This is a genomic window from Bifidobacterium polysaccharolyticum (assembly GCF_016101585.1).
In the GTDB taxonomy this organism is placed as follows: Bacteria; Actinomycetota; Actinomycetes; order Actinomycetales; family Bifidobacteriaceae; genus Bombiscardovia; species Bombiscardovia polysaccharolytica.
In genome coordinates, this window is sequence record NZ_JACFQG010000002.1 from 286,418 (window position 1) to 344,088 (window position 57,671).

At 59.2% G+C, this 57,671-nt stretch carries 45 protein-coding genes and 1 tRNA gene (2 of these 46 running past the window's edge); 15 read left to right on the forward strand and 31 right to left on the reverse strand.

Annotated features, from left to right (window positions below):
- Positions 1–5,410, forward strand: the 3' portion of a protein-coding gene (locus H3T90_RS04415; RefSeq protein ID WP_198229718.1) for an RCC1 domain-containing protein. The gene continues 80 nt to the left of window position 1, outside the view; 5,410 of the gene's 5,490 nt are visible here — the last part of the coding sequence; its start codon lies off the left edge, out of view; the stop codon is at positions 5,408–5,410.
- Between the two features lie 88 nt (positions 5,411–5,498).
- On the opposite strand, the gene H3T90_RS04420 is transcribed toward H3T90_RS04415, so the two are convergent.
- Complete coding sequence (locus H3T90_RS04420; protein WP_198229719.1) at positions 5,499–5,855, reverse strand: chorismate mutase; 357 nt, start codon at positions 5,853–5,855, stop codon at positions 5,499–5,501.
- 95 nt (positions 5,856–5,950) lie between these two features.
- Positions 5,951–7,840, reverse strand: a complete 1,890-nt coding sequence (gene iolD, locus H3T90_RS04425; RefSeq protein WP_198229720.1) for a 3D-(3,5/4)-trihydroxycyclohexane-1,2-dione acylhydrolase (decyclizing) — start codon at positions 7,838–7,840, stop codon at positions 5,951–5,953.
- A 450-nt stretch (positions 7,841–8,290) separates the two neighbouring features.
- Between iolD and H3T90_RS04430 the strand changes: the two genes are divergently transcribed.
- The 6 genes from H3T90_RS04430 (at position 8,291) to H3T90_RS04455 (ending at position 15,927) form a co-directional block, all read left to right on the forward strand.
- The gene (locus H3T90_RS04430; protein WP_198229721.1) at positions 8,291–9,733 is read left to right on the forward strand and encodes a sugar porter family MFS transporter; all 1,443 of its coding nucleotides are present in this window, start codon (positions 8,291–8,293) and stop codon (positions 9,731–9,733) included.
- A gap of 23 nt (positions 9,734–9,756) precedes the next feature.
- Positions 9,757–10,638, forward strand: coding sequence for a 5-deoxy-glucuronate isomerase (iolB, locus tag H3T90_RS04435; RefSeq protein WP_198191296.1), 882 nt, complete (start codon positions 9,757–9,759; stop codon positions 10,636–10,638).
- 66 nt (positions 10,639–10,704) lie between these two features.
- The gene (locus H3T90_RS04440) at positions 10,705–11,814 is read left to right on the forward strand and encodes an alcohol dehydrogenase catalytic domain-containing protein (protein ID WP_198229722.1); all 1,110 of its coding nucleotides are present in this window, start codon (positions 10,705–10,707) and stop codon (positions 11,812–11,814) included.
- A 55-nt stretch (positions 11,815–11,869) separates the two neighbouring features.
- Positions 11,870–13,333: an NAD-dependent succinate-semialdehyde dehydrogenase gene (locus tag H3T90_RS04445; protein ID WP_332468236.1), complete on the forward strand. Its 1,464-nt coding sequence runs from the start codon at positions 11,870–11,872 to the stop codon at positions 13,331–13,333.
- Between the two features lie 240 nt (positions 13,334–13,573).
- Positions 13,574–14,998 (forward strand): sugar porter family MFS transporter, encoded by a 1,425-nt coding sequence (locus tag H3T90_RS04450; protein ID WP_198229723.1) that lies wholly within the window; start codon positions 13,574–13,576, stop codon positions 14,996–14,998.
- Between the two features lie 44 nt (positions 14,999–15,042).
- Positions 15,043–15,927: a sugar phosphate isomerase/epimerase family protein gene (locus H3T90_RS04455; RefSeq protein WP_198229724.1), complete on the forward strand. Its 885-nt coding sequence runs from the start codon at positions 15,043–15,045 to the stop codon at positions 15,925–15,927.
- 89 nt (positions 15,928–16,016) lie between these two features.
- Here the strand turns inward: H3T90_RS04455 and H3T90_RS04460 are convergent, their stop codons facing one another.
- From H3T90_RS04460 to H3T90_RS04475, 4 genes are all read right to left on the reverse strand, one after another.
- Complete coding sequence (locus H3T90_RS04460; RefSeq protein WP_046323414.1) at positions 16,017–16,304, reverse strand: putative quinol monooxygenase; 288 nt, start codon at positions 16,302–16,304, stop codon at positions 16,017–16,019.
- Between the two features lie 242 nt (positions 16,305–16,546).
- Positions 16,547–17,488 carry a TIM barrel protein gene (locus H3T90_RS04465; protein ID WP_046323415.1) on the reverse strand — a complete coding sequence of 314 codons (942 nt, stop codon included), beginning with the start codon at positions 17,486–17,488 and terminating at the stop codon, positions 16,547–16,549.
- A 9-nt stretch (positions 17,489–17,497) separates the two neighbouring features.
- Positions 17,498–18,517: a Gfo/Idh/MocA family protein gene (locus H3T90_RS04470; RefSeq protein ID WP_198208055.1), complete on the reverse strand. Its 1,020-nt coding sequence runs from the start codon at positions 18,515–18,517 to the stop codon at positions 17,498–17,500.
- Between the two features lie 201 nt (positions 18,518–18,718).
- Positions 18,719–19,609: an AraC family transcriptional regulator gene (locus H3T90_RS04475; protein WP_198229725.1), complete on the reverse strand. Its 891-nt coding sequence runs from the start codon at positions 19,607–19,609 to the stop codon at positions 18,719–18,721.
- 370 nt (positions 19,610–19,979) lie between these two features.
- Between H3T90_RS04475 and H3T90_RS04480 the strand changes: the two genes are divergently transcribed.
- The 6 genes from H3T90_RS04480 (at position 19,980) to H3T90_RS04505 (ending at position 26,094) form a co-directional block, all read left to right on the forward strand.
- Complete coding sequence (locus H3T90_RS04480) at positions 19,980–21,032, forward strand: 3-isopropylmalate dehydrogenase (RefSeq protein ID WP_198208051.1); 1,053 nt, start codon at positions 19,980–19,982, stop codon at positions 21,030–21,032.
- 142 nt (positions 21,033–21,174) lie between these two features.
- A complete protein-coding gene (locus H3T90_RS04485) occupies positions 21,175–22,044 on the forward strand; it encodes a sugar phosphate isomerase/epimerase family protein (RefSeq protein ID WP_121912934.1) in 870 nt (289 codons plus the stop codon).
- Between the two features lie 114 nt (positions 22,045–22,158).
- A complete protein-coding gene (locus tag H3T90_RS04490) occupies positions 22,159–22,947 on the forward strand; it encodes a sulfite exporter TauE/SafE family protein (protein ID WP_121912933.1) in 789 nt (262 codons plus the stop codon).
- Between the two features lie 11 nt (positions 22,948–22,958).
- A complete protein-coding gene (locus H3T90_RS04495) occupies positions 22,959–24,122 on the forward strand; it encodes a putative PEP-binding protein (protein ID WP_198229726.1) in 1,164 nt (387 codons plus the stop codon).
- A 69-nt stretch (positions 24,123–24,191) separates the two neighbouring features.
- Complete coding sequence (locus H3T90_RS04500; RefSeq protein WP_198229727.1) at positions 24,192–25,055, forward strand: transketolase; 864 nt, start codon at positions 24,192–24,194, stop codon at positions 25,053–25,055.
- Between the two features lie 58 nt (positions 25,056–25,113).
- Positions 25,114–26,094, forward strand: coding sequence for a transketolase family protein (locus H3T90_RS04505; RefSeq protein WP_198229728.1), 981 nt, complete (start codon positions 25,114–25,116; stop codon positions 26,092–26,094).
- Between the two features lie 141 nt (positions 26,095–26,235).
- Here the strand turns inward: H3T90_RS04505 and rho are convergent, their stop codons facing one another.
- Positions 26,236–28,128 (reverse strand): transcription termination factor Rho, encoded by a 1,893-nt coding sequence (gene rho / locus H3T90_RS04510; protein ID WP_046323424.1) that lies wholly within the window; start codon positions 28,126–28,128, stop codon positions 26,236–26,238.
- Positions 28,129–28,323: 195 nt separating this feature from the next.
- On the opposite strand from rho, the gene H3T90_RS04515 reads away from it, so the two are divergent.
- Positions 28,324–28,986 carry a TetR/AcrR family transcriptional regulator gene (locus tag H3T90_RS04515; RefSeq protein ID WP_198229729.1) on the forward strand — a complete coding sequence of 221 codons (663 nt, stop codon included), beginning with the start codon at positions 28,324–28,326 and terminating at the stop codon, positions 28,984–28,986.
- Positions 28,987–29,045: 59 nt separating this feature from the next.
- Here H3T90_RS04515 and H3T90_RS04520 read toward each other — a convergent pair whose 3' ends face one another.
- The 11 genes from H3T90_RS04520 to rmuC all read right to left on the reverse strand — a co-directional run bounded on the left by H3T90_RS04520 (position 29,046) and on the right by rmuC (position 40,479).
- A complete protein-coding gene (locus H3T90_RS04520; RefSeq protein WP_110425855.1) occupies positions 29,046–30,635 on the reverse strand; it encodes an NAD(P)/FAD-dependent oxidoreductase in 1,590 nt (529 codons plus the stop codon).
- 138 nt (positions 30,636–30,773) lie between these two features.
- Positions 30,774–31,088, reverse strand: coding sequence for a DUF2469 domain-containing protein (locus H3T90_RS04525; protein WP_029678206.1), 315 nt, complete (start codon positions 31,086–31,088; stop codon positions 30,774–30,776).
- Positions 31,085–32,188 (reverse strand): GNAT family N-acetyltransferase, encoded by a 1,104-nt coding sequence (locus H3T90_RS04530; protein WP_198229879.1) that lies wholly within the window; start codon positions 32,186–32,188, stop codon positions 31,085–31,087. The genes H3T90_RS04525 and H3T90_RS04530 overlap by 4 nt, the downstream gene beginning before the upstream one ends.
- Positions 32,189–32,355: 167 nt before the next feature.
- Positions 32,356–33,858 (reverse strand): Asp-tRNA(Asn)/Glu-tRNA(Gln) amidotransferase subunit GatB, encoded by a 1,503-nt coding sequence (gatB, locus tag H3T90_RS04535; RefSeq protein ID WP_046323426.1) that lies wholly within the window; start codon positions 33,856–33,858, stop codon positions 32,356–32,358.
- Between the two features lie 24 nt (positions 33,859–33,882).
- Positions 33,883–35,436: an Asp-tRNA(Asn)/Glu-tRNA(Gln) amidotransferase subunit GatA gene (gene gatA / locus H3T90_RS04540; protein ID WP_144177657.1), complete on the reverse strand. Its 1,554-nt coding sequence runs from the start codon at positions 35,434–35,436 to the stop codon at positions 33,883–33,885.
- Between the two features lie 4 nt (positions 35,437–35,440).
- Positions 35,441–35,737, reverse strand: a complete 297-nt coding sequence (gatC, locus tag H3T90_RS04545; RefSeq protein WP_015022515.1) for an Asp-tRNA(Asn)/Glu-tRNA(Gln) amidotransferase subunit GatC — start codon at positions 35,735–35,737, stop codon at positions 35,441–35,443.
- Positions 35,738–35,780: 43 nt separating this feature from the next.
- Complete coding sequence (locus H3T90_RS04550; protein WP_198229730.1) at positions 35,781–36,770, reverse strand: ABC transporter permease subunit; 990 nt, start codon at positions 36,768–36,770, stop codon at positions 35,781–35,783.
- Entirely contained in the window at positions 36,767–37,714 is a 948-nt protein-coding gene (locus H3T90_RS04555; protein ID WP_198229731.1) for an ATP-binding cassette domain-containing protein, read from the reverse strand. The genes H3T90_RS04550 and H3T90_RS04555 overlap by 4 nt, the downstream gene beginning before the upstream one ends.
- A complete protein-coding gene (locus H3T90_RS04560) occupies positions 37,711–38,415 on the reverse strand; it encodes a TrmH family RNA methyltransferase (protein WP_046323430.1) in 705 nt (234 codons plus the stop codon). Before H3T90_RS04560 ends, H3T90_RS04555 begins: the two co-directional genes overlap by 4 nt.
- Positions 38,412–39,089: a type I phosphoribosyltransferase gene (locus tag H3T90_RS04565; RefSeq protein WP_232346849.1), complete on the reverse strand. Its 678-nt coding sequence runs from the start codon at positions 39,087–39,089 to the stop codon at positions 38,412–38,414. Before H3T90_RS04565 ends, H3T90_RS04560 begins: the two co-directional genes overlap by 4 nt.
- A gap of 37 nt (positions 39,090–39,126) precedes the next feature.
- On the reverse strand, positions 39,127–40,479 hold the full coding sequence (gene rmuC, locus H3T90_RS04570) for a DNA recombination protein RmuC (RefSeq protein ID WP_198229732.1): 1,353 nt from the start codon (positions 40,477–40,479) through the stop codon (positions 39,127–39,129).
- 176 nt (positions 40,480–40,655) lie between these two features.
- On the opposite strand from rmuC, the gene H3T90_RS04575 reads away from it, so the two are divergent.
- Entirely contained in the window at positions 40,656–42,731 is a 2,076-nt protein-coding gene (locus H3T90_RS04575; RefSeq protein WP_198229733.1) for a cation-translocating P-type ATPase, read from the forward strand.
- Between the two features lie 75 nt (positions 42,732–42,806).
- Here the strand turns inward: H3T90_RS04575 and clpB are convergent, their stop codons facing one another.
- From clpB to H3T90_RS04640, 13 genes are all read right to left on the reverse strand, one after another.
- Positions 42,807–45,596 carry an ATP-dependent chaperone ClpB gene (gene clpB, locus H3T90_RS04580; protein ID WP_198229734.1) on the reverse strand — a complete coding sequence of 930 codons (2,790 nt, stop codon included), beginning with the start codon at positions 45,594–45,596 and terminating at the stop codon, positions 42,807–42,809.
- A 160-nt stretch (positions 45,597–45,756) separates the two neighbouring features.
- The gene (locus H3T90_RS04585; RefSeq protein ID WP_046323435.1) at positions 45,757–46,572 is read right to left on the reverse strand and encodes a fumarylacetoacetate hydrolase family protein; all 816 of its coding nucleotides are present in this window, start codon (positions 46,570–46,572) and stop codon (positions 45,757–45,759) included.
- 66 nt (positions 46,573–46,638) lie between these two features.
- Entirely contained in the window at positions 46,639–47,457 is an 819-nt protein-coding gene (locus tag H3T90_RS04590; protein WP_198229735.1) for a YggS family pyridoxal phosphate-dependent enzyme, read from the reverse strand.
- A gap of 243 nt (positions 47,458–47,700) precedes the next feature.
- The gene (gluQRS, locus tag H3T90_RS04595) at positions 47,701–48,738 is read right to left on the reverse strand and encodes a tRNA glutamyl-Q(34) synthetase GluQRS (protein ID WP_198229736.1); all 1,038 of its coding nucleotides are present in this window, start codon (positions 48,736–48,738) and stop codon (positions 47,701–47,703) included.
- Between the two features lie 94 nt (positions 48,739–48,832).
- Positions 48,833–50,179 carry a metal-dependent hydrolase family protein gene (locus H3T90_RS04600; RefSeq protein ID WP_198229737.1) on the reverse strand — a complete coding sequence of 449 codons (1,347 nt, stop codon included), beginning with the start codon at positions 50,177–50,179 and terminating at the stop codon, positions 48,833–48,835.
- A gap of 223 nt (positions 50,180–50,402) precedes the next feature.
- Positions 50,403–51,134 (reverse strand): GntR family transcriptional regulator, encoded by a 732-nt coding sequence (locus tag H3T90_RS04605; protein WP_198229738.1) that lies wholly within the window; start codon positions 51,132–51,134, stop codon positions 50,403–50,405.
- Between the two features lie 245 nt (positions 51,135–51,379).
- Positions 51,380–52,786 (reverse strand): PTS ascorbate transporter subunit IIC, encoded by a 1,407-nt coding sequence (locus H3T90_RS04610; RefSeq protein ID WP_198208018.1) that lies wholly within the window; start codon positions 52,784–52,786, stop codon positions 51,380–51,382.
- Positions 52,783–53,088 (reverse strand): PTS sugar transporter subunit IIB, encoded by a 306-nt coding sequence (locus H3T90_RS04615; RefSeq protein WP_046323441.1) that lies wholly within the window; start codon positions 53,086–53,088, stop codon positions 52,783–52,785. Before H3T90_RS04615 ends, H3T90_RS04610 begins: the two co-directional genes overlap by 4 nt.
- Before the next feature lie 5 nt (positions 53,089–53,093).
- Positions 53,094–53,543, reverse strand: coding sequence for a PTS sugar transporter subunit IIA (locus H3T90_RS04620; protein WP_232339451.1), 450 nt, complete (start codon positions 53,541–53,543; stop codon positions 53,094–53,096).
- 670 nt (positions 53,544–54,213) lie between these two features.
- Positions 54,214–54,287 (reverse strand) — tRNA-Lys (locus H3T90_RS04625).
- Between the two features lie 97 nt (positions 54,288–54,384).
- The gene (locus H3T90_RS04630) at positions 54,385–55,905 is read right to left on the reverse strand and encodes a formate--tetrahydrofolate ligase (RefSeq protein ID WP_198229739.1); all 1,521 of its coding nucleotides are present in this window, start codon (positions 55,903–55,905) and stop codon (positions 54,385–54,387) included.
- 39 nt (positions 55,906–55,944) lie between these two features.
- The gene (locus tag H3T90_RS04635) at positions 55,945–57,471 is read right to left on the reverse strand and encodes a C69 family dipeptidase (RefSeq protein ID WP_198229740.1); all 1,527 of its coding nucleotides are present in this window, start codon (positions 57,469–57,471) and stop codon (positions 55,945–55,947) included.
- 155 nt (positions 57,472–57,626) lie between these two features.
- Positions 57,627–57,671: the final stretch of a YbhB/YbcL family Raf kinase inhibitor-like protein gene (locus H3T90_RS04640; RefSeq protein WP_198229741.1), read on the reverse strand. Its footprint extends 528 nt past the window's final position; the window shows 45 of its 573 coding nt (coding positions 529–573); its start codon lies beyond the right edge, outside the window — the gene reads right to left on this strand; the stop codon is at positions 57,627–57,629.

Below are 57,671 nucleotides of genomic sequence, written 5' to 3' on the forward strand. Positions count from 1 at the left end.
AGCATACGCAAACACCGACGACATGGCGCCTACACCTACAGCAGGCAGCAGCAGCGCGAACTCATTGCTCAAAACAGGTGAGCAGGCACGGGCTATGATGCCGACCGCATCACCATCGCCGCTGGCCAACAATAATCCCTCGCCGTTCAAGTCCATCCAACCATTCAATAAGCAAAAGACTGACAAGTCGCCCCAGCCCAGGGATTCATCCTCATATACCCTCACCTTTGATTCGGATGGGGGCTCGCTGACGTCCGGCTCGCCGGCCTTGAGCCAGACAGTAGCCTCAGGTCATCTGGCATCTCCTCCTGCCGTCACCAAGACAGGCTACCTGTTTGACGGATGGTTCGTCAAAGCAGCCGACGACAGCTCCAATGTGGCCTACGATTTCGGCAAGCCGGTCACCAGCACCAGCGCGAAGTCGCTGATAGCCCATTGGTCATCAGTCAAAGACTCCCAGTGGACGACAGCCAACGCCAGCGGCAACGACACAGGGGGCTCTTCAATCACTCTGACTCCCCCCAAGCCCAGAGGGGTCAGATTCGCACAGGTCAGCGCCGGCCACGACCACACCCTCGCCGTAGGCTCGGATGGCCACGTTTATGCCTGGGGCGACAACAGCAAGGGCGAGCTTGGCGATGGAACCACAATCAACAAAAACACGCCAGTGCGGATTACCGAAAACGAGGCCATCAAGGGAAAGACCTTCATATCCGTCAGCGCGGGAACCACATTCTCCATGGCCCTAGCCTCGGACGGCACCGTCTACACCTGGGGCGACAACAGTCGCGGCGAACTCGGCAACGGTTCCACCACGGATCCCGATTCCTCAGTACCGGTAAAGGCGAATCTCAACGTCACCATCACCGCCATCAGCGCCGGATACTGGCATGCCATGGCCCTGTCCTCGGACGGGACGATCTACACATGGGGAGACAACGAATACGGCCAGCTCGGCAACGGGCACACGGGTGTCAAAGTCAACGCTTCACCAGCAGCGGTCTCTTCATCCGGCGTCACCTTCACCACCATCAGCGCCGGATACGATTTTCAAACGGCGCTGGACAGCCAAGGACATGCCTACGCCTGGGGACGCAACCAGGGCGGCCAGCTCAGCATCGGCACCATGGACGGCACCAGCAGTGGTTCCAATGTCTACACTCCATCGCGCATTTACGGCGACTCAACCGGCAACCCAGACAGCACTGTCTACACCGACATCGATGCAGGGTACCTGCACGTCCTGGCACTGAGCAATTCAGGCAAGGTATATTACTGGGGTTATCCCCTGATCAAAGGAAATGACCCCAATGCCGACAGCGTTCACTCCTTCTATCCCAGTCTGGTAAGCTTGGACACGGGAGCGGCGACGCCTGTTTCAGTCAGCGCCGGGGACTCCTCCTCTGCGGTGGTCGACTCTGCGGGCAGCCTGTACATGTTCGGCAGCAATTCCAGCGGTCAGCTGGGCGACGGAACCACAACTGCTAATTCAAAGATGACCGAGGTGAGCCTGACAGGCGTCACAGTCGCCGCATTCGATGTCTGCCGGCACAGTCTGGCCATCGGCTCGGACGGGCTCCCCTACAGCTGGGGGGAAGCGAAAAGCGGCAAGCTGGGACAGGGCAGCAGCGGACCTCAAAGCGGCTCACAGACCAAGCCTGCAGCGGTCAGCCCACCCCAGATAGATTTGGCCAAGGTGACCTTTGGCAAGACTGATGTTGCCAAGACCGACAGCGGCAGCCCAATCAACCGAACTTCAGCAGGTGACGACACTTGGAGTACGAATACCCCATGGACGGTCACTACCCCGCACCACACCTACGGAACCACCAAGATCAAAATCAATGAATGGACCATTGGCGGCGCAGCGCAACAAGGCCAGGCCATCGCCGACTATACATTCACACCCACTGCTCAAAAGGTCACCTTTGATTCGGACGGGGGTTCATCGGTCTCGGACCAGTCCGTCACATCAGGCAAGCAGGCTTCACCTCCCAGCGTTACCAAGGCAGGTTTCCTGTTCGACGGCTGGTTCGTCAAAGCGGCCGACGGCAGCTCCAATGTGGCCTACGACTTCAGCAGCCCGGTCACCGGACCGCTGAATCTGAAAGCCCATTGGTCGTCGCCAGACACCAAATGGAAAACGTCGAACGCCCTCCATGGCGATGACACCGGTGGCTCCACGATTACTCTGACTCCTCCCAAACCCAGGGCAGTGAGGTTCGCGCAGGCCAGCGCCGGGCGCTACCACACTCTGGCTGTAGGTTCGGACGGACACGTCTACGCCTGGGGAAATCAGGCCAGCGGGAGTCTGGGGAACGACAAAACCTCAGGCACGGCGACTACACCAGTACGGATCACTGAAAATGACGCCATAAAAGGAAAGATCTTCATAGCCGTCAGCGCCGGCGACGCTTACTCCATGGCCCTGGCCTCGGACGGTACCGTCTACACCTGGGGCAGCAACGGCAAGGGACAGCTCGGCAACGGCACCACAACAGATTCTGCCGTGCCTGTGAAGGCGAATCTCGACGCCAACATCACCGCCATTAGCGCAGGACGGTCATACGCCATGGCCCTGGCCTCGGACGGCACGGTCTACACCTGGGGCAACAACCAGTACGGCCAGCTCGGCAACGGCAGCTCAGACAACAGCGACCATTCCTCCCCCACCAAGGTCCCGACGCTGTCCGGCATCACCGCCATCAGCGCAGGATTCACCACAGGCACCGCCCTGGACAGTCAAGGCCACGCCTGGGCCTGGGGCCGCAACGAAAAAGGCCAGCTCGGCAACGGCACCCTTAATGACAACCCGACACCGGCACGCGTCCAAGACCTGGGCACCGGACAGCCTGATACCCGGTCCTATATCGCCATCAGCGCCGGCTACCAACACGTGCTGGCGATCGATACGGATCATGACGTCTATGGATGGGGTTCCGGCACCGCCATCGGCTCCTCGACTGATTCCAATGTCAGCACGAAAGGATCCACTAAGATCAGCTTCGGAGACGACGTTGTCAATATCACCGCCATCAGCGCGGGCGACGATGGATCCGAAGCCATAGATGACAGCGGAAGAATCTACACCTGGGGTAAAGAGGGCTACGGACAGCTAGGCAACAACATAAACAATAACGATGCATGGCAGACCAATCCGAAAGCCATCACCCTGGCCCAGTCAGTAAAAGCCTGCGCGGTAGCCACCTCCAGTCATCACCAGACAGCCATCGGGTCTGACGGATTGCTCTACACCTGGGGATACAACTACTACAACCAGATCGGACGAAACGGGGCATCCTCGCTGCCCGGCACCACACAGCCACCACAAATCACCCTGACCAAGGTGACCTTCGGCACCATGGCCAGCGGCACTGCACAAGCCCCCAACCTGACCCAGACAAGCAAAGACACCTGGGATGAAAACCGGGATTGGACCTTCACCACGCCCGCGTACCCGTACGGCCCGTCCAGTTTCACCATCACATGGAACATTGCCGGCGATGCCGGGGACTCAACGCAAACACAGCAGTTCGACTACACCTTCGATCCGACCAACAAGCACATAGATCTTGACCCCGTTGGAGGCGTCGGGGCTGCATGGACAAGTAAGGACATCAAGGAAGGCGAATTGGTGCCCCGACAGACTGTCACCAAAGCAGGATTCCTATTCGACGGCTGGTTTGTCAAAGCATCCGACGGCAGCTCCGATGTGGCCTATGACTTCGGCAAGCCGGTCACTGGCCCGCTGACCCTGGTCGCACACTGGACACGTTCGTCTTCAATGACTGTCAACCCAACCATCAGTCCATCCACCGGCGGATACCAGGTAACCATCACTCCGCCCTCGCAGCGTGGCATCCGTTTCGCCCAAGTCAGCACAGGCAAAAACCATTCCCTGGCTGTCGGCAGTGACGGCAACGCCTACGCCTGGGGAGACAATAGTACGGGGCAGCTCGGCAACGGCAGCAAAGATAGCAGCAAGACACCCATCCAGGTAAAGAAACCCGACAACGTTGCTGACAAGGATAGCTTCGCCTACATCCAGGTAAGCGCTGGTTATGGTTTCTCGCTGGCCCTCGGCAGTGACGGCAACGCCTACGCCTGGGGAAACAATAGTACGGGGCAGCTCGGCAACGGCAGCAAAGATAGCAGCACGACACCCATCCAAGTGCAGAAGCCATCCGACGCAGGCACCGACTTCTCCTACATCCAGGTAAGCGCAGGCGGCTATCATTCCCTGGCCATCGGCAAGGATCATCAAATCTACGCCTGGGGAGACAGAAGCAACGGACAGGTAGGCGACGGCAACACGACCGGGAACTCCCCTACTCCAGTAGCCGTCAACGCAAGCGCCGGCAACCCTGGATTCCAAGCCAAGCAGGTCAGTGCGGGATATCAGCACTCTCTGGCCATTGGTATAAGCGGACAAACTTACGCTTGGGGATACGGCGTCAGCGGAAGACTGGGCAACAATGCCAAAGCCTCACAGGCCACTCCCGTATCGGTGTCGTCACCCAAGAAATACGAGGACGGGTCAACAGGCTTCTTTGCTACTCAGGTCAGCGCGGGCGGCTCACACTCTCTGGCCATTAGCAGAGCTCTGGCAATTAACAGCAAAGGCGAAATTGAGAGAGACGACCGCAAGGCCTACGCCTGGGGGGCGAATGCCGACGGACGCCTGGGCACCGGAGACACCAACGATGCCGCAATACCTACCCTGGTGGCCGATCCTGACGGAGGCAGCGATGGATTCAAACCCACCGAGGTCAGCGCCGGAGGGTGGTTCTGCGCAGGAATCGACGACAAAGGGAAGGTATACACCTGGGGAAGCAATGGTCAAAACGCCCTGGGCAATGTCTCCATCACCGGATCAATCAGCGTATCCCCTGTTCTGGTGAGCAAAGACGGCAGCGCCATACAGATCGGTGCAGGCGAGCGCCAAATCCTGGTCATCGACTCCGACGGCAAGGCCTACGCCTGGGGCGACAATAGCGGCATGCAACTAGGCACCAATTCCGACAACAGTTCCGTCAAGGCGGCCACCTTGGTCTGCCCGCCGCAATTGACCATCAGCTCGGTCACGGTCGGCACGGACCCGGATACCGTTGCAGTTCTCCAACTGACGCGGAACGGCACGGCAGAGACTTGGGGATCCTGGAATACCTGGACTTTCTATACCCCAGCGTTCAAAGCAGGCTCGACTACGGTCAACATCACCTGGAACATTGGCCAAGGCAGCTCTCAGACCGAGAACCTGGACTTTTCCTACAGGGATGTTCTGCCCCTGACCGGCAGCCAAGGCCTTCTCGCCATGCTGCTTGTCGGTCTGTTCGTTACGGTGACGGTCCTGGCATCAAGGCAGCACTACCAGGAAACGGCTCATCAGACTAAAGCCAGCACTCGCTGACCAGGCGATTCCGTCATCGCTAATATCTAGTGGTCGATGGCATAGTAGTTCATCTACGCCATCGACCATTAGCGTGCTATGGATTCCCTCAGCGCGAACCTAGCTGACTGGCCAACTGTTCGTGGCCCTGTTTAGCAGCGTCAGCCACCAGATGCAGATAAGCCTCAGCCAGATTCGGATCGAGGCCATAATCTTCAGCCTTGTCTCGCAAGGCCGCTATCTGTGAAGCCTCCCGGCGCAGGTCAGCTGAGGCGAATCCTGCCTGGGCCTTGAGCAGACCGATGCGGTGGGTCACCCTGAACCGTTCGGCCAGCATGGCGACAATAGCGGCATCGATGGTGTCCACATCGGCACGCAGTTCCTCCACCTGGCGGGCGGCCTCGGCCTGGGGTCCCCCGCTCTGCGCCTGGTCATCGATCACTGTTTCCATCTTCTCAGAGCTCATGGCAACAGTGTAATCCTGCCACCAAAGTTCCGACGGCCTGGTCTAAGGGCAGAGCGCTGTTAATGCAAATTTTGGACATTCCCGAAATCCGCAGGTTATAGATAGTTCCGCTGCAAATCGCGGATTCTCTCGTATTCCTGATGGGCCTTTATCGAGGATTCGATATGCGCCACCTCAGGAGTGGCCACCTCCCAGTAAGCGTCGGCTGCATCGTCACGTTCCACCGGTGCCACCTTTGCATAGATGGCGGTGATTTGATCACTGACGAGCGCTTTTCGCAAAGCCTGACGCAGTTGGTCCGCATCCTCGACGGTATAGGTCTTGACCCCATACCCTTCAAGAATCTTGGGAAAATCAACCTGCATCGGTTCCTTAAGATTCTGACGGCCGTTATCTCCCCGGTAGTAATACTTGGTCTCAAATCCTTGAGAGCCGACCTGCATGGACAGTGAATGAATCGATCCATAGCCGCCGTTATCCAAGAGCAGCAATATGATTTTCTCCCGCTCCTGAATCGCCGTCAATACATCCTGGTGGTACATGATGAAGGAGGCATCGCCGATGAAGGAGAAGATCTCCCTGCTCGGATCAGCCATTCGCATACCCAGGGCTGCAGGAATCTCATAACCCATGCAGGAATAGCCGTATTCGACCGAGTAGCCAAGCGGACTACCCGCCTTCCAGAGCTTCTGAAGATCGCTGGGCATGGACCCGGCGGCGTTCACGACCACATCCTGGGGACGGGCGAATTCGTTGACGATGCCGATGACCTCCTTCTGCCCCAGCCCCTCAGTGCCCGGGATATGCTGGACCATGCGGTCCACAGCCTGCCGTTGCTCGTCGGCCTTGGCCACGGCCTCACGGCGATAATCCTCGTCCACCTGCCAATCGCCCAAAACCTCCTGCAGCTCGCTCAGCGTCTCACGGGCATCGCCAATGACCGGAATGGCTGCCTCCTTGTGCGCATCGAATGACAGGACGTTGATATTGACGAAGTGCACCTGGGGATTCTGGAACATCGTGTTGGATGCCGAGGTGAAATCCGTATAGCGTGTGCCGACACCGATGATCAGGTCTGCAGTGTGGGCCAGGCGGTTGGCAAAGCGCAGTCCCAGAGCACCCATGGGGCCCGAGTTCATCGGATGGTCATAGGGCAGGGCGCCCTTGCCTGCCTGGGTGCTTCCGACCGGAATCCCGGTCTTCTCGGCGAATTCCGCCAAAACCTTGCTGGCCGACGAATACACGACACCTCCGCCAGCAATGATCAGCGGGCGCTTCGAACTCTTGATGGCCTCAGCAGCCTGGGCCAGGGAATCCTTGTCTGGTCTGGTCCTGGGGATTCGCCAAATCCGCTCACGGAAGAGGTCGAGGTCAAAATCGTAGGCTTCGGCCTGCACATCCTGAGGCAGGCAAAGCGTCACAGCACCAGTGGTAGCCGGGTTGGTCAAAGTCTCCATGGCTCTCATCAGGGAGGCCGACAGCTGCTCGGGCCGGTCGATTCGGTCCCAGTACCGACTGACGGCCTTAAAGGAGTCATTGGCGGAAATATCGTTGGACTGTTCATTCTCAATCTGCTGCAGAACCGAGCCTGTCCGTCGGGTCGAGAAATAGTCGCTGGGAAGCAAAAGGACCGGCAGACGGTTGACCGTCGCAGTGCCAGCCGCAGTGATCATATTCGCAGCACCGGGTCCTATCGAGGTAGTGACGGCCATGGCTCCCATTCTGTTCATCTGGCGGGCGTAGCCGACGGCTATATGTGCCATGCCCTGCTCGTTCTTCCCCTGGATGAAACGGAATCGGTCGATCTCCTCCAAAAGCGCCTGCCCGACCCCGGCTACATTGCCATGGCCCAGAATGCCCAGAGCCCCGCCGAAGAAGGTGGATACCTGCCCATCCCTTTCCACTTTCTGAACCTCCAGAAAGCGAACGACGGCCTGTCCAACAGTCAGCCTGACTGTATTACCAGTCTTGCTCGTCCCTATCATTTCCTCGCACCTTTCCTATTAGCCGCCGTGACCCTCTCAAACTGGGGTAATGCAAACCCCGCGCTGTCCGCCATGGACTAGGCCTGCGGGGAACCGTCACCGGTTGCCCTAGTTCGCTAGGGTTAACGGTCCATAGGTCAATCATGGCCGTCGACGGCCGCGCTCTTGGCAACCAAGGTATAAGAGCAAGTGATTTCATAACTATCCTGCATTTTTTGTATATCGACCCGGTACCCCGCAATGCCATGCCCTTCTCCCTGCCCTCCGACAGCCCAAGGCGGAGGTCGAACCGGAATGAAGCCGTCTTAGAAAATGGCTAGGAATCTTATAAATACTTGCAGACCTGCCAGGATCACCCCTGGAGGATGCAAGGTCGTGGCATAGAACTGGAGAACAACCAATGTCTGGAGACAGAGTCGTGCCAGACAGTATCAGCTGAAAGGAATGGCCATGTCGTCATTTGAAACGCTGGCTAAAGCCGAGAGCCCCGCTGAGCTATCCAAACGCCGCACCCATTACACCCGGCTGATGATATGCCTGGGACTGTGCGCAGGGGGGCTGTATGGATACACGCTGACAGCCCTATCCGGCGCACTGATAACCATGAACATAGGATCAGGCCAGCTGGGCCGCCCCACCGACTTCGAACAGGGGCTCATCACCTCGGCAATGCTGCTGAGCGCAGCGGTAGGCGCCTTTGCGGGCGGCAACCTGAACAACCGCCTTGGGCCGAAAAAGATGATCCTGACCGGAGCAGTACTGGCAATCCCCGGGGCAGTAATCTGCGCTGTAACGCCCAGCATTCTTATCCTTTGCCTGGGCAGGGTCATTCTCGGCCTGGCAATCGGCTTCACATCGACCATCGTCCCTATTTATCTGGGGGAGATGACCGGAGCCGCCAATAGGGGACGCATCGTCTCGGTCAATTCAGTCATGATCGTGGTCGGACAGCTCCTGGCTGTGTCAGTCAACGCCATCCTGACACAGATGGGCATCGGCTGGAGGGCCATGCTGTGGGCGGCCGTCGTCCCAGGTATCCTGCTCTTGCTGATAGCCCTTGTCATCAAGGACAGCCCCGATTACCTGATTCGGCACGGTCTGCAGGATCAGGCCATCCAGCTTCTGACTGAAACACGGGACCTGCCCGAGGCCGAGCAGACCTTCAAATCACTTTCCCAGGCCCGTGAGAACAGCAGTCAAACCGCCGCCCGGAACAACTCCGACAGCAGTTTTGCGACACCATGGCTGCGGAGGGTGCTGATAATTGGGATCGGGCTGGCTTTGGTTAATCAGCTCAGCGGGCAGAATATGGTCAATTACTACGCCCCCACTATTTTCACCAAGACCTTGGGCTTTGCACCATCCATGTCCATACTGGCCACCGTACCTGTCATCTTGGTTTCCGCCATCGCCGCCACAATAGGCGGCCTGGGTTTCATCGACAAAATCAATCGACGGACCATTCTGACTGTCGGCCTGGTCGGCACGATTATTTTCCTGGTCGCTATCGGCATCAGCTACCGCTTTATCGATCCCTCCAGTAGTTCCCGTACTGCCTCCTGGGTCATGATCGTCATGATGATGATCTATCTGGTGTTTGTGCAGGGCATGGTAGCGCCGGTCACATGGCTCTTGATGGCCGAAGTCTTCCCCACCAGCGTCCGTGGCAAGGGCATGGGATACGCCAACATAGCGCTCAATTTGGTCAACTTCCTCTTGTCGCTGATCTTCCCGCTCCTGCTCAACGGTCTGGGAGGCTCGGGAACCTACCTGCTGTTCGCCCTTATCAACATTGGGTGCCTGGTGTTTGCAATCACCATGATTCCTGAGACCAGAGGGAAGAGCCTGGAGGAGATCGAGGCCGAAGAACGCGCCTTGGGACAGCGGAAGTAAAAGGATTGAATAAAGGAGACAGGATGACTCAATGGGTATATCCAAACGGCAGCGCAGCCAAGGGTGATTGGGAGGTGAGCCTGGGAGCCTCGGACTCGCAACCCGTTCCAGGTTGGCAGTACACCGGCATCAGGGTCGCCAACCCCCGGAAAAACCAGGTTCTTACCCTGCCTGCAGCAGATGAGGAACGCCTGGTCGTCCCCCTCTTCCAGCGATTCGATGTCAGAACACCGGATGGTCTTTATCACCTGCGCGGACGCCAAAACGTCTTCACTGCACCAACCGATGTCGTATATGTAGGCACGGGAACGCCCTTGGAGATATATGGCCCATCGGGGGGACGGGTTGCCGTCGCATCAGCGCCCGCCAGCACCCACTACCCAGACCAGCTGGTCAAGGCGGAAGACAATGAAACCGTCCTCAGGGGCAACGGGCCCACCTCCAGGCAAGCCCGAAACTTCGGCATGATGAACAACATCGAAGCTGAACGGCTGTTGGTGTGCGAGGTCATCACCCCCAGCGGCAGCTGGTCCTCCTACCCCGTCCACAAACACGACCAGAACAATGACCATGAGACCGCTCTCGAGGAAATTTACTACTTCCAGATGAGGGCGCTGCCGGGTGCCCCTGACCAGGCCCGGCCCCTGGCCTACCAGGGTGCCAGCACAGCCGACGAACGGCCTCTGAATATTATGACCGAAGTGCATCCCGGCGATACGGTGCTCATCCCCTACGGCTGGCATGGCCCCTCCATCGCCGCCCCCGGATACGACCTTTACTATCTGAATGTGATGGGCGGCGGCGGACAGCGCGACTGGAAGGTGACCATCCGCGACGATCAGACCTGGATCAATCAAGCCCTGCAGAGCCAGCCCCGCAATGATCGGCTGCCCATGATCGACTGAAAGGGGCTCGGATCGCAGATTTCTATTGCAACAGAACAACTCCAACCCCAACAAGGAGAGCACTATATGGACATCACCGGCGCTGTGCTGAGGACGATGGGTACGCCTGGCCCGTATGCACGGACCGGACCGCTGTCTATCGAACACCTTGAACTGGATCCGCCCCAGCAGGACGAGATATTGGTCAAGGTCACCGCTTCCGGCATCTGCCATTCGGACCTGTCGGTCGTCAACGGCAGCAGACCAAGGCCCATGCCGATGCTGCTGGGCCATGAGACCACGGGCATCGTGCAGGCCTTAGGGCCTGGGGTTGAGGACTTGAAGGTCGGACAGCATGTCACCCTGGCCTTTCTGCCCCGCTGCGGCAAGTGCGCCAACTGCCTGACCGGAGGCCGGCTGCCCTGCACTCCTGGCTCCAAGGCCAATCAGGCCGGCACCCTGATGAACGGTGGCATTCGCATCCACAAGGGACCGGAGCGGATATACCACCACGTAGGCGTCTCCGGCTTCGCCACCTACGCCGTCGTCGATCGACGCTCAGCTGTGCCTGTCCCAGAGGAACTTCCCTCTGCCATAGCAGCCGTCCTGGGTTGCGCCGTCCTCACCGGCGGAGGCGCCGTGCTCAACGCCGCCGACCCCCAGGACGGACAGGATGTCATGGTGGTCGGACTGGGCGGAGTCGGCATGAGCGCCCTGTTGGCGGCTGCAGCACTGGGCAGAGGCCGGGTCATAGGGGTGGACCGCAACAAGGATAAGTTCAACGATGCCTTGGGCATGGGCGCCACCGATGTCTACACGGTTGACGAAGCCCTAAGCAAGGGCATCAAAGCGCCAATCGTCATTGAGGCAGCCGGCGCTCCAGGAGTCCTGGACCAGGCCTTCGAACTGACGGACATCGGTGGCAAAACCATCACGGTAGGGTTCCCGGATCCCTCGGTCAGAGCATCACTGCCATCCAGCGTCATCACCGGTGAGGCACGAACAGTCATCGGCAGCTACCTGGGATCGGCGGTCCCCGCTCAAGACATACCCAGATATGCCCGACTATGGCTGGACGGCAAGCTGCCGGTGGAAAAGCTCATCAGCAATCACATCAGGCTTGATGACATCAACGAAGCCATGGACGATCTCGACAGGGGCCAGGCCTTGCGGCAAATCATCGAATTCGACTCATGAGCCAAGACCCGAACCGAACTAGCACCGCTTACGCCTTGATGAGAAAGGACACACAGTGAAGTGGACAAAGAAAATCGACACAGTGCTGCCAGAGGCATCGAACACCCTGTTTATCAACGGGCAATGGAGGAAATCCCGGACGGGAAGAACATTCGCCGTCGACAACCCATCAACTGGCGAGCGCCTGTTCGAACTGGCCGATGCCGGAGCTGAGGATGCCATTGATGCCTTGGATGCCGCAAGTTCCAGCGCCGAAGGCTGGGCAGCCTCTACGCCCGTCGAGCGCCGAAATCTGCTGGACAACAGCTACGAGGCGGTCATGGACAACAAGAAGCTCTTTGCCGAGCTCATGACCAAGGAAATGGGCAAGACATACCAGGAAGCCCTGGGCGAGGTCGATTATGGAGCCGGCTTCCTCAAGTGGTTTGCCGAAGAGGCCATGCGCTCATATGGACGGACCTTCCACCTGCCCGACGGCCGCAAGGGCCTGGTGACCCACGATCCCGTGGGCCCCTGCTATCTGGTGACGCCCTGGAACTTCCCCTTGGCTATGGCCACCCGGAAAATCGGACCTGCGCTGGCAGCTGGTGACACCATGATTGTCAAGCCCGCAGGTTTGACGCCGCTGACAACCCTGGCCATGGTCGAGGTCCTCCGCCAGGCCGGCGTACCCGACGGAGTAGTCAACGTCATTACTTCAGAGCACTCCCCCGAAATATCCGATGCGCTCTTCGCCGACGGTCGACTGCGGAAGATCAGTTTCACAGGCTCCACCACTGTTGGCAAGACCCTGATGAAGCAGGCCGCCGACCAGGTTCTGCGCACATCCATGGAGCTGGGTGGCAACGCCCCCTTCCTGGTCTTCGACGACGCGGACATCGACCAAGCAGTCCAGGGGGTCATGATGGCCAAGTTCCGCAACAACGGCCAGGCCTGCACCTCCGCCAACAGAATTTTCGTCCAGGACGGCATAGCCGATGAATTCGTCAACAAGCTTCAGCGGGCGGTCAGCGCTCTGAAAGTCGGGGACGGCATGGATCCCTCCACCGATATCGGGCCGCTTATCAACAAGAAGGCAGTGGACCGCATGGAGCGCATCGTCAAAGATGCCGTGGATGCCGGGGCCGACCTGCTGGCAGGCGGCCATCGCTCCGATCTCGGCGAATGTTTCTTCCAGCCCACACTCCTGGACCATGTGCCGCGGGAGTGCGAAGTCTTCCGTGAGGAGATTTTCGGCCCCGTGCTGCCTATCTCCCGATTCGGCAGCGACGAAGAAGGAATGAAGGCAGCCAATGACACCATCTACGGTCTGGCCGCCTATGCCTACACCAGATCGATCAAGCGCAGCGAGTGGATCCAAGGCCATGCTCAAGCCGGCGTGCTCGCCATCAACTCCGGTGTCCTCTCCGATGCTTCAGTGCCTTTCGGGGGTGTCAAGCAGTCCGGCATGGGCCGTGAGGGCGGCAGCGAAGGCATCTACGAGTACCTGACCACCAAGTACACGCTCCTTATTCCCTGATCGCCTGCAAGACCGACCATCCTCCTTCCACAAGAAGCGAGCGCCGACCATCAATATCTTGGTTGGTGTTCGCTTCTTGTTGTTTCGGAAACGCGCACATCTGATATCAGTATTTATAGAAAACGCCTCTCCCCCTCATTGGGACGCTCAATTTTCCTTAGGCTTATAGCAGTCAGATCCACCGCCGATAACGATGTCGGAGCATTGGATACGGCATCATGCCAACTTGGAGGAACACCCATGTCCACCACCTATAGGGAGATCAGCCGCAACCTCGACATAAAGAAGCTGGCCGCCAACCGACGGCGATACTCCAGACTCATGATCGCTCTGGGCATTTTCGGAGGCGGTCTGTATGGCTACACAACCGTGGTCCTATCGGGGGCCCTGGTCACCATGAACTTCCACGGACAGGGACTCAACGCCTTCCAACAGGGAGTCCTGACAGCAGGGCTCCTCCTGGGCGCTGCCGTGGGATCCTTCCTGGGAGGCTCGTTGGCCGACCGATACGGCCGGAAGAAAATGATCATCACCGGTTCCTGCATCTCACTGCTGGCTTGCGCGGCCTGTGCACTGGCGACCGACTTCTCCCTCTTCCTCATTGCCAGAATCTCAGTCGGACTGGGTGTTGGATTCACCTCCTGCGTGGTGCCTATGGCCATCGGAGAGCTGGCTTCGGCGGACAAACGTGGCCGATTGGTGTCTGTCAACTCGGTAATGATCAATATTGCGCAGCTCCTGGCTACCTGCGTCAACGCCATATTGGCCAAGGTCGCCGACTGGCATGCCATGCTCTGGGCCAGCGTAGTGCCCGCGCTTTGCCTGGTCATCATCGCTTTTCTTATTCATGACACACCCAACTACTTCATTCGCCATGGCATGGACGATCAGGCCGTGCGCGTCCTGCTATCCACACGCGATGAACAGGAAGCCAAGCAGACCTATGAGTCCATGCAGACCAGTCTGGCCTCCTCCAGCCGAGACTCGCAGCACGCCAAGAAGGAGAGCTTCTCCACGCCCTGGCTCCGGCGGGTGCTCACCGTTGGCATAGGCCTGGCCGTCATGCAGCAGTTCTCCGGAGTCAACGCCATCAACTTCTTTGCCCCCACCATCTTCTCGACAACGCTGGGATTCGGATCCACTGATTCAGTCATCGCCATGGTGCCGGTCATGCTGGTCTCGGCCATAGCCGCCGTGGTATTTGGCCTGATTCTGATCGACAAGATCGATCGCAGAACCGACCTGCTGATAGGCACGGCCGGCGTGACCGTATTCCTGACCGCTATCGGCATCTGCTACCTCTTCATTCAGGGGGGTAACACCAGCAAGGCTATGTCCTGGACCTTGATCGCCATCATGATGATTTACCTGCTCTTCGCCCAAGGAAGCATGGCACCCGTCACCTGGCTGATGATCGCCGAAATCTTCCCCACCGCAGTCAGGGGCCAGGGGATGGCATACGCCAATATCGCCGTCAACACCTCCAGCTTCATACTGACATTGATTTTTCCGGTCATGCTCGAAAAACTGGGTGGTGCAGGCTCCTTCTTCGTTTTCGCACTGATCAACGCGGGCGCCTTCCTTTTCACCAAGGCCCTGGTTCCGGAGACACGCGGCAAAACCTTGGCCCAGATAGAAGCGGAGGCCCGGCAACGCGTTAAGTGATGCCACACAAAACAACAACGCATACAAGCATCAGGAGGAGTGACATGGCTCTCATCAGCATGAATCAGACCGTGACCATGTACGGCAACGTACGAACCGATATACGTCTGGCCAAGGAGGCCGGCTACGACGGCATTGACCTGCAGACACCCAAACTCTACCGTTACCTGGACAAGGGATTCACTGCAAAGAGCCTGCTGCCGCTGCTTGACGGGCTCGCGGTCAGCGACATCGGGTCCATCCAGGACATCGAGCGGGAGGGATCCGCTGCCAGGGATCTGATGGACGAGGTGCGACGCATGTGCCAGGTGGCCTCTGAACTGGGGGCCCAGTACATCCAACTGTGCACAGGACCGGGACGGTGGGAGGTGGTCGAGGACTATGCTGCGGGCAGGCTCGCCGATGATGACCCCCGATACCGAGGCTTCCTGGGACGCGATGAGGCCGAGATGATCCGCGTTACCGCCCAAAACGTCCAAGAGGCTGCAGACATCGCAGCCGACTTCAACCTAGGCATCTATCTGGAGCCCCTGGCATGGGCTCCGCTCAACCGCTGCAGGCAGATACTGGAGGTCATCGATCAGGCTTCCAGACCCAACATCGGTTTGGCCGTGGACACCTGGCAGTTCTATTCGGCCGGGGATACTCCTGACGACGTGCGGGCGCTACCGGGAGATCTGATCAAGGCCGTTCACGTATCTGACGGGCTGGCTCTGACCCCCGGCAAGGATGTTGCCAACATGGACATCTACCGCAACACTATGATCGGAGGCGGTGTCATCCCCCTGCAGGAATGGCTGGATGCCGTGAAATCCACTGGCTTCGACGGCTGGTATTGCCCCGAAATCTTCTCCGACAGAGCCAGCGAAGAGGATATGGCGACCATGGCCGCCCTCACCCGGCAGACCATATCCAGCCTGCTCTACTGAAACTTGCAGCCAAGCAGCCCGGCCCTGGTACCGGACCGGGCTTTCCCTATGAGATCATCCGTTGATACAACAATGCCAGCAGGCGAGAATCAGACCAGCTGCCTACTGATGATGTCCTGAACGCCCTCCTCGGTAAGATCGCACATCTTGGGGAAAAGCGTCTTGAAATGTTGGCTCTGGCAGTGTGCTTCGTGGCTGTCGGGCGTGGGCCAGAACTCGATGAAAGCAAATTCATTGTGATTATCCGCTCGCTGAACAAAATGATAGCCGCCGCATTGTGGCTCAGCGGCTGACTTGCGAGCAAGCTCAGTCATCACTTTCAAAAATTCGTCCATGTTCTCGTCCTTGACGTGGACCGTGGCGTAAATGACTTCCATGACTTGTAATCCCTTTCAGACAAACACATACGCACGCCAGCTATTGGCGGTTTACGACTTGCGACGACCGTCAAAAATGGGCCGGGGGGTGAGGGCTATCGGTTCAACCAGAACATCTGACTGCGAGAGCCATACTTGTTGCTGCCCCGCCCCACCCCTGGGCCTGTTGAAAAAAGAAAACCGGCATCCGACAGTATTTGCATACACATCGCCAGACACCGGTTCCGTTGACATATTGAGGATCAGAGAGTACCCAGACCGCAGGAAGCGAGATACTCGCGGGTCTTGATCGCATTAGGCAGAGGGAAGGAGGGATCAGCAGGATAGAGATCCTGCTCGCAGATCACATACATCTCCTTGTCCAAGGCCGCCAAGGCGTCGACCAGCTCCTGCATATCAGGCTCGCCGGCCGGGGGTGTCACCGATGCGCCGCGGGCCACCGCTTCGCCGAAGGGCCAGTCCTTCTCATGGGCTTCCTTGACCAAAGCCGGGTCGAAAGCCTTGATATGAACGTAGGTGATCCTTTCAGGATACTTCTTGACCATCTCGATAGGGTCACCGCCGCCGTACACGATATGGCCGGTATCCAGGCACAGATTCACATATTCAGGATCCGTGTTCTCGAAGATCCTGGCGATCTCCTCAGGGGTTTCGATATGGGAATCGCCATGAGGATGCAGGACCATCTTCAGCCCATAGTCCTCTTTCATGATCTTGCCCAGCTTGTTGGCATTGGTAATGTAGGTGTTCCAAGCCTCGGGGGACAGGACGCGGTCATCGGTCCACTCCCAGGTCTTGTCATCACGGTAGAGCGGCGGCAGATGCACGATGTACTCTGCGCCGACAGCGGCATGGGTCTCGGCGATCTCGCGGAAGTGCCGCTCGGTCTCCGGCCATTGTTCCGGCTTGTGCAGGACTCCCCAACTGGTTCCGGCCACCACCTTCATGCCGTATTCATCGGTCCAAGCCTTCAGCTCCTTGGGATCCTTGGGGAAGTAACCCCAGGGGCCTGTTTCAAGAATCTCGAATCCGGCCTCAGCCATCTCCTTCATTGTCTGACGGGGAGGAATCTGCTTGTCGTCATTGTCGAACCAGACACCCCACTGGTCCGGGCATACACCGATGGACAGCTTGGAGTATTTGGGATCCTTCAGATTGCGCGCCTTGCCCTTGTTGTTCGTCATGATCGCGCCTTACTGCTCTTGGAAGAAGGACGGGGTCTCGGGCAGCTCGATCTTCTTGCGGACGCCGCCCTCGTCGCGCGAAGCGAAGAGCGCATCGCAGGTCACGCAGGCAATGAGGCCATCCCAGGAGGTGGGGCCGGTCAGCTGGTCGGCGTTGATGCCGTCCACGAAGGCCTGCATCTCGCGGTCATAAGCCTCCTTGAAACGCACGGTGAAGTCATTGGGAATGGACTCGCGCTCGGACTCGGCCACCTTGACAATGGTGTTCTGCGGAGTGTGCAGGGCGATCTCGCCCTCCTCGCAGACCACACGGCAGTTGATGTCGTAGCCCATGTGGTTGCAGACGAAGACCTCCAGGTCGATGTGGACGCCGGACTTGGTGTCCATCTCGATGATCTGCGGATCATGCAGCCCCTTGTGGGTGTAGCGGGTCTGCTTCTTGGGCAGGAAGCAGAAGACCGAGTCATAGTCCTCGCCCAGCAGCCAGTGCAGCACGTCCACCTCATGGATGGCGGTCTCCACAATGGCCATATCGGAGTTGTAGTTGAGTGGGGTGTCCTCGTTGCGATGGGCGCAATGAATCAGCAGGGGCTCACCGTAGGTCTTGTTCTGGATGGCCTGCTTGATCTCCTGATAGCCCTGATCGAAGCGGCGCATGAAGCCCACCTGGACCAGACGCTTGCCTCCGGCGATCTCGGCGTCGACCACACGACGGCAGCCGGCAGCGGAGGTGGTCAGCGGCTTCTCACTGAGCACGTACTTCTTCTGCTTGATGGCTTCGAGAACAAACTGCTCATGGGTCTCATGGGGCAGGGTCGCCACCACGACAGCGTCGATGTCCGGGGAGTCAATCAGGTCCTTGCCTGTTGCATAGACCTTGGCCCCGTACAGATCAGCCATCTTCTGAGCCCGTTCCGGTATCAGATCGCAGACGCCGGCGAGAGTGGCACCGTTGATTCTGGTCGAAAGACGCTTGGCATGGTCGGAACCCATGGTTCCAACACCGATGATTCCAATACGTAGTGTCATCTTCGTTCACTTTCCCTTGGCGATGTAATTGCTATCGCAGTAATTACTTTGTTATTGAGGGAGCTGCACTGCGTCCCTCTCATTGCATCGTAGGGGGCCATGCGCTCCCCGACTGCTGCCAATCGACCGGGAAAACACCTTTTCTTATCTTCCCTGCAGAAATCTGAATATTGGGCATCGCATTTTCAGAAAACCTGCAGACTATGAAAAATTCCGCCGAAACTCGGAAGGCGAGACTCCCACAAGCTTCTTGAAGGAGGACGAGAAGTGCGAGCTCACCGTGAATCCGCACTCCTTGGTGATCTGAGCGATAGGGATCTTGCTGGTCGTCAGCAGGTATTTGGCATGCGAGATTCGGCATTCCAGGACGAATTGATGCACACCCATGTCCAAATGGCGCTTAAAAGCATGAGAGAGCTGCGACTCGCTCGTATTCAGAATCTTGCTGAGCGCATGGATGGATACATCCGAGTCGAAATGCCTATTGATGTATCGTATGGCCGCTGACAGATCCGGGGGTACATTGTCGTCATAGTGCACCTCCAGGCTCTCATCGACTCGGCGAGTGAGCAGCACCAGCACATGCTCCAAACGGCGGTGGAGCAATTCGTCCAATTGTCTTCGCGACAGTGACACATCCCCGGAGCGCATCTGGTCCAGTATGGAGATGAGTTCATCCCCGGCATCTTGAGAATCCGTGAACAAAGGACCGTTGACATCCTGCAGATAGTCAGCGTATGCCTGTACGCCGTTGCCCTGAAAATGCAGGTAGGAGAATCGCGTCAGCCCGCTTGATCGGTAATCATTATGGTTTTTGCAGTCCAGCAAAACAACGTCTCCTGCATGGGCAGTAAATGAAGCACCCTCATAGACATAATCAAGACTGCCTGACTCAATGAAGAACAGCAGGAAGGAGTTCATATACTCACGTTTGCAGGAATAGTCCGAATTGACCCGGTATGTCCCGCCCCACAGCGGATGGAGGAAGACAGCGCGCGCCAGCCTTCCTGCGTCATTTATCTGTATGGCTTTCTTCCCGAGAATGCCGGATTCATCCGCCGGTATCCATTTTTTATAATCCTCAGGTGTCATATCCCACGATCCCCTTTACTCGCGTCCTTGCCAGTTCAGGTCCATGAATTGTGCTTTTATTGCTTTATTCTATTCGATTGCGTTGTTGAAATGTTGTCTGCTCTGTGTCCCCTCCCGGGCAAGACCCAAGGACTGATGCACTTGAGGCAGCAGAAGGCACGGATATTCAGCGTACTGCCTGTCGAATGATCCGCTGTATTTTCATGTTATGCAGCTATTGGACAGTCCTCTACATACTTTGATAAGCAAATCAAGGGAATGGCGAATTTTCGACACGATTATGCGAATATTGATATGAAAATCCCGTATATCGGTCTTTTTAGTGGTTTTCTGATTGCCATACCGCCGGGCAATCATTAACATGAAAGGCATGAATACCCAAACATCAAAGAAGACATTGGACATCGCGGTCATTCCCGGTGACGGAATCGGCCGTGAAATCGTTCCAGTCGCGCAAGCTGTACTCAAGGAAGCCGTTGGCGACAGCGTTTCCTTTAACTACACCAACTATGATCTGGGCGCAGACCGATACCTTCGTGACGGTACCCTCATCACAGATGACCAACTCAAGGATATGGACCAAAAGGATGCCATACTCCTGGGGGCTGTCGGCGATCCACGAGTCAAGTCAGGAATCCTGGAGCGCGGCCTGCTGCTCAAGCTCCGCTTCGCATTTGACCAGGCCATCAACATGCGGCCCTCCAAACTCTACCCCGGCGTCAAATCCCCTTTGGCCGACCCTGGCGACATCGACTTCGTCGTCATCAGAGAGGGCACGGAAGGCCTGTATTCCGGCATGGGCGGTCTGCTTCGCATGGGCACTGAACACGCCATAGCAACCGAGACCTCGATGAACACCGAATTCGGCATCGAGAGGGCGGTGAGGTTTGCCTTCGAACTGGCTCGCAAGCGCGGAGGCAAGAAGCACGTAACCATGGTCAATAAGACCAACGTACTCTACTATGCCGGTCAACTCTGGCTGTGGGTCATGGACAAGGTCGGCAAGGAGTACCCCGACGTGACCTATGACTACCTGCATGCCGATGCCTGCACCATCTTCCTGGTCACCGATCCCTCCCGGTTCGACGTGATTGTGACCGACAACCTCTTCGGAGACATCATCACTGACGAGGCCGGCGCAGTTGTGGGCGGAATCGGCTATTCGGCATCAGCCAACATCAACGTGACCGATGAGCATCCCTCCATGTTCGAGCCCATCCACGGCTCCGCCCCCGACATTGCGGGCAAGGGTATAGCCAACCCTTCGGCCACGGTCCTGTCTGCCGCCATGCTCCTGCAGCACTTCGGGTACGACGAAGCAGCCGCCCGCATCGATCGCGCCGTGGAAGCGGATGCTGAGGAGAATTCCTCACGCAAACGCAGCACAGATCAAATCGGCCAGGACATCATCGCAAGACTGTAAACAAGCAGCAACATACCTGTAAGCGCTCCGGAGGATTGAAACTCTGAACTCCGGGCGCCTACCTACCCTGTTCGCAGCAAGGATGCCGACGAACAGGACGAACCAGGGGCATCCATAAGTTCCGACAACGAGGTTAGACAATATGAAAATCGCATTGGATCCCACACCATTCCATCCCGACCTGCCATTCCTGGAACTGCCCAAGGCGGTAGCGGACGCCGGCTATAAGTACATGCAGCTGGCTCCGCACGATGCCTTCCTGCCGTTTTATGTGCATCCCAAGGCGGACGACGAACTGGTCAAGGACTTCGCGGCCGCTCTGAAGAAGGCGAACGTTGAGCTGTGCTCGCTGCTGCCGGTCTACAGAACCTCCTGGCCCGACGAGCGAGAGCGGCAGACAGCAGTGCGCAATTGGAAGCGGGCCATCGAAATCGCGGCTCTGCTGGACGTGCACGTCATCAACAGCGAATTCAGCGGCATACCGGAGCGCTATGAGGAGTCCGAGGCTGCCTTCTACGCGACCATGGAGGAAATACTGCCCCTGCTTGAGCGGGAAGGCATCCGCATCAACTTCGACCCGCATCCCTACGATTTCGTCGAGAACGGCATTGATGCGCTAAGGATCACACGAGGCCTCAACAGCCCACTGGTCGGCGCGGTCTATGTGGCTCCTCATACCTTCCACTACGGCAATAATGTGGATGGGATCACCGCCCTGGCCGGCAAACGACTCAGGTCGGTCTATATCTCAGACAGCTATGACCATCATCGTTCGCATGATCTGCGTTATATAGCCAATCCTCCAGGGACCAACGCCCGCGTTCACCAGCACCTGAAAGTGGGCGACGGCGATGTGGACTTCAAGGCCCTGTTCGCCGCCCTGAAGAAGAACGGGTTCCTGGACCGGGAGGATTCCATCATCGTCTCCAACGTATTCGCCGAGGACGAGACCGCCCATGAAACGTCCGTCTACCAGCGTGAAACCATAGAACGCCTGGTGGCGGAAGCCTGAACGCAACTGCCTGTTTCCTCAGGAGTTGCCATGTCGGCCGACACTGATGTGACGCAGTGTCGGCCGACGCATCTTCTTATAAAGAGCGTGCGCCAACAAAGGAAGTGACCTAACATGAACCTCTGGCTGATCATCGGTTTGGCGGCGGCTGCTGTCCTGATCGGCCTGGACAAGTCGTTGATACCAGGCTCAGCCATCCTGGCGGTGGCCGCTCTGGCGTCACTGATGCCCGCCAAAGAAGCCACCGAGCTGACGCTGATCATGGCTGTCGTCGCTGACTGGACCGCCATCTGGGCCTACCGGCATGACATTGTGCTGGCTTCCCTGCTTAGACTGTTGCCGACTGTGACCATAGGCATTCTTGCCGGCGTCTGGTTCTTGTATCACGCTGACAATGACGCGACCAAAAAGATTATAGGGGTCATACTTGCCTGCTTCATTGCGCCTTACTTCCTCTCGCGCATAAGGTCCGCGCTGAAAACGCGGCAGAGGGGCAAGAGTCAAGCCCCCCAAGTCGAAACCAGAAGCAAGAACAGGCAGAAGCAGTGGATAAGCGTGGCATTCCACATGCTCTGCGGCGTTCTGGCGGGTTTTACCACCATGGTGGCCAATGCCGGAGGACCGGTCACAGCCGTCTATTTCAGCAGCGAGCGGTTGCCGGTCAAGCAATTCCTAGGCACCACGGCAGCTTTCTACTTAGTGGTGAATATGGTGAAGCTGCCTTTCGCAGTCGGACTGAACACAACCAACAGAGAAACCGCGCTTGCCCTCCTATGCGTTCTCCCACTCACATTGCTCGCCGTCTTCTGCGGCAGGCTGATCGCCGGTCACGTCAACCAGAAAGCCTTTACTGCGGCAATCTATATCTTCGCAGTCATCGCCGTCATCAACCTTCTGGTCTGAAAGGCGCCATTATGGCAACAGTACCGATTCCTGCACAAAAATTGGCAGAACGCTCCCAATCTCAGCAAAAGACCAAGACAGACTTGAATCTGGCTGAAGGCTTACTACCCGAGCGACAGGTCAGCGGCGACAACGACCTGAATGCCGAGGACATGGAATGGCTGGCCCACTGTTTTCTGGACGACTACAAGCAGCAGGAAGGCCGCGAGTTCCCGACCGATCCCACCATCCAGCTCTTCGAATCCATCAAGGAGGTCAGGGCCAACGCGGACACGCCGGAAGATGCTCGGCGTTCACAGGAGCTGGGTGCTGAGGGAATCGGCCTGTGCCGCACCGAGCATATGTTCTTCCAGCCCGATCGCATCGAGGCCATCAGACGGATGATAGTGGCAGGAGACGAAGAAGAACGCCAGGAAGCCCTCGATGCCCTCCTGCCTATGCAACGCGAGGACTTCACCGCCATGTATGAGGCCTTGGGCGGAAGGCCGATGACTGTCAGACTGATTGATCCGCCACTGCACGAGTTCCTTCCCAAAACCGCTCAAGCAGTTGAAGCCCTGGCAAAGGCGACCGGACATACAGCCGAAGAGATCAAAGACACTGCTGACGAACTGACCGAGGTCGATTCCATGCTGGGACACCGGGGATCCCGCCTGGCAGTCACCTACCCCGCCATCGCCCGCATGCAGACCCGGGCCGTGGTGGAAGACGCCATCCAGGTCAAGCGCCAACACCCCGACTGGTCCCTTGCTCCAGAGATCATGGTGCCTCTGGTCAGCGAGCCGGCGGAATTCGAATATGTCAAGCAGATCGTGGAGGAGACGGCAAACCGTGTCATCAGGGGATCCGGGCTTCCCATGTACTGCTCGGTCGGAACCATGATCGAAACCCCCAGGGCTACACTGCTGGCCGGTGATATAGCAGCCGGCGCTGAATTCTTCTCTTTCGGCACCAATGACCTTACCCCGATGACCTTCGGGCTCAGCCGGGACGATGCCGGCTCCTTCCTCCAGGACTATTACGACAAGGGGCTTCTGCAGGAGGATCCCCCCTCCATCGAATTCTGCGAGCGCGTTGGCCTGGACTATGTATCCTGCTCAGCCTACCGGGTGCCGGTGGCGAGACTGGCCGCAGCCCAGGCCAGTCTGGGCAGGCATGCGCCCGAACGCAGGTAGGACAGCAATCAGGAAAACCAAACACCGCCGCAATAAGAACCGATCTACAAGAATAGTAAGGAAATCAACATGAACGAAAGCACCGATGCGGACAAGGTCAGAGAACTCAAACAGTTCGCTGGTCGGATCAGACAGGAGACGGTCAAGGAAATCTCGGCCTTTGGGACCGGCCACGTAGGGGGATCCCTGTCGATAGCCGACCTTTTGGCCGTCCTGTACGGGCAGGAGATGAATATCAAGCCCGAGGATCCACAGTGGGCCGACCGGGACTGGTTCGTCCTGTCCAAGGGCCACTGCGCCCCGGCCCTATACGCCACACTCGCCTTGCGCGGATACTTCCCCATGGATTGGTTGAATACCCTCAACCGCAACGGGACCAACCTTCCCAGCCATGCCGACAGACTCAAGGTTCCCGGAGTGGACGTAACCGCTGGGTCCCTGGGTCAGGGGGCCTCAGTAGCCGTCGGCGTTGCCCTGGGACTGAAAATGGATGGTCGGGACAACAAGGTCTATCTGGTCATAGGAGACGGCGAGAGCCAGGAGGGGCAGATTTGGGAGATGGCCCTTTTCGCCGCCCAACATCGCCTGGGCAATCTGATTGCTTTCATAGATTATAACGGCCTGCAACTGGACGGATACTGCAAGGACATCTGCTCCTTGGGAGATGCCACAGCCAAGTTCGAGGCTTTTGGGTGGCAGGTCGTTGACGTTCCCGATGGCAATGACGTCCCCTCCATTCTTCAAGCTTTGGAGACAGTCCGCAGCAAGGCACAAAAGGCCGACGACCGACCTTCAATGATCGTGCTTCATACGGTCAAGGGCCTGGGATGGTCTGAGATTGCCGGAACTCCGAAGAGTCATTCAACATCAATCAACGAGCAGCAGCGCGACCAGGCTTTGGCTGAAATCCAAACAATGATGAATGCAGCCTGAGCGTGAGATCCATGCGCACGAGCCCAATTGCACACGGACAGATGAAAAGGGAAGAGGAATGATAGAACATACTTTGGAAAACGAGAAACAGGAAATGCGACAGGCCTTCTGCCAGTGCCTCCTCGATCTGGCGGCCGACGAGGAGCGCCTGGTTCTGCTGGATGCTGATTTGATGAGTGCCATGGGCACCAAGCCCTTCCAGGAAGCCTACCCCGAACGGACAGTGGACTGCGGCATCCAGGAAGCCAATATGATCGGCACTGCAGTAGGGCTCTCCCTTACCGGCAAAATACCGTTCGCACACACCTTCGCTTCCTTCATGAGCCGAAGGGCCCTGGACCAGATCTTCATTTCCGGCGCCTACAGCAAGGCCAATGTCAAACTCATTGGCTCCGACCCGGGAATCACCGCCAAGACCAATGGCGGCACCCACATGTCCTTTGAGGATATGGGGATCATGAGGGGCATCCCCACAATGACCGTCCTGGAAGCCACCGACATCACCATGCTGAAATGGATAATGGGTTGGATGGCCCGAACCTACGGCATGCAATACATGCGGTTGGTGCGCAAGCAGTGCGTCAAAATCTACCGGGATGGAACTGATTTTCAAATAGGAAAAGCCGTGCAGGTCATGAACCAGTTCGATGCACAGGCGACCATCATCGCCAGCGGCGTCTGCGTGGCTGAATCCATCAAAGCCGCCCGCACCCTGAGCGATGAAGGCATAGGGGTCCGCATCCTCGACATGTTCACCTGGAAGCCATTGGACAATCAGGCCGTGATCGATGCAGCCAAGCAGACCGGGGCTATCGTGACCGCCGAGAACCACAATGTCAACACAGGCCTGGGCGCTGCCGTCAGCGAAGCAGTGGCAAGCAGCTGTCCGGTTCCTATCGAATTCATTGGAGTGCACGACCGATTCGGCCAGGTCGGCGACCAGGACTATCTGGCTCAGCAGTACGGAATGACCGCAAAAGACATTGTAGAAGCCGTCAGAAAAGTCGTCGATAGAAAACGCCTGTATCTTCACCGCTGACGTCTAAGACGTCACCGGAGCACAGAAGAGGGGCAGGGTGTCGGATTGCCGGCACCCTGCCCCTTATTGACCTGTGGCTTAACGCGCGAACTCTAGCCTGCAGCCCTGGACCGGGTTGCACGCACGTTTACCGGATCATTCCTATTTCTGAGCCAGCATGGACTGGTTGATCGCCGCCAGGAAGTCCCGGTTGGTGGCGGTCTTCTTCAGCCTGGGCACCAAGGTCTGGTAGGCCTGCTCGGTCTCCATACCGCCCAGGAGGCGACGCAGCCGGTAGACCACAGCCAGCTCCTCGGGTGCGGTAATCAGCTCCTCGCGCCGGGTGCCGGAGGCGTTGATGTCGATGGCGGGGAACATGCGCTTGTCGGCCAAATCCCTGGTCAGCCTCAGCTCCATATTGCCGGTGCCCTTGAACTCCTCGAAAATGACCTCATCCATCTTGGACCCGGTCTCCACCAAGGCCGATGAGATGATGGTCAAAGAGCCGCCGTTCTCGATGTTGCGTGCGGCACCGAAGAAGCGCTTGGGCGGATAGAGGGCCTGAGCATCCACGCCGCCGGAGAGGATGCGTCCGGAGGCGGGAGCCGAGATGTTGTAGGCGCGGGCCAGACGGGTCATGGAATCCAGAAGGACCACCACATCTTGTCCCAGTTCCACCAGGCGCTTGGCCCGTTCGATGGCCAGCTCGGCCACGGTGGTGTGATCGCTGGCGGGACGGTCGAAGGTGGAGGAGATGACCTCGCCCTGAACCGTGCGCTCCATGTCAGTGACCTCCTCGGGCCGCTCATCCACCAGGACCACCATCAGGTGCACCTCGGGGTTGTTGGCGGTGATGGAGTTGGCTATGGACTGCAGGGTCAGGGTCTTGCCGGCCTTGGGCGGCGAAACGATCAAACCGCGCTGACCCTTGCCAATGGGAGCGACAATGTCGATCAGACGACCGGTGATGTTCTTGGGCTGGGTCTCCATCCGCATACGCTCCTGCGGGTAGAGGGGAGTCAGCTTGTTGAAGTGAGGGCGCCCTGCAGCGTCCTCCACGCTCATGCCGTTGATAGTGTCAATGGCCTGAAGAGGAACGAATTTCTGCCGCTGATTGCGATGCTCGCCCTCGCGGGGAGGACGGATGGAGCCATGGACGGCATCGCCCTTGCGCAGGCCATACTTCTTGACCTGGCCCATGGAGATGTAGACATCGTTAGGGCCGGGCAGGTAGCCGGAGGTGCGCACGAAAGCATAGGAGTCCAGCACATCCACAATGCCTGCCACGGGGACCAAATCCTCGGGCTTGAAGTTCTCCCTGGGCTCATAGTCACGATCCCGGCCGCTGCTGCGATGGTTGTTGCGGTTGCGTCGGTCGTTGCGATCGTTGCGGTCATTGCGGTCGCTTCGGTTTCGGCGATCATAGCCGTTGTGACGGTAGTCGCGTCCTTCCTCGCCGCGATCCTCATAGCTGCGCCGACGGGGCCGGTCATTCCGTGAAGGCAATGCTGCCAGAATGTCGTCTAAATTGCGCACTGAACCTGAGCCGGAACCTTCGCGCTCTTCACCATGCTCACGCTCGCTCCGGCCGCGGTTGACGTGGGAGCCTCGGGATGAATCCGTGCTGCGGTGACGGCGACGGGATATGACCACGTTCTCCTCGTCGGCCACGGTGTGGGGGAAGCGGTTCCGATGCTCGGTATGACCGCTCTTATGATCGTCAATGCCTAAAACATCGAAGAGGTCTCCGACAGGACTATCACCCTTGGATTCCTGGGTTTCCGTGGACTCCTGTCCGCTTTCCGCGGAGGACTTCGCCTCCTGCTTTGTCGGCTGCTGCTGATCGGCAGCCTGGCCTCCCTTGGCCACGGCGGCCGCAGCCTTGGGCTTGCCAACGGTTACTCCCTCAGGGGCCTTGCCGCCCGAGCGTGCCGCCTCGATCGTCTCGATCAGGACCGGCTTGCGCATGCCGGAAATACCGCGCAACCCCAGCTGCCTGGCCAATTCCTTGAGTTCGGGCAGCTTCATGGAATGAATATCTTGGCTTGTTGCCACTGTTGTAATGCCTTTCCTTCGCTATGCCTAATTCGGCTAGGCAAATAGCTTGAGAATAGTGCGGGGGTACCGCTCATGAAAATTCGATGCCGACTCGGCTTATCGAACTTCCATAAGCCTACAACGACTGCCCGACCGGTGCAAGGAACAGCCTGCGTGTCCAAAAATTCATAGGTAAACCTCTAGACTAGGCATATGAATGATCGAGCATCTCTGCGTGAGCAACGGCGGAGCGAATTCGTAACCACCGCCATGCGGGTCTTCGACCGGAAAGGTGCCGCAAACACCTCCCTGCGCGACGTCATCCACGCCATGAACCACGGCAAGGGCGTGGGCATGAGCGTTTTCTATTACTACTTCAAATCCAAGGACGATCTGATAGATGCCTGCGTGCGCACTTACCTGGCCTCCTACGTGGATCATGTGGTCGACATTCTGCATGATTCTGACCTGAGCGTTCAAGAGGCGCTGGACGACATCTGCCCACATCTGATAAGGGCCATCTGGAAGATGGACGTGATCTTCGCGGACAAGGCCAACTGGTACAGCTACCTGAGCACCAACAGCAATGTGATGGAGGGCTTCGTCACACAGATTATCGACCCTTTGACCAAGGCGCTGGACCGCTGGCTGAATCGGGGCGACCTACCGCAGACCCAGCTGATGCAAACAGCCGGCACCCGCACTGTAGCCTGGCTGATGGCCGACGGGCTCTCGTCCATCGTCAGCAACGGCAGAGGAGCCGCCGGAAACCCGCAGATCAGAGAGGTGGTCCGCCAACGTGTCCGCGAGAGCGTGGCCTTCTTCTCGCAGTTGCTGGGCCTGCCCCTGAAGGCGCCGGCCATCGCCCTGTCGTGATGGCAAAGCCCCCGAACTTTCGATCGGAGGCTTAAAACGAAACGAAAGCCGAGGTTTGTCTACTTCTCCTCGTGATAAGACTTCTCGGTATTGACGTTCCAGACGTTGGTCTTGTCGGCACGCCCAGATTTGATGTTGGCCACGGCTTCCATGGATGTAGCCATGGAGTGGTCCTGGTTGTTGTAGTGGTGCTGCCCGTTGCGACCCACGCAGTAGAGGTTGCCGAAGGAGTCCAGCCATTTGACCAGCTCTGGCATCTGGGCGTAGGTATCGAAGTAGGCCGGGTAGGCCTTGACCACCCGCTCCCGGTGGGAATCCAGCACGTCGGCAGGGCCGTTGATGATGCCCATCCGGGTCAGTTCCTTGATGGCGAAGTCAGTCGTCTGCTGATCGCTCATGCTCCAGAAGTCATCACCCTCTTTGCAGAAGTACTCCAGGCCGATCCAGACAGTTCCGTCCACGTTCTTGACCATGTAGGGGCTCCAGTTGTTGAAGATCTGGATGCGGCCCATCTTGTAGCCGGGATCCTGCACATAAATCCAGCAGTCGGGAACAATGGGCGGATCACCCAAGGTCTTGATGGAGGTGGTGTTGCGGATGCGCAGGTGGCGGACCAGCAGGCCAACGGTCACGAAATCGCGATAGGGCAGCCCCTGAGCCACCCTGACCATTTCCTTGTCGGTGGACGGCTCCTCGTGGGCGATGGCCTCCACCAGGTCCTTGATGGGCATGGAGGAGATGATCTGGTCGGCTTGCAGAGTCACTTCTTTGCCATCAGCGTTGCGATAGATGACACCGGTCATGTGGCCGTCATGCTGAGTCAGTCCGATTACGCGGGCATCGGTGATCACGTGGACCCCGTGCTCCACATTGCGACGCTCCACGGTCTCCCAGAGCTGGCCCGGACCCAGCTTGGGGTACCAGAACTCCTCGATCAGGCTGGTTTCGACCTGATGAGCATCGCGCTTCTTGGGCAACAGCTTCTGGAAGGCGTTCTTGAGCACGCCCATGATGCTGAGCCCCTTGACTCGCTGGGCGCCCCAGTCGGCGCTAATCTCGCGGGGGTGACGGCCCCAGAGCTTTTCGGTGTAGCCCTCGAAGAACATGGAGTAGAGCTTGCGGCCGAAGCGGTTGATATAGAAGTTCTCCAGGTTGTCCTCAGGCAGCTTGTGGACGACGGACTTCAGGTAGCTGAACCCGGCCTGCATGGTCAGCTTGAAGCCCATGGCCCTGAGGGTGTTGAGCGTCAAGGAGATGGGATAGTCGAAGAAGTGGTGATTCCAGTAAATCCTGGAGACGCGGTGACGCTTGAGCATGACCCGGTCGGTCTTCTCCGGATCAGGGCCGCCGGGTTCCAGGTCGTGGTGGCGGCCAAGTTTTTTATCGTCATAGGAGGGCGCGCCCTGCAGAGGCAGGACCTCCTTCCACCAGTCCATGATCCGGTCATCCTTGGAGAAGAACCGATGGCCGCCAATATCCATGCGATTGCCGTTATGCCGGACCGTGCGGGAGATGCCGCCAAAGGCATCGGTGGCCTCCAGAACAGTGACGTCATAGCGCTCGTCGCCGCCGTCCTTGACCAGTTCCCATGCCGCTGTCAAGCCGGCGGGCCCTCCGCCGATGACGATCACGGACTGCTTGCGCTCCATGCCAACCTCCTGAAAACCGTATGAAATCACCACTACTGTACCTGGCTCGTCCCAGGCCAGAGGCTGCCGAGGGACTTCCCACACGAATTCCCGCCATTGCGTGGAACAAACGTGATGATGCTCGCCCCTGAGCGATATTTAGCCCAACGCATCGGGGATGTCGATATCCGTCTTTTGCACTTCCTCCACATTGACATCCTTAAAGGTGACGATGCGGACATTCTTGACGAACCGGCTGGACCGGTAGACATCCCAGACCCAGGCATCGGTCAGCCGGACGTCGAAGTAGACATCCTGCCCAGCGGACCGGACGTTGAAGTCCACCTTGTTGGCCAGGTAAAATCGCCGCTCGGTCTCGACCACATAGGTGAACAGCTTGATCACGTCCCGGTACTCGCGGTACAGGGCCAGTTCAGCGTTGGTCTCGTAGTTGTCGAGATCCTCAGCACTCATCGACTACCTCCATTCGCGCGATCACGGCCATGACCAAGCGTACGCCACCAAGCACGCTTGGAACGTTTGGCCTCAGCCGACCCATAGGCCCAATCAGATGCCGTATGCTCCTCGCCGGACTGCTCGGCAACAGATTCGTCAGAATCAGGCTTATCCACGGCATCTGTGACGTCCGTCTGACCAGAGTCTGCCCTCTCATCATTCCTGCTGTCAGATCCTGCATGGTCTTCAGCAGGTTTGTCTGAATGCGGGCCACCCGATGCAGACGAATCCTGAGATGCCGAGGTGGACTCCCCAGGCTCGGACCCGCTTATGCCGCCATTCTCATCCGCGGCGTATCCGTGTGCAACAAGAGCTTCGGCCACACCGGGGTTTTCGCGGATGACGTGCATGCCGAAAGCATTCAAAGAACGGATGGGATCATACTCGTCAACCAAAGCGTCCATGACGATCTGATCCTGATACTTGCCGTTCTCGGCATCCCAGAGCGCATCACGGGAGGTACCCGAAATCATGAATCCCAGAGACTGGTAGACAGAGATCGAGCGAGTGTTTTTCTCTGGCACAGCCACCCAGATCCGGTGCAGGCCCAGACCCGTAGGAGCAGCCGCGTACCCGTAGGTCATGATTCTGGGCATGGCATCCCGGGAGTAGCCACGCCCGCGGAAGTGCCTGCCCAGGACCACCTGGATTCTGGCCGAGCGTGACCAGCCGTCCACGTCGATCAGGAAGATCATACCAATGACCCCCTTGGTGGCATCAGCATCGGGCGAGCCGTCCTGGTCGGTGTCCGCATCAGTGACCATGGCCCAAGCCAGGGTGCGGCGGGACTCGGGATCGCCCACGCCCGAATCACGGGCAGCCAGACCCTTGGACCAGGCCACCGATCGACGTACCCAGGCATTGACCACGGCTCGTTCAGCGCTAGGCCCCTTACCGGTGATGCCGGTGGAATTGTAAAAGGCCTCCAGCTGGTCCATTGCCGTCAGATCGGCGATGACCGCCGGACGCAGGTGCAACATCTCGCCCCGGATGTAGGGAATCTCAATCCGGTCGGGTAGCTGTCTGTCCGCCACGTCGTCAGGTCCCTCGGATTGCATTTGCGGTCGGTCATTGCCCCTGCCGCTCATAGACATCACGTCACCTCCATGATCGCCACCTTGCGATGGCAATCAATTGTAATCCCTCGCCCCTGGGAAAACCATGAGAGGCTGGGCAGGTCCGCCGGTCCAAATCCGATGGAACCAGGTCGGCGGACCGGGCGTGGTCAGGACTTAGCGATGCGCTCCATGACGATCTTGCTGACAGCCTTGGCATCGGCCTGGCCCTTGGTGGCCCTCATGACCGCTCCGATAATAGCGCCCATGGGCTTCATATTGCCGCCTTTGAGCTTGGCCACGATGTCCGGGTTGTCCTTAAGGGCCTGGTCGACGGCAGCATCCAGAGCCCCGTCGTCCGAAACCACCTGGTAGCCGTGCTTCTTGACGACCTCGCTGGGCTTGCCCTCGCCTGCCAGCACGCCGGAGACGGTCTGCTTGGCCAGCTTGTCATTGAGTTTGCCGTCGGCAATCAGCTGCTCCACATCGGCAACATCCTGAGCCGAAATGGGCAGCTCCTGCAGGCTGACCCCACGGGCGTTAGCTTCGCGGGAGATCTCGCCCAGCCACCACTTGCGGGCTCCGGCAGCCGTAGCGCCGGCCTTGACCGTATCCTCGATCAGGTCCACGGCATCGGCGTTGACCGCATCCTGCATTTGTCTGTCGGTGAAATCCCACTCCTTCTTGAGACGGGCGCGGCGTTCGCGCGGCATCTCCGGCATCTGAGCCTTGAGCTCTTCGATATGATCCTTGGTCACATGGACCATGACCAGATCAGGGTCGGGGAAGTACCGGTAATCGTTGGCATCGGTCTTGACACGGCCGCCCGCCGTGGTCTGTGTGGACTCATCCCAGTGGCGGGTCTCTTGCAGCACCTCCCCGCCGGACTCCAGCAGGGCTGCCTGACGGCGGATCTCGTAGGTCAGCGTCTTCTCGATGCCCTTGAAGGTGTTGACGTTCTTGGTTTCCGATCGGGTTCCCAGAGGGGCGTCCGGCCCGGCGTGCAGGGAGACGTTGACGTCGGCGCGCATATTGCCCTGCTCCATCCGGGCGTGGGAGATGCCCAGGGCCCGGACGATGTCTCGGATGGCCCGGACGTAGGCCCCTGCCACCTCGGGGGTACGCGCCCCGGCGCCCTCGATAGGCTTGGTCACGATCTCGACCAGAGGGACACCAGCACGGTTGTAGTCCACCAGGGAGTGATCGGCACCCTCAATGCGGCCGTCAGCCCCGCCTACGTGGGTGTTCTTGCCGGCATCGTCCTCCACATGGGCCCGCTCGATGGGCACGCGGAAGATGCTGCCGTCGTCCAGCTCCACATCCAGATAGCCCTCGCCATTCAGGGGCTTGTCATATTGGGAGATCTGATAGTCACGGGGCATGTCCGGATAGAAATAGTTCTTTCTGGCGAACTGGCTCCACTCATTGACCTTGCAGTGCAGGGCCAGGCCCAGCTTGACCGCATAGTCGATGGCGGTCTTGTTGACCACAGGCAGGCTGCCGGGCAGGCCCAGGGAGACCGGAGTCAGCTGGGTGTTGGGCTCGCCGCCGAACTCGATATGGGCCGGGCAGAAGAGCTTGGTGTTGGTGCAGAGCTCGACATGGACCTCCAGGCCGAACACCGGGTCGTACTTGGCCACGGCATCGGCGTACTTCATCAGTTTTTCAGCCATTGTGATTCCGTTTCCTTCCGATGCCTACTTGTTCGATCCCTGGGCCAGGCCATCCAGCCAGGGGGTGGACAACTTCTGGGAGATGGGTCCGCCCCACTGCTCCTCCAGGGCCGCCTCAAGAGCGGCGGCAGGCCGGTACATGACCTCATCGCGCATCTGGGGGGCAAAGAACTGGAAGCCGACAGGCAGCCCGTCGTCGCTGAGCCCGGCGGGAATCGACATGGCCGGAGTGCCGGCCAGATTGGCCGGAATGGTGGCCACATCGTTCAGGTACATGGCCAGCGGATCGTCCATCTTCTCGCCGAAACGGAAGGCCGTGGTCGGCGAAGTGGGCGATACCAGGACATCGGCCTGCTCGAAGGCCTTCTCAAAGTCGCGGATGACCAGGGTGCGGACCTTCTGAGCTGAGCCGTACCAGGCATCATAGTAGCCGGCGGAGAGGGCGTAGATACCCAGGATGATCCTGCGCTTGACCTCGTCGCCGAACCCGGCCTCACGTGTGGCGGCCATCATATTGGCTGCCGTCTGGGGGACGCCATCGGGAGGCATGACCCGCAGGCCGTAGCGCATGCCGTCGTAACGGGCCAGGTTGGAGGAGACCTCAGAGGGCATGATGATGTAGTAAGCAGCCAGCGCGTATGGGAAGTGCGGGCAGGAGACCTGAACCACCTCGGCGCCCATGGATTCCAGCAGCGAGACAGCCTCGTTGAAACGTGCTTCGACGCCGGGCTGATAGCCCTCGCCGCCCAGCTCCTTGACCAGGCCCACCTTGAGGCCCTTCAGATCGCGCTTCTGGCCCTGACGAGCAGCCTGGGCCAGAGGGGGAACCGGCTTGGGAATCGAGGTGGAGTCTCGGCGGTCATACCCACCAATGATCTCCTGCAGCAGGGCGGCGTCCAACACTGACCTGGAGACCGGACCAATCTGATCCAGGGAGGATGCCATGGCGATGGCCCCGAACCTGGAAACACCGCCATAGGTGGGTTTGACACCCACGGTGCCGGTCAGGGATCCGGGTTGGCGAATGGACCCACCAGTGTCGGTGCCCAGGGCCAGCGGAGCCTCAAAGGCGCCGACAGCCGAAGCCGAACCGCCGCCTGAACCGCCCGGGACCCGCTCGGTATCCCAGGGGTTGTGTGTGGGCTTGAAGGCCGAGTGCTCAGTGGAAGACCCCTGGGCGAACTCATCCAGATTGGTCTTGCCCAGAATAGGCATGCCTGCGGCCTTGAGCTTCTTGATGACGGTGGCATCGTAAGGTGGTACCCAGCCCTCGAGGATCTTGGAAGCAGCCGTAGTGGGAATGCCCTTGGTGACGATCATGTCCTTGATGGCAATGGGAACGCCGGCCAGTTCCGGCAGCCCTTCGGCGCCTTCATGGGCCATGCGCTTATCAAAAGCGTCAGCCTGCTCCAGAGCCTGATCAGCGCTGACCTGCAGAAATGCATCAATGCTGGGCTCGGCGGCTTCGATCACATCCAGATGAGCCTGAACCAGCTCGCGGCTGGAGACCTGCCCCGACCGCAGCTGTGCGGCCATGTCGGAGGCGGATTGTTTGACCAATTCTTCCTGTGCACTCATCGTCTCACTCCTCACCCAGAATGCGCGGGGCCACGAACATACCGGACTCAGTTACCGGCGCCCCCGAAAGGGCAGCCTCCTGGGTCAGCGGCTCTTCAGCCTCATCGGGACGCAGATAGGCCTCCAGGGGGATGGGATTGGCAGTGGGGGGCACATCATCGCCGGCCACCTCCTGGACCTTGGTGATGGAATCGGCGATCACGTTGAGTTCGCCCTTGAGGCGGTCGGCCTCCTGATCGGTCAAGGCAATACGGGCCAGATCGCCCAAGTGCTTGATCTCTTCACGTGTAAAAGTTGGCATACCACTTATCATATGGGTGCTCTATGACACGCAGAAGACAGGGTCAACCGATGTCTGCGCGCCGGAAGACCAGGGTTCCCAGAGCACAGCATAGGGCTGTCCAGACCATCATGATCAGGCCGGCCTGCCACCAGGTGGGCCACCATCCGCGACCTGCTTCTGCAGTCCGGCCCACGCCCGAGAGGAAGGTGACCAGCAGGCTGGTTGGGGTCAGTCTGAAGGGAATCTGCAGCCAGCCGACATGAGGGGTCAAACCTCGCAGGATGCCCAGAATCAATGGCAGGATCAAGGTCAGTCCAAGAAACAGGCCGATCCCACCGGCCTTGGATCGGCTCAAGGCTCCCAGGCCTAGACCCATCAAGGCGAAGAGGACCAGCATGAGCGGGCCGCCCAGCAAATCAATCAGGGCCAGACCAGGATTGGAGGCAGGCGAGGTGCCGGATCTGACTGATAGAAGCAGGGTCGCCAGTATCCAGCTGAGCAGCAGGCCCACCTGTGCCGCCAGCCAAGTCAGCAAGGCCAGAACAAAGCCCTTGGCCATAAGAACCATGCCTCGACGAGGATTGGCCGTCAGCGTGCTCTCAATGGTGGCGCCGGAAAATTCACGCGCAAAGACCAGAACCCCAAGAATGCCCGCCACGATCATGGCCGGAAACAGGCCAGCTGCGACGGCCGACCAGAAAACGTCACCGGAGGCAGGCATGAGGCGGGCCGGGTATTGGCTGGTCTGTCGCCCCAGGCCAGCCAATACCCGGGGCGCACAAGCCATCAGGCCAGTGGTCAACGGCTGCAAGAGCATGACGATCAGCAGCAGAACCCAGGTCGATCGCAGGGAGAACATCTTGCGCAGCTCCCCTCGGACCGCCCCGGAAAGGGTCAAGTGACCGGATGGCCGATGCAAATCCATCAAGGACAGCCCCGAGGTCCGACGCAACCTGGTAAAGGCGGAGCCATGCCGTGGAGTTGCGTAATCAAGTCCTGCGGGTACCTCTCGCCGACTCCGACGGGCCCGACGACCGTTGTCAGCACTCACAGTCTTGCCTCTGAATCACTCTGCCGCGCGCCCCTTCTCCCATGGATGATGTCCTTGTAAGCCTGTTCCAGGGAAACCTCCTCCTGCTGGAAGTCGTAAAGAACCACACCCTCCTGGGCCAGAATCGAGGCTGTGGATGCCAAGGGCGCACCCTGGATGCGGAAGCGGGCGGCATCTGGCGGACAGTTCTCGTCTGGCGGCAGACGAGTGATGCTGATTCCGGCAGCCGTTGCCAGAGCGGCCTTTAATTGGTCGGGCTGCGGCGTCACCGCATAGATGGAGTCACGGGAGTGCTCGCCAATGAACCGGGCCACGGTCGTTCTCTCCAGTATCTGCCCCTTGGCGATGATGACCAGATCGTCAGCGATTTCAGCCAACTTGTTTATCTTACGGGAGCTTAGGAGGACTGCCTTTCCCTGTGAGGCAAGGCTGTGCCAGATGCCCCTCATCCTCTCGGCTCCCTCCGGATCCAGTCCATCAAAGGAATCCTCCAGAACCATGTTGCGTGGGTCGCCCAGGAGGGCTGCGGCCAGGGCCAGCCGCTGACTCATCCCCAAAGAAAAAGAACCCGTCGATTTATCGGCGACCGATTGCAGGCCAACCATCTCCAGTACCTGGTTCACCCGACGCTGATCGATGCCATTGACTGCAGCCAGGGCCAGCAGGTGGTTCCTGGCATTGCATGCAGGATGGGCATTGCGTGGATTCAGTACTGCTCCTACTGTCCGCATGGGCGATGAGAGCCGGACGAACGGCTGGCCGTCGAACAGGGCTCTGCCTGAATCAGGACGAACCAGCCCTAGAGCGATGCGCAGTGTGGTCGACTTGCCAGCGCCTTTAGGCCCCACAAACCCGGTCACCCGACCGTCTCTGGCCGTGAAGGAGACACGGTCCAGTGCTTTGCGGGAGCCGAAACGCTTGGTCAGTGAGTCGATGACAATCATGGACCCGCCACCTCCGCATGCTGGCAGATCCAGGAGTGCATGGCCACGGCAGCCGCAGCCCCCGCATTGATGGATCGCACCGATCCAAACTGGGAGATGTAGACCACATCGTCGGCCAACTCCAAGGCCTTTTCGGAGAGCCCCGGCCCCTCTGCGCCGAACATGAGCAGGCAGCGACGAGGAAAACTATAGGTTTCCAAGGGAACGGCCCCCGGGACATTGTCGATGGCGATCATACGAGGCATGGACTCCCCCTGCCCCGCTGCCTCTTCTTGCAGGGTGGTTGCCATGGTCGCTATGTCGGGATCGTGGACCACGTGCTGGTAGAGCTCTGTCATCAGGGAGCCCTTGCGGTTCCATTTGTGAGGACCAACTATATGGACGCGGCGGGCGGCAAAGGCATTGGCGGTTCTGACCATGGAGCCGATATTGAAGTCGTGTGTCCAGTTCTCCACAGCCACCTCGAAATCATGACGGCCTCGGCGATCCAAGTCGTCCCGAATGGCCTCGACCTTCCAGTAGCGGTACTGGTCCAGGACGTTGCGGCGGTCCCCCTGATCCAGCAGTTCACGGTCATAGCGCGGGTCTATCGGAAGAGGCTGCTCAGGATGTTCTTCCTGCCAGGGGCCAACCCCCACTTGCCGGAAGACCGGCTCATCCGAGGCCATGGCCGCTCGGGTGACTGGATCAGGCTCCCTCATGATCGCTCCGGCGAACCGTCGGCAGTGCCGGCGAACTGATCCTCCTGGTAGGCGCAGATGAAGGGCAGCTGCTGCCGGGATCCGTCCACCGGATCGACCACCTGAATGCTGCCGTCTGTCCGGCCGCCCACCAGCGAAGCGATAGCCAACGTCTTCGCGCCCTGGCGCTGAATGATCCCGCAGTCAAGATTCAGCTCGTTATTCTTGCCCAAGGTAACCAGGGATGAAGTTTGCACATAGGACTTCCGGCCCAGCCAGGCATCCAGCAGGATGACCCGCCTGCCTTCGATGGATGGGCCCTTGATGGAGGGGTAGACGAAGTCCATGACGAAGGCGTCCAGATCCTGCCCGCGCGAGGCTGCGGCATGAAGCATGGCATCAGCCAGTGGCACGGCAGCGGCGGTCAGGGCCCCGACCGCATCGAAATCGTCGACTGAATAGCCCGCATCCTCCAGGGTATCCAGAAGAACGTGCCCGGCAAGTTCGGCCCCGCGGTGGTGGAAGGTGACCCCGCTCAGCTCGGTGAAGGGACGCCCGCCGATCTCCTGGGCCAGGAGTTCGCGCAACTGATCGACCGGCTCAGGCAGGTCCGTGTCGGATTTGCGCCCGACCAGATCAGGCGACCCAGTGGGCCTGAAGGATGAACCCTCTTGTCTCTTCGATGCCTCGTTCATGCTTATCAGACTAGCGCCGGAGGCCCCTAAGCGGCACTCACTGCCCTTGGTCAGGCAAAACTTCCGGCGCGGTCAGCTCCCTGATATTGCCCTTGTCTGAATCGATCATGTCGACCGAATCGATGACCTTGGAAGGGTCCATCTGCTGCAATTTGCGGGCGGTAACCAGAACCCGCGATTCCAAAGAGGATGCGAACTTGTTGTAGGCAGTCACCGTGGCAGTGATGGAACGGCCTAGTTTGTTGGCACGATCACCCAGGACCACAAAGCGTTCATAGAGCTCGTGGGTCAACGTGAATAGGGTGCGAGCGTCCTCGGACAGGTTCTGCTGCTGCCAGGCATAGGCCACCGACTTGAGCACAGCCCAGAGGGTCACCGGCGAGGTCAGAGCCACCTTTTGGGCAAAGGCGTCATCCATCAGGGTGGGATCGACCTCCAGAGCGGCCTGCAGAAGGGAATCGTTGGGGATGAAGGCCACCACGAAGTCCGGGGCCGTCTCGAAGGCGTTCCAGTACTCCTTATCGGCCAGGGCCTTGACGTGCTCGCGCAGAGCACGGGCATGTGCCTTGAGCAGCTCGTCCCGGCGGCGCAACTCGTCATCCGACGCAGTGTCGGGGATCTCACAGGCCCGCTGATAGTCGGAATAGGGAGCCTTGGCATCAATAGGAATAGTCTTGCCGCCGGGCAGGTGGACCACCATATCGGGGCGCAGAACGCGACCATCCGAGGCCGTGACCACAACCTGAGTGTCGAAGTCCACATGCTCCAAGAGCCCTGCAGACTCGACGATATTCCTGAGCTGAGCCTCTCCCCAGGCGCCGCGCACCTTGTTGTTGCGCAGAGCCGAAGCCAGAGAGCTGGTCTCCTTGTCCAGCCGCCCCTGCTGCTCACCCAAACTCTTCAGCTGCTGCCCTAAGGACCCCATCTCCTGCTTGCGACCCTCCTCGATTTGGGCCACCTTATGCTGGAGGGCATCCAGATTCTTCTGCACGGGAGCCAGGGCCGAGAGCACCTTGCTCTCCTCCTCCATGCTCTGAGCCTGCCTGCGCCGCTTCTCCTCCTCCTGAGCCTGTGTACGGCGGCGCTCCTGCTCGATTCTGATTTGCTCGGCCTGTTGGGCCTGGGCCAGCTGGGACTTGACAAAGGAGAGCTCACGGTTCAGGCCGTCCACCTTGGTCCGTGCCTCCACTAGAGCCGCCTCGGATCCGTGAAGCCTGTCCTGAGCCTGGTCCAGCTGCGAACGCAGCTCATCCACCTGGCCGTCAGACCCCGTGCCAACGGCCCTTCGACCCTGGGCCCGACCCAGCGCATATCCGGCCAATCCTCCCAGGACCATACCGATCAGCAGGAGAAGCACAACCATGACTACCGATGACGTAGAATCGAACATATGTTCTAGTAAACCTCCACGACTGGACCCGAAAGTCAGATCGGCACGGCAGGCTGTCGGCGATAATTCCAGAATTCGTTTTTTCCGCAAGGAATCGGCCTTAAGACCAGTGCCGAACCGCAATGACGGGCAGAATAGGAAATATTGAGGGGTTGGAGCAAGACCGAAGGAGATCCGTGGGTATCGATATCTTCCTGGCGATAGCCGATCTGGTCGTGGCCTGTGCGGTCACCTGGCTGATCATCTGGTACTTCCTTATGCCTTCGGCTCATGTCAGCGACCAAGATGCAGGCGCAGACTCCCCGGCCAACCGCCCCTGGCGCGATCCCGAGGATTGGGGCAAATGGGGGGCCGATCTGGACTCTCGCAGCCACCGTCTGCTCAGGCCTACCATCATTAGCGCCCTGCTGACCGCACCAGTTTTGGTTCTGGATCTGTTTGATCGCTTCGGCCCCGAACTGATTCCCTCCTGGCTGACCAGCCCCTGGGTCCAGGCCATTCTGATAACCCCAGTCATCTTCTATTGCGGCCGTGGAATACTCATGGACGGGTGGAAGTCCATGACCGAGCACCGCTGCAGCCCCGATCTTTTGGCCATGCTGGCCACAAGCCTGGCCTACCTGTACAGCCTGGCCACCTGCCTGGCCGGGTCCCTGCTGCCGGAGGGCTCCCGATCCCCATACTTCGATCTGATCGGCGTAGTCATCACCCTCCTATTGCTGGCCCGGGTCATCGGCACCAGAATGGAAGCCTCCCTGGTGGCCTCTTTGAACCATCTGACAGAAATCCGACCAGCCTCAGGCCTGGTGGCTGATCCCAAGCATCCGCAGACAGTCCCCGCCCAGATTCTTGCACGTGACCGGATTCGCCCAGGCGATTTGCTCCTGGTGCGCACAGGAGAGCGCCCAGCCGCGGACGGGGTTGTGGAGTCAGGGTCGGCCCTGGTGGACGACAGCGAGCTGACCGGCGGCGACCGACCCCGGCCTTGCGGACCCGGCGACCGGATCCTGGCCTCCAGCAAGATTCTAGAGGGTCGACTGTCCATCCGCGTGGATGCCGCCGGCGACAACACCTATGCAGCCAGACTCGTGAAGATCATCCCTCAGGCCCTGGTCGAACGCTCCCCCGCCATGCGCAGAATGGATCGGATTGTCAACACAGCCATCGCCCTGATCATGATCCTGGCTGTCTGGACCTTCATGCTCTGGCTCATGCTGGGACCGCAACCCCACTTGGCCCACGCTGTAGGCAATGCGGTCTGCGTACTGACCATCGCCTGTCCCGCTGTCGCAGCCATGACCATCCCCATGGCCTTCCGAACCAGCTTGGAGACCGGCCTGGCCCATGGTCTGCTCTTCACTTCGCCAAGAGCCATGAACCACCTGGGCCGCGTGCGCACGCTGATTCTGGACGACTCCTCTCTGCTGGATCCCGACGACTCGGAGAGCCAGGGTGTCCACGCGGAATCCCTGACCCGTACCGCCACCCATCTACGCTCCTTGCGAGTGAGTAGCCTGATCCTGGATGGAAGCCGCCAGCCGGATGACAGGATTGAGCGGGCGGCCCGTCAGGCGGGCGTGGATATGCTGATCACGCGACTGACCCCCGAACGCAAGCGCGAATGTATGGATCGTCTCATCCACGACCTGACCCGGACCAGCAGAGGCGTTCCAGCGGATCGGACTGGTCAAGGCACCGCATCCGCCGGGGAGCAGGGCCGAACCAGCCTGGTGGCTCTGGCAGCTGGGACCACAGCGGATCCCAAGCTGGCGGCCAGAGCTCATGTGAGCATCACTTTGGGTCCAAAACTTCAGGCTGACACAGACGATGCCACGGACGACATTGACCTGCCGCACCCGGATCTGATCCTGCACCAAGGCGACCTTGATGGGACAGGCAGGGCCATTGAACTGAGCCGGGCCACCACCCAGGTCATCAGGCAGAACCTAACCTGGTCCACTGTCTACAACGTCATCGCCCTGGCCATTGCCACCGGAATCTGCCAACCCTTCTTGGGCTGGATGCTCAACCCCATGATTGCAGCAGTAACAGGGGCCCTGTCCACCATCCTTGCCATGCTCAATGTTCGTCGCCTGCATCGGCTCCGGCACCTGCGCCGTCGCTGGCTGCACCTCGCCCTGATCGACACAGACCAGCTACCGACTGTAGCGGCACGACGCCCCCAAGTCATCGTCGACAGCCAGTGGGAGTCCATGCAAGAGGGCAAGGATCCGGCGGCCGCTATGGACTGAATCCACAGAGCACAACATGTGGCACAAAAAGGGTCGGCACCCGGGATTACCCCGGGTGCCGACCCTTAATTGATCTCAGTGAGACTGGGCCTGACCCTGATCGTCGCCACGAGCGGCATGACGGCCACGACCACCGTCGCGTCCGCCATCGCCGGCATCAGCATCAGCATCGGCATCGCCATCAGCCGTCACATCGTCGACTGTGACTGAGTCATCGACCAGATTTTCAGTGGGCCAAGCGGTCAGCTCCAGGTGGTCGCCGCCGGTCTGATCCACCAGGACTGTGTCGCCGTCGTGAACCTTGCCAGCCAGCAACATCCTGGCCAGCTGATCGCCCACCTCGGTCTGGACCAGCCGACGCAAAGGCCGAGCGCCGAAGGCCGGGTCATAGCCCATGTTGGCCAGCCACTCCCGAGCGGAGTCGGTGACATCAAGGGTGATGCGCCGGTCGGTCAGCCGCTGGGCCACCTGCTTGACCTGGATGTCCACAATAGAACCCAGCTCGTCGCGGGTCAGCGGGTGGAAGATGACCAGATCGTCCAGCCGGTTGATGAACTCAGGCTTGAAGTTGGCATGCACCGCATCCATAACGGCCTTGCGCTTGCCATCCTCGTCCAGGTCGTCCCGGACCAGGAACTGCGAGCCCAGGTTGGAGGTCATGATCAGAATGGTGTTCTTGAAGTCCACCGTCCTGCCCTGGCCATCGGTCAGCCGACCGTCATCCAGAACCTGCAGGAGCAGGTCGAAGACCTCAGGGTTGGCCTTCTCCACTTCGTCGAAGAGGACCACCGAGTAGGGCCGCCGACGTATGGCCTCGGTCAGCTGGCCACCCTCCTCATAGCCCACATAGCCGGGGGCAGCACCAATCAGACGCGAGACCGAGGCCTTCTCCATGTACTCTGACATGTCGATGCGGACCATGGCCTTCTCGTCGTCGAAGAGGAAGTCAGCCAAAGCCTTGGCCAGCTCCGTCTTGCCCACGCCGGTGGGGCCCAGGAACATGAAGGATCCTGTAGGCCGATCGGGATCGGCGATGCCGGCACGCGAGCGCCGGACCGCGTCGGATACCGCATGGATGGCCTCCTGCTGGCCGACCACCCGCTTGCCCAGGTAGTCCTCCATATGCAGGAGCTTCTCGTTCTCGCCCTCCATGAGCCGTCCCACAGGGATACCGGTCCAGTCCGAAACGATCTCCGCTACGGAATCCGCATCAACATGGTCAGGAACCATGGGCTCCTGGGCCGGTCCCCCGGCGATGTCAGCCCCATCGGGACCAGCGTCATTGGAGGCGTTCTTGGCCTGCTCGGCCGCGTTCTCCGCCTGGGCCAGCTGCTTACGAATGCCGGGGATCTCCCCGTAGAGGATGCGGGAAGCCTTCTCCAGGTCGCCCTCGCGGGTGGCCTTGTCAGCCTCGACCCGCTTGGCATCCAGCTGGGCACGCAGATCGCCGACCTTGTTGTGGCCGGCCTTCTCGTTCTCCCAACGAGCCTTGAGGCCGCCCAGCTTCTCGCGAGAGTCCGCCAGCTCGGCCTGCAGCTTGCTCAGACGGTCCTTGGAGGCTGGGTCATCGGCCTTCTTCAGCTGCATCTCCTCCATCTCCAGACGGGTGACGCGACGTTGAAGCTCGTCGATTTCCTCAGGCTGGGAATCCAGCTCCATCCTCAGGTGGGCAGCGGCCTCGTCAACCAGGTCGATGGCCTTGTCTGGCAGCTGACGACCCGAGATATACCGGTTGGACAACGTAGCTGCCGCCACCAGGGCATCATCCCCGATGGTCACCTTGTGGTGAGCCTCGTAACGCTGCTTGAGACCACGCAGGATGGCCACGGTATCCTCCACGGAGGGCTCGCCCACGAAGACCTGCTGGAAGCGGCGCTCCAGAGCCGGGTCCTTCTCGATGTTCTCACGGTACTCGTCCAGGGTGGTGGCGCCGATCAGGCGCAGTTCTCCCCTGGCCAGCATGGGCTTGAGCATGTTGCCTGCATCCATGGATCCCTCTGCGGCACCCGCACCGACAATGGTATGGATCTCATCAATGAAGGTGATGACCTGACCGTTGGCGCTCTTGATCTCGTTGAGAACAGCCTTGAGTCGTTCCTCGAATTCGCCACGGTACTTGCTGCCAGCCACCATGGAGCTCAGATCCAGGGAGATCAGCCTCTTGCCCTGCAGGGTGGTAGGCACGTCGCCGGCTACGATGCGTTCGGCCAGGCCTTCGACCACGGCTGTCTTACCCACGCCAGGCTCGCCGATAAGGACGGGGTTGTTCTTGGTCCGCCGGGACAGGATCTGCATGACACGACGAATCTCCTGATCCCTGCCGATGACCGGGTCCAGCTTGCCCTCCTTGGCCTGGGCGGTCAGATCGGTGGAGTACTTCTCCAGAGCCTTGTAAGTGCCCTCGGCATCCGGGCTGGTCACCTTGGCACCGCCGCGCACCTGGGGCACGGCCTTACGCAGGGTATCGGCCTGCAGACCGTTCCGGTTCAGAATATCAGCAGCCTGCGAAGGACCCTGGGCGATGGCGATAAGCAAATGCTCGGTGGACACGTATTCGTCCCCCATGGCCTGCATTTCCTTCTCTGCCTGAGCCAAGGCCATGCTGAGCTGACGGCTGGCATCGGGCTGCGATGCCGTGGATCCGCTGGCCGACGGCAGAGCCACCAGGGCCTGACGGACCTCGGCTCCGACCCGTTGGCTGTCACCACCAGCGGCTTGAATCAGTCCAGGCACCACTCCGGACTGCTGACGCAGCAGGGAGTCCAACAGATGGAGCACATCCACCTGGGGGTTGCCAGCCGCCGAGGCCGACTGGATAGCATCGCCTATGGCCTGCTGAGCCATGGTGGTGAAGTTTTCGTTCATAGAGCATCCTCCAACATTCTTCGGCGGGGCCAGCCGAATCATTCGACCAGACCCCGTCACGGGTTCATCTGCCTTCTACAACAGCGAAAGGAGGATGCCTATTCCCAAACTTGAGCCTAAATGACTCAAGTTTTTATATCGCTTGTTTTCCTGCTATTCGCTACTCGTCGATGACCACATTGCGCAGGTATCCGATTCCCTCAACCTGAACCGTGGCCTCGTCTCGGTTTTCCAGGGAACCTGTGGCGTGCGGCGTGCCGGTCATGATGACATCGCCGGGCAGCAGGGTGGCGAAGCTGGAGATGAAGGCGATCTGCTCAGGAATGGAGTGGATCAGGTTAGCGGTGGTGCCGCTGGCCTCCGGCACCTCTTCCCCATTGAGTTTGAAGGAAATCTTCGCGTCACGATAGTCCAGGTCGGTCTCGATCCAGGGCCCGAGGGGGCAGGCGGTGTCAAAGCCCTTGCAACGGGTCCACATAGGATCGTTCTTCTGCAGGTCACGCAGGGTTACGTCATTGACACAGGTGTAGCCCAGCACATAGTCCATGGCCTCGTTGACGCTCACCTTCCGGGCCATCCTGCCCATGACGACGGCAACCTCGGGCTCATAGTTCATGTCCTTGCTGTAAGAGGGCTTGACGATGGGGTCGTCAGGGCCGATGACTGAGGTGGAGGGCTTCATGAAGAGCATGAGATTCTCCGGAGGCTCCGGATTCGAGGACTGGCCATGCTCGGCCATGTAGGCGGCATGGGCGCGGTAGTTCTTGGCCGCTCCGTAGATCTTGGAGGGGATGACCGGGGCCAGCAGCCGCACATCCTCGTCGTCCAGAGGGTAGCGCTGACCGGTGGGCTCGACCTGCTGGCCGGTCAGAGGGTAGCCGCTCAGCTCAACCAGATAGTCCTTGCCGTCCTGCTTGTCAGTTTGGACAAAAGCGTATCGTGGGGTGTCCTTGTAGGAAAAACGCGCGATTCTCATAGGGCACAGTCTAGCCCCAGGCCGGGCCTCTTAACAGAATCTGGTTCCGAAACAGGCAATGGCTGGTCAGATAAAAGCCCGCGGGCCGAAGATCGCTGTGCCTACACGGACCTCGGTCGACCCCTCAGCTACGGCATACTCCATGTCTCCGGTCATTCCCATGGACAGCATGGTGCAGGTGTCAGTGCCCGGCTCCCCCGAATCCCTGATGCGGTCGCGCAGACCGCGCAGGTGAGCGAATCCGCTCCTGATAATGGCCTCATCATCCACATGTGCACCGACGGTCATCAGACCCTTAAGCTGAATCCCCTCCATGGCAGCCAGTTCATAAGCCAGATCCAGGGCCTGGTCGGGAGCGCATCCCGACTTGGCCTGCTCGCCGGACTCGTTGACCTCCAGGAGTATGCCCACAGTTCTGCCTGCAGCCAGTGCCCGCGTGGCCAGCTTCCGAGCCAGCGAGAGCCCGTCGACCGACTCGACCGTGTCGACATATGGCAGGATCTTATTGATCTTGTTGGATTGGAGCTGCCCAATAAGATGGAAGCCAACGCTGGCGCTTGATGAATCACTGTCTGTAGTGTCAGTGCCGAGGGACAACCCCCTGTCCCGACAAAGTTCCAACAACCCCTGGGCCTTGGCGGTGACTTCCTGAGGACGGTTCTCGCCAATCCGACGCACCCCGGTATCGATGGCTGCCATGATTTCGCCCACATCGCGGGTCTTGGTGGCCGCCAGCAGAGTCACCGAGCCTTCTTTTCGACCGGCGGAGTCCTCCGCTTTGGCGATTCTTTCAGCTACACGCTTGACCCCATCCGCGATCTGCCCAGCTCGTTCCCTGCTGATCTGCCGATTGCCCAGATCCTTGTGGTCCATATAGGCGACCATGACCCGCTACCTCCTTAAAATCCGGAAGCCTTGACTGAGGCCATGGTAGCCAGTGGCTCATACCGGAATTCGCTCCGATCCCGAGCACCAAACGGCAAAACTAATGAACCAGGATCGATGAGTCACATTGCACGGTCACGAATATTGCTATTCAGCAGTCACTAAACAATAATTCCCGCAAGCCTGAAAGCCGGCAGGTAAACACACGCCGTAAATAATCGGCGCGGCTGAGTACCGGAGAACTCAAAGATTCGGCTTTGCTCCGGAAACGTTCAGCTTGCTCAGATCCAGCTTTCTGTCCTTCCGGTCAGCAGCCAACATGTTCCACGTGAAACCATCCAGCAGCTCCTGCACACTCACGGGTCTGGGTCGATCCATGAGTCCCAGGAGCCATCCACAGACCCCAAGCACCTGCCTTGCCGTCCAGCCGTCTCTTCTGAGCGATCCCAGATCCGGCGATCCGAAGCGCTTGGACATCCTTCTGCCGTCCACGCCGTCAATCAGAGGCAGATGCGCATACTGAACACGAGGAGCCTGCGGTTGAAGATGATTCCGGATCCACATCTGAATGGCCGTGGACCTCAGCAGGTCCCGTCCTCGCACAATCTGATTGACGCCCATAGCCAGGTCATCCACCGTCACCGCCAGCTGGTAGGAAACCAAGCCATCCGAGCGTTGGACGACCACATCACCGACCTGTCTGGGCAAGTTGAAGGACTGCGGGCCAAATATCAGATCGTCGAAGCGACAGGTGGCATCCGACTCGTCGGGCTGGTCAGGGACTGCAATCCGAAGGCTGTGTCTCTGCCCCCGGGCCAGCCTTTCATCGACTATCCGATGGGAAAGTCCTCGGCAGGTGCCCGGGTAGACAATGAACCCGTCGCCTTCATTCGGCGCCGATGCCGCGCGGATGTCAGCACGGGAGCAGAAGCAGGGGTAAACCAGAGGCTGCCCGCCGATCAATTGCTGCGATTCCAGCAATTTCAATGCCTGACTGTAAGCATCAGCGCGCTGGGACTGGTAGACCACCTCGCCATCCCAATCCAATCCCAACCATGCCAGGTCGTCCATGATCCAGCGACCGGCATCCTTGACCACACGCGGCGTATCTATGTCTTCAATGCGAAGCCGCAGAACCCCGCAAGACCCTTGCGACCTGACACCCAGCCAGGCCGCAAGACATGCATAGATATTGCCCAGATGCATTCGCCCAGTCGGCGAAGGTGCCAACCTTCCTACAACCTTGGCCGGGCCGACCTGATCCACTCTCGGTTCTCCCATTTGCATACCGACATGCTTGCATACCACCCGGTCATCGGGAAGCCATCAGCCGGCCAAACTATTGCACGCTTCTGAATGGCCCTAAAGCAAATGATCAGAAGCTGTCGAGCAGGCGATCGATCTCCTCGAAGTGCTTGACCTCAGGCCGCCATACCGGCTTGCCGCGGACGATTACCAGCTTGGGATCAGCCAGGGTCCGCACATTCTTGGCAGGGTCCTCGTCAAGGACGATCAGATCTGCATCCTTGCCCGTGTCGACCGAACCGGTGACATTGTCGAAGCCCAGGTTTCGTGCATTGACCTGAGTGGCGGCGTGGAAGGCCTGCGCCGGGGTGAAGTCCGCGTACCGCACCAGATAATCGAGCTCTCGCCAAGTACCGTACTGGGGCACGAAGGTCATGCCTGTGTCGGTACCGACTCCGACGGCAATGCCGTTCTCATGAGCCTGCTTGGCACTCTTGACCATGCCGTCAACGACCAGCTCAGAATTACCGCGAACTATATCGCTGATCCCCAGCTCCTGCTGACTGATCTTGACCAGAGGCAGTCCGGCGGACAGGGTGGGATCCAAAGCCGAGAAGCCACGAAGCGAGCGCGGATTGTCAAGGAAGAGACCGATCATCTCGTCATCCAGAGCGCTGCCATGCTCGATAGTATCCACGCCTGCCTTGAGAGCCGCCTTGACACCCTCAGGGCTCTGGGCGTGTGCTGCGACCAACACACCAAACTCATGGGCCTCATCGCAGACGGCGGCCATCTCCTCCTCGGTCATCTGCGGGCTGCCGGCCTCGCCAAGCTTGGTGGCATCGGTGACGCCGCCGGTCGCAGCCACCTTGATGGCATTGACCCCATGGTCCAGGTTCTCCCTGGTCCGACGCCTGGCCTCTTCTGGAGAGGAGCAGGACAGGGCAATGAAGGGATCGCCATGCCCTCCGGGAATCGCCAGGAGGGGACCAGCAGCCAGCATACGAGGGCCGGTCAGCTCGTCGGCATCGATCTTGTCACGCAGACGAACCGCCTCATAACCCACATCACCCAAGGTACGAATGGTTGTTACTCCTGAGTTCAACAGCGTGGAAACGTTGCCTTTGATCCTGGCATCCATAATGACTTTGCCTGCAGGACTGTGCATTACCTTCAAACCGGCATCGACCACACGCGGCGACAGGTCAGTACCGCCAGACAAGGGCTTGCCGTCGGCAAAGAGATGGGTATGGGCATTGATGAGTCCAGGTGCCACGAACTTGCCCGTAGCGTTGATTCGGTGATATCCGGAGGGCACGTAGGCCAGCGGAGTCGGGCAGACCTGCTCTATCCGGCCGTCCGCGGACACCAGAACAGACATATCCTTCTGAACCGTGCCTTTTTCATCACCGGTCGCGATACTGGCATGCTCGAGCACAAACGGCTCGCGCTCTTTCCTGCCTTGAAGACGCCCCATGGTCGTACCTGCCTTCCCATCTCCGATGCACTCATTGCGAGGAATCGGGCATATATGTTCAATACTATCCACTGCAGGACGAACCATTCAAGCCTGACGCACAAGCAAATGAGGCCATTCAAAAGCAGCCCGGCAGCAGAAGCAGGGGCGAAATGGCCGAAACGCAGCAGACACATTCGAAGTCATGACCACTAACCGTTGACGACCTCTCTGAGCGCGGTGATCATCTGGAGTCCGGCATGCTGTTGATGACGAACTCTATTTCGGAATATGCAGGCGGTTGAAGAGCTATGCCGAATGCCACCACCGAGCCGAATCCGTCGAAGACGGTGGAGTCCATGGCCAGCACGGGCCGGCCCCTGTCCACATGAAAGTATCCGGCGATCCGCGAATCGACATTCTCGATGCGGACCACAACCTCGTTTCTGGCGAGCCTGACGTCGTATTGTTCCTCGATGAAGCTATAGAGGGAGCCATCGGAGAAATCATGCTCGAGTATTTCCGGAAACTGGACAGCCGACAGGTAGGTGCAGACATATTGATGCAGATTGCCATCGACATAACGCAGTCGTTCCAGTTCGATCAGGTCTGCATCAGCATCGATACCCAACTTGGACGCAAAATCGGCATTCTTGACAATCCTGTTGCCAAGCACCCGGGTCTTGACTGTTTTGCCTAGGTCACGCTGCTGGCGCCAGAATCCCCTGATGTGGCCGTTGATCACCTCACGAGAGGATGAGGGCGATTTCAACTTGAAGGTACCCTTGCCCTGACTGCGAACGATCAACCCTTCACGAATCAAATCTTCTATGGCATGACGAACCGTAATCCGACTGACGTTGTAGCGTGTGCAAAGTTCGGACTCCGTGGGCAGCTGCGCCCCATCCTTCATCCGTTTGATGCTTCCGCGCAGATGGTCTCGCACGGACACATACTTGGGAATTCCATCTACCATTGCAAAACCGACCCACCTGATTTCATTGCCCTCATGAATCGAAATCCCGCGACCTGCGTTAACCAGAGGCCTGCTGCCTTCAATGATTGTAAAAGCCCCTACCTGTTTCTGCCCAATACAGGAGCCAAGCAGCAATATTCTCCGGCTACGGATGGGTCATGGAACTGATATTGAAAAGTCCGTTAGTCCCATGACCCCTCTCCATCGCTGTCCCTGCCGGCTTCAGATTGGACAGGGGATTCAATTCAGGCGACGGCCTTGGCCTTGTCAGCCGAGTCAGCTGCAGCGGCAATGGTCTTCTTGCGCTTGTTCATGAAGTAGGAGACCACATAGACCAGGATCAGCACAACAATGATTCCCACGATGATCGCAATCTGGCCGCCAGCCTTGTTGAGGTAGCCCAGGAAGATGCCGGCCACACCAAAATCGGCATCCGAGTATGTGGCGGCGCCCTTGCCTACAGATCCCAGCACCGGCAGAAGCAGGAGCGGCAGGAAGGTTATGGCCAGGCCGTTAACGAAGGAACCGAGAATGGCTCCACGCCGACCACCTGCACCGTTGCCGATTACGCCCGTAGCACCGCCGGTCATGAAGTGGGCCACGACACCGGGAATGATGACGGTGGTTCCGGCCAGGGCCATGATGGCCATGCCTACGATGCCGCCGACGAAGCTGGACAGGAACCCAATCAGAACGGCGTTAGGAGCGAAGGTGAAGGTGACGGGAACGTCCAGTGCAGGCTTGGCGTTCTTGACCAGGTGCTCACTGATGCCCTTGAAGGCAGGAACAATCTCTCCCAGGACCACACGAACACCTGCCAGGATGATGTAGACGCCGGCAGAGAAAGTGGCGGCCTGCAAGACCACATAGACGATGAAGTTCTGTCCGTCACTGAGCTTGCTCTCGATATAGGCGGGGCCGGCGAAGAGTGCCACGATGACATAGATCACAGCCATGGACAGGGCCACGATGACTGTTGTATCGCGCAGGAAGCCCAGGTTCTTGGGGAAGTTGATATCCTCAGTTGATTTGGACGGATGCTTCTTGCTGCGGGTGAGCGTAGCCACCAGACCACCTAGGGCGATGCCCGAGCCGCCGGTGTGGCCCAGGGCCACATCATCGGTGCCAGTCACCTTTTTCATGAAAGGCTGCACGACTGCGGGCGAAAGGGTCACAACCAGGCCCTGAGCGATTGAACCCCAAAGCAGGGTCTGCCAGGTGGAGAAACCGGCTGCCACGAAGATGACCGTTATCATCGTGGCCATATAGAAGGCCACGTGTCCTGATAGGTAAACATATTTGAAATATGAGGTTGCAGAAAGAATGATATTGACAATCATTCCGAAGAAGAAGATGAGCGCAGCTACGGATCCGTACTTGACCAGTACCGTGCCGACTATGGCCTCGTTATTGGGAACAACGCCCTGGACATGGAAGGCATGCTGGAACATATCCCCAAAGGGGGTCAATGCGTTGGTCACCACGCCAGCGCCAGCGGCCAGGACCAGAAAGCCCACGAACGTGCGTATGGTCCCCTTCATGACATCCGTGGCAGACTTGCGTTGCAGAGTCAGGCCGAGCAGGGAGATCAGCGCGACGATGACGGAAGGTTGTCGGAAAATGTCCAAAAGGACTTTTAATACCCCGTTCATGCCGCCTGCCCCCCTTCAGGAACATCCATGCCATGGCGCTTCAGGGCCTCGGCAAGCTTTTCTTTGATCTCATTCATGTCGATCAGACTGTTCAAAACGACTACGTCTCCCAGATCCTTGGCAGCATCAGCGATGTCACGCCCGACAAAAATAATATCGGCATCGCCCTTGTTGACCGAACCCAGATCGCTATGGTTGGTCTCGACCCCAGTCACGCCAAGCTCTTTCAGCGCCTTGTCAATATTGAGCTGGGTAATGAAGCTCGACCCCAGTCCAGTGCTGCAAACCGTCAGAATCTTCATGTTGATTACCTTTCTTCCTCGAGGATCGTCCTCAATTCCTCAACGTTCGCGGCCTTGCCCAGCCGTTCCTGATTCTTCGCGTCACTCAGGAAGGTCGCCAGCGATTGCATCAGGCTTAGATGGCTGTTCGAGTCCTGCGCCGCCAGGCAGAAGAGCGTGCTGATCGGGTGGTCCTGAGAATCGGCCAACAGGAAGGGACTGCCAACCTTCAGCACCGATAGAGAGGTGGTCACAACGCCTGCCTCGGGCCTGGCATGGGCCATGGCAATGCCTTGACCCAGATCAATATAGGTGCCGCCTGGTTTGCGTATCGAAGCCTTGATGGCATCGACATAAGAGGGTTTGATCCTTCCAAGATCAACCAGCGGACCGGTGACCACGTCCACCGCTTCTTCCCAACCGGCTACGCCGTCCCTGTACATGACGGTGCCTTCCGGGAAATACTCGTTCAGCAATTTGCCTCCTCGCATACGATGAAGCCCATCCGCTTCGGAGCGAATGATCGTGGGAGAATACCTCCCCGGAACTTCAACCTCGAATTCCGCAAACATTATAACAACATGACAATATGATGTCTAAACGTGCGTGTTCAAATACCGTATTGCTCAGGCACCATATTCCGAGTCTTTGACTAAGACCCGGGCCCTTGGCACAGGCAAGATCCGGTGAAGTGAGCGCGGCAACAGGTTGCATACGGATTCAGACCGGGGCCGCTGGGATCGCTCAAATAAGCGATCAGCCTCCACATAATCAAGCCAGCATCGATGGAGGCGGCAGTTAACCCCCCCCCCTACCCCTGCAGACAGCAGAGGATTCCTATTCCAGCGCAAGGCTCACATACCCTTCTACCAGTCAGAAATGAACGGCTTCTGTTCTTGCGGGTTTTATGCTCAGCATGCACGGAACGGTGCGTCAGGGCCGAGATCCTTGGCCAAGGAAAGCAGCAGGCGGCAGACTTGAGGCGCATTTGTTGATTAATAGATAGATTTTGCATTTCACAACAGAGCGGCTTTTCTTTTACGAAGACTTTTGTCACACAGATGTCACACAAAATCATGTTTCAAGCAAATCACTTAAGCAAAGGAAAAGCCCCGCAGCCTTTGCGGCTGTAGGGCTTTGACTCTGTGCCCCCACGGGGGCTCGAACCCCGGACACGCTGATTAAGAGTCAGCTGCTCTAGCCAACTGAGCTATAGGGGCTGGGCACTTTCAAGAGCCAAGTAGATACTATACACGGTTTCGGCAGGCCCGCAACACGGCGCGTCACAGGCCTGCCGAATCCATATGCATGGCCTGCTCAGACGATCTTGGGCATGGGCGTGGTCAGGGAAGTGGTCAGATTCACCTGCAGGAGGCCAGCACCCGTATGGGCCTCGACCTTCTTCAGGGTGACTGTGCGCTTGTCCTGGTCGGCCCGGTCATCGTCGGTCATGGTAGCCGGAGATTTGACCGCCACTACGACCAGATCCTCGAGGGAAATGCCAGCTTTGCTGCACAGGTCGGAGGCTGCCTGGAGGCTGTCTTGGAAGCCCTCACGCTCGACGACCCGATCAGCCGGTACCCCATAAGCGCTCTTGGCGATCCAGCGAATCCGATCCGGCACGGACATATCATGCAGGCTGGCTGTATCCATCTGGGCTTTCGCGGGTTCCTGCAGGGCCTTGATCAAATCATCCAGCTGAGACTCCAGGGCCTTGCCCCCGTCCCGGAAGAGGTTGCCCGCGATAGGCCTGCGGAAGCCCAGGCCGTCGGCGGTCTCCCGCAAGGAATCCACCTGGTCGTCCTCGCCCTCCCAGAGGTTGATCAGAGGGAAGGTGGGGATACCCAGTCCTTCAAGACGGTGCACGTGGAAGGGATAACGCCAGCTCAGCTTGGGATCGTCCCGCCAGGTGGTGGCACGGGTGACGACCACGGCGGCGGCCGGCCACTGGGCCCCATACTCGCGGGCGGCGATGTCCAGCCACTTCTGGGCGCCGGCATCGGCTCCGTAGCCCGCCTCGACGACGACCACATCGTGTCGGGCACAGGCCATCTCCACGGACACCAGGCTGGGAATGCCGATGGAGACGTTGGCGAATGGCCCCCCATGCACGTAGACCGGAGAACCCTCCAGGGTCTGGGTGAAAGCGGGCTTGACCGCATCGGTCAGGATGCCGGTGATCCGCCACAGGTCCACAAACTCTCCGAAGGTGACGGGACGGCCATCCAAGGTCCCCGCGACCATGGCGGCCACGCGCCGTTTGATCTCATCCATGCTCCGGGAGAGCACTACGATCTGCATGAGCTCACAGGTGGGCGTCAACACGGTCCGTTCGGGCAGATCGCCCTTGCCGCGGTCCACGGTGATCTGGCGCAGGGACCGCGAAGGCACCTCGCTGACCCTAGGCACCAGGACGGTGTCCAACCGACCCTCGTCCACAGCCTTCTCTGCAAAGGAGACCAGCAGGTTCTGGGCGGATTCGATGGCCGCCATCTCCCCGCACAGGCCCCAGTCCACCAGCTCAGGATGGGTCAGGGAGGACTTGCCCCCACCAGAGGCGCCACCCTTGGAACCGGCAGCGGTAATGCCCATGCTGGGCTGACGCAGGACAGCTGCGGCATCCACTCCCCGGGCGCGCAGGGCATCAATCAGCGCGATGGTGGTGGTGGTCTTGCCCTCCCCTCGCGAAGCCTTGAGCGGGGTGTCTGCGGTAACAAGCAGCACCCGGCCATGCTTGCGCGGCATATCCGGATGATCCTGCAGATCCTTCAGGTAGCCGAAGGCATCGATCTTGTCAAACAGACCGTATGGCCTGACGTAATCATCGAAGCCCGTCATGAGGCTCTCCTCCTCTATGATCCTTGTCAATCGGATGGCTCAGTTATCGGACAGATGGTAGCCGTTGCGCATGCCCATGCTGGCCGTGTAGAGCACCTGGCTCAGCAGGTCGTCGGTCTCCTTGCGCAGACGGTCGGCCATATCCTGGTTGGCAGCCTCCAGCACCTGGCGAACCTCGGGGTTGTCAGTGCCTTTATCGGCACCTTCCAAGCGGGCCACCTGTTCATCTGTGGCGGCAATCATGCGATGACCCTCAGCGCCAACGCCCTGTTGGTAACGTTCGACTGCCGCCAGTGTGCCGGCAAAGGCCGAGTCGCACAAGGCGGCGATCAGTCGGTCGGACCAGTAGAGGCTGTCGGTGGAAACCCGGCCCGTGGTGTTGGCCAGATAGTCGGGCGTACGATCCACATTTGCATAGAAGGGAACCAGGGCATTGAAGGCGTTGGACCCGTATGAAATCCACTGGATGGCCCGGCAGGATTCAGGCTGGTAGGGGCGCAGCTGGATCAGGGACAGCTGGTCGTTGCGATTGATGCCGATGGGGCGGTAAAGCCCCTTGGTGTGCTCGTCGCCGGTCCGCCCATAGGGATCGTAGGGTGTGCCCTGGTAGTGAGAGCTGAGCAAGTATTTGACATCCTCCACGGTAATCAGCCACTCAGGCTGACGGCACCAAGGGATGTTGTCGCTGGTGGGAGTGTGATCGGCGTCCGGCCCGTCCCAGATCTCGTCATAAGGGTTGAGGAAGCGCTGCATGTACCAGGCCCGAGGCGTGTTGTACACATGGTCCGAGTCGCTGTGGGATCCAAAGGCATCGCGCGGGTTGAAGGGCGAAGTTGACTCCACGGACAGGTCCAGGTAGTTGTCGGCGATGAACTCCCGCAGGTCGGCCGAGCAAAGGTGGTCGGTCTGGTCTCCGAAGGCATCGTCCAAATCAAACTCGTCAATGCCCAGCTGGTTGGGCATGGTCACATAGGAATCGTCAGGCACACGCTTGGCGATCCAGTGATGGCCGCCCACGGTTTCCATCCACCAGATCTCGTCCACGTCGCTGAAAGCGATGCCATTCATCTCGTAGGTACCGTAGCGCTCCAACAGGGAACCCAGCCGCTGGACGCCCTCCCGAGCCGAGTGGATATAAGGCAGGACAATGGTGACGAAGTCCTCCTCGCCGATGCCTCCGGGCACCGCGGCCAGATAGTCCTTATCCCCGGGACGGCCCTGGGCGGGTGTGGGCTCAACCAGCGGATCTGCACCCAGAACACGTTCGTTGGTGGTGATGGTCTCGGTGGCTGACATGGCCACATTGGCGCTGTTGACGCCTGCAGCAGCCCAGAGCCCCTGATTGTGCAAAGCATCGGGCACCGAGGTATAGCGCATGGGCTCTTCGGGCAGGTCTATTTCCAGATGGCTGATCACACTGTGGTAGTGCCGCGGCTGCTGGTCGGGAGCCACTACCACGAAGCGCTTGGGACGAAACTCTCCGTTGGACGAATCCTCATCCCGAGCGATGATGGTGGACCCGTCGTAACTGGCATTCTTGCCTATCAGAAGCGTGGTGCAGGGCATATAAGCGTCTTCCTTTGTCTGATCGCGGTCAACTGTCATCACCAGTCCGGAAGTCGGGGGATGTCATGGTACCGACTGCGTGGGCAGGCAGGGATGACGGCCGTCTGCGCACTTAGGGCATGACCTCACTCTAGTGCTAGACCGCCCCAACCAGATCAGGCATCAGCTGGCAGCCAGGCCCGGGCTGCTGCGGCCACCGG

What these genes read in the sequence shown, in the direction of transcription:
- H3T90_RS04530 (WP_198229879.1), bottom strand. Translation starts at nt 32,188, where the DNA reads ATGCAATCCGAGGGACCTGACGACGTGGCGGACAGACAGCTACCCGAC.
- H3T90_RS04430 (WP_198229721.1), top strand. Translation starts at nt 8,291, where the DNA reads ATGTCGTCATTTGAAACGCTGGCTAAAGCCGAGAGCCCCGCTGAGCTA.
- H3T90_RS04630 (WP_198229739.1), bottom strand. Translation starts at nt 55,905, where the DNA reads ATGACGGGCTTCGATGATTACGTCAGGCCATACGGTCTGTTTGACAAG.
- H3T90_RS04505 (WP_198229728.1), top strand. Translation starts at nt 25,114, where the DNA reads ATGATAGAACATACTTTGGAAAACGAGAAACAGGAAATGCGACAGGCC.
- H3T90_RS04560 (WP_046323430.1), bottom strand. Translation starts at nt 38,415, where the DNA reads ATGAGGGAGCCTGATCCAGTCACCCGAGCGGCCATGGCCTCGGATGAG.
- H3T90_RS04470 (WP_198208055.1), bottom strand. Translation starts at nt 18,517, where the DNA reads ATGACACTACGTATTGGAATCATCGGTGTTGGAACCATGGGTTCCGAC.
- H3T90_RS04500 (WP_198229727.1), top strand. Translation starts at nt 24,192, where the DNA reads ATGAACGAAAGCACCGATGCGGACAAGGTCAGAGAACTCAAACAGTTC.
- H3T90_RS04480 (WP_198208051.1), top strand. Translation starts at nt 19,980, where the DNA reads ATGAATACCCAAACATCAAAGAAGACATTGGACATCGCGGTCATTCCC.
- H3T90_RS04590 (WP_198229735.1), bottom strand. Translation starts at nt 47,457, where the DNA reads ATGGTCGCCTATATGGACCACAAGGATCTGGGCAATCGGCAGATCAGC.
- gatB (WP_046323426.1), bottom strand. Translation starts at nt 33,858, where the DNA reads ATGGCTGAAAAACTGATGAAGTACGCCGATGCCGTGGCCAAGTACGAC.
- H3T90_RS04635 (WP_198229740.1), bottom strand. Translation starts at nt 57,471, where the DNA reads ATGCCCTGCACCACGCTTCTGATAGGCAAGAATGCCAGTTACGACGGG.
- clpB (WP_198229734.1), bottom strand. Translation starts at nt 45,596, where the DNA reads ATGAACGAAAACTTCACCACCATGGCTCAGCAGGCCATAGGCGATGCT.
- gluQRS (WP_198229736.1), bottom strand. Translation starts at nt 48,738, where the DNA reads ATGGGAGAACCGAGAGTGGATCAGGTCGGCCCGGCCAAGGTTGTAGGA.
- H3T90_RS04495 (WP_198229726.1), top strand. Translation starts at nt 22,959, where the DNA reads ATGGCAACAGTACCGATTCCTGCACAAAAATTGGCAGAACGCTCCCAA.
- H3T90_RS04440 (WP_198229722.1), top strand. Translation starts at nt 10,705, where the DNA reads ATGGACATCACCGGCGCTGTGCTGAGGACGATGGGTACGCCTGGCCCG.
- H3T90_RS04465 (WP_046323415.1), bottom strand. Translation starts at nt 17,488, where the DNA reads ATGACGAACAACAAGGGCAAGGCGCGCAATCTGAAGGATCCCAAATAC.
- H3T90_RS04585 (WP_046323435.1), bottom strand. Translation starts at nt 46,572, where the DNA reads ATGAGAATCGCGCGTTTTTCCTACAAGGACACCCCACGATACGCTTTT.
- H3T90_RS04515 (WP_198229729.1), top strand. Translation starts at nt 28,324, where the DNA reads ATGAATGATCGAGCATCTCTGCGTGAGCAACGGCGGAGCGAATTCGTA.
- H3T90_RS04600 (WP_198229737.1), bottom strand. Translation starts at nt 50,179, where the DNA reads ATGGGGCGTCTTCAAGGCAGGAAAGAGCGCGAGCCGTTTGTGCTCGAG.
- H3T90_RS04475 (WP_198229725.1), bottom strand. Translation starts at nt 19,609, where the DNA reads ATGACACCTGAGGATTATAAAAAATGGATACCGGCGGATGAATCCGGC.
- H3T90_RS04420 (WP_198229719.1), bottom strand. Translation starts at nt 5,855, where the DNA reads ATGAGCTCTGAGAAGATGGAAACAGTGATCGATGACCAGGCGCAGAGC.
- rmuC (WP_198229732.1), bottom strand. Translation starts at nt 40,479, where the DNA reads ATGTTCGATTCTACGTCATCGGTAGTCATGGTTGTGCTTCTCCTGCTG.
- gatC (WP_015022515.1), bottom strand. Translation starts at nt 35,737, where the DNA reads ATGCCAACTTTTACACGTGAAGAGATCAAGCACTTGGGCGATCTGGCC.
- H3T90_RS04525 (WP_029678206.1), bottom strand. Translation starts at nt 31,088, where the DNA reads ATGAGTGCTGAGGATCTCGACAACTACGAGACCAACGCTGAACTGGCC.
- H3T90_RS04555 (WP_198229731.1), bottom strand. Translation starts at nt 37,714, where the DNA reads ATGATTGTCATCGACTCACTGACCAAGCGTTTCGGCTCCCGCAAAGCA.
- H3T90_RS04490 (WP_121912933.1), top strand. Translation starts at nt 22,159, where the DNA reads ATGAACCTCTGGCTGATCATCGGTTTGGCGGCGGCTGCTGTCCTGATC.
- H3T90_RS04520 (WP_110425855.1), bottom strand. Translation starts at nt 30,635, where the DNA reads ATGGAGCGCAAGCAGTCCGTGATCGTCATCGGCGGAGGGCCCGCCGGC.
- H3T90_RS04455 (WP_198229724.1), top strand. Translation starts at nt 15,043, where the DNA reads ATGGCTCTCATCAGCATGAATCAGACCGTGACCATGTACGGCAACGTA.
- H3T90_RS04485 (WP_121912934.1), top strand. Translation starts at nt 21,175, where the DNA reads ATGAAAATCGCATTGGATCCCACACCATTCCATCCCGACCTGCCATTC.
- H3T90_RS04605 (WP_198229738.1), bottom strand. Translation starts at nt 51,134, where the DNA reads ATGGTAGATGGAATTCCCAAGTATGTGTCCGTGCGAGACCATCTGCGC.
- H3T90_RS04450 (WP_198229723.1), top strand. Translation starts at nt 13,574, where the DNA reads ATGTCCACCACCTATAGGGAGATCAGCCGCAACCTCGACATAAAGAAG.
- H3T90_RS04565 (WP_232346849.1), bottom strand. Translation starts at nt 39,089, where the DNA reads ATGAACGAGGCATCGAAGAGACAAGAGGGTTCATCCTTCAGGCCCACT.
- H3T90_RS04615 (WP_046323441.1), bottom strand. Translation starts at nt 53,088, where the DNA reads ATGAAGATTCTGACGGTTTGCAGCACTGGACTGGGGTCGAGCTTCATT.
- H3T90_RS04610 (WP_198208018.1), bottom strand. Translation starts at nt 52,786, where the DNA reads ATGAACGGGGTATTAAAAGTCCTTTTGGACATTTTCCGACAACCTTCC.
- H3T90_RS04460 (WP_046323414.1), bottom strand. Translation starts at nt 16,304, where the DNA reads ATGGAAGTCATTTACGCCACGGTCCACGTCAAGGACGAGAACATGGAC.
- iolD (WP_198229720.1), bottom strand. Translation starts at nt 7,840, where the DNA reads ATGATAGGGACGAGCAAGACTGGTAATACAGTCAGGCTGACTGTTGGA.
- iolB (WP_198191296.1), top strand. Translation starts at nt 9,757, where the DNA reads ATGACTCAATGGGTATATCCAAACGGCAGCGCAGCCAAGGGTGATTGG.
- gatA (WP_144177657.1), bottom strand. Translation starts at nt 35,436, where the DNA reads ATGAGTGCACAGGAAGAATTGGTCAAACAATCCGCCTCCGACATGGCC.